The sequence below is a fragment of the Nocardiopsis sp. TSRI0078 genome, from assembly GCF_001905145.1.
GTDB lineage: Bacteria > Actinomycetota > Actinomycetes > Streptosporangiales > Streptosporangiaceae > Nocardiopsis.
In genome coordinates this window covers 1-55,888 of record NZ_LWLB01000008.1, presented here as the reverse complement: position 1 = coordinate 55,888, position 55,888 = coordinate 1, and the positions used below count along the sequence as shown (strand labels likewise).

Sequence of the window (55,888 nt, the reverse complement as noted above, 5' to 3'; positions counted from 1 at the left end):
GCCATCCGTCTCGGCGATCCGGAGGACCGGACCATCTTCGTCGACACCCTCGATCGCCAGCCTGCGAGCGAGGTGACGAAAGGCCGACAACCAGGCGGGACCGAAGCCCTCTTCTGGGACCGCCGGAGCCCAGCACCGCTGCACCCCCGACCGCGACCGGTCCGCCGACCCACCAGACCACGATCGCACGCGGCATAACTCCTTCCCCGTGCGAAACTCCCGCACCGTTCGCACCATGCCGTCCGGTCGCTTGTGCTAGTTTCCGTCCATGCAATCGAAAAACAGGCCGGTCGGTCAGAAACGAGCGTCCTTCATCGAGGAGGCTCGCCGCACACAGATCATCGAGAGCGCCATCGAGACCTTCTCGGAGCTGGGATACGCCAACACCTCGCTGGCACGCGTCGCCGAGCGTGCCGGCATCAGCAAGAGCGTGATCTCGTACCACTTCGCCGGCAAGACCGAGCTGATGGAGCAGATCGTCGAGCAGGTCTACCTCGACATCGCTCAGTTCGTCCTGCCACGGACCGAGAAGGAGACCACGGCGACCGGCGCGCTGCGAGCGAACATCCTCTCGGTCGCCGAGTACATGCGGGACCACCGCGCCCAACTGCTCGCTCTCGGGGAGATCTTCAACAACCTCCGCACCCCCGAGGGCGAGCGGCGCTACGGCGTCGCCTTCAGCGAACAGGTCTACGAAGGGCGGGAGGCGATATTCCGCCGCGGCCAGCAGACCGGCGAGTTCCGCGAGTTCGACCCCCGCGTCATGAGCGTCACCGTGCAGTCCGCGATCGACGGCATGTTCGGCTACTGGGTGACCTACCCGGAGCACGACCTGGAAGCGCACGCCGACGAACTGGCCGACCTGTTCGAGCACGCCACCCGTACCGAACGCCCTGATGAGAAGGCGGACCGATGACCCAGCCCACCGACCGGCCGACCGCGTCGCCCACCACCCGTCCGCGGCTCCTCTACGTCGACAACCTGCGTACCGCCCTGACAGTGCTCGTGGTGCTCCACCACGCCGCCATCACCTACAGCAGCATCCCGCGCTGGTACTACGTGGAGACGGGGACCGACCCTTCTGGAGTGCTCCTGGACGTCCTGCTCTTACTCAACCAGACGTTCTTCATGGGCGCCTTCTTCCTCATCTCGGGGCTCTTCGTTCCCGGCTCCCATGACCGCAAGGGAACCAGGCGCTTCCTCGGGGAACGGCTACTGCGCCTGGGAGTCCCGCTGTTGGTCTGGCTGCTGCTGCTCCGCCCCCTGGTGACCGTTGGCGCCTACACCGCGGCGAGGGACGTCGCCGCCCAGCAGGGGGCAGAGCTGCCTTACTGGCAGTACTACCTGCACTCGTTCACCCCGGGGCCGATGTGGTTCGTCGAAGTACTGCTCGTGTTCAGCGCGCTCTACGTTCTCTGGCGACACCTGGCCGGCAAGGAGCGGCGCGTGTCCGGGGCGGCCCCGGTCACGGGCCGGGCGCCCGGCGCCGTCGCGATCGTCGGGTTCACCATCGGGCTGGCCCTCGTCACCTATCTGTGGCGCATCGTGATACCGATGGGCGTCCCTCTTCCGGTTCTGGGCCTGCCCACGCCCGCCTACCTGCCGCAGTACGCGGCGCTGTTCGCCGTCGGGCTGACCGCGGCCCGGCGCGGCTGGTTGGAGGGCCTCTCCAGGCCGACCGGCCGGATCGGGTTCGCCGCCGCGGCCGTCGCCGCGGTCGGGATCATCCTCCTCGCCATCGGCTCCTCCGGGGGAACGGCGTTCCTGGGCCACGGCACCTGGCAGTCCCTGGTGATGGCGGCCTTCGATTCGACGCTCGCCGTCGGCATCATCCTGGGTCTGCTGGTGCTGTTTCGGGAGCGCCTCGGTCACCAGGGACGCCGCCGCCGGTTCCTGTCGACGCACGCCTACACCGTCTACCTGGTCCATCCGGTCGTGCTGGTCGCGCTGGGCCACGCGCTCAGCGGCGTGCAGGCCCCCGCCGTGGCGAAGTTCGCACTCCTGGCCGTCCTCGCGGTACCGCTCTGCTGGGCGATGGCGTTCGCGGTGCGCGCCCTTCCGGGCGCCCGGAAGGTGCTCTAGCCGCCAATGGGGCCAGACCGATGTCGGCGAACAACAGGGCTTCCCTGCAGCGGAGCGGCACCACTTCCTCGCTCAGATGAGGCAGCAGGTCCGCTGTCACCTATGGCTCGGCCAGCCCCGACTCACCGTCAGGAACCGATGTGCGTCCAGCTCCGGGCACCTGCTTCGACCAGTAGCCCCGCACGAGTGACGGGAGGCGCTCCCGGCACACACCAGCGCTTTCATCGCTCCCGGAACGGAACAGAGTGGTAGTGGGGCGCGGGTTTGGCGGTGCCGATCCATTCGGCGTTCTCACGCATTCCGGACTGCTGAAAAACACGTTTGCGGAAGACTCCCACAGTTGTGCCCCTGGTCAGGTCCTTTGTCTGAGTTGATCGTGCACGGGGGTATGGTGTGCACCTTTCCTGATGGTGAACATCCACCGAACTTCGATACCTCGTCAATGTTCAACCATTGAATGGAATTGACCAATGTGTTTATCTTCCGACAGGTCCAAAAGCGTGGAGGCGGACACGACGCCTCCCGGGTGTTGCCGTCACTGGTGCGTCCCCAGGAGACGTGGCGGCAGGCCCGCCACGCGGGACGCACGGACCGGTGGAGGAAACATGAAGATCATCAAGGGCTTGTCGGTCGCCGGAGCCGCCGGGGCTCTCGTTCTGTCCGGGTTCTTCGGCGGAGGTGCCGCATTCGCCAGCGAGTCCTCTGGGGCAAGCGGTACGACCTCGGTGGAGGCGGCCGCGGTGGAGAGACGGTCCTTCTCCTGCGAGTGGGAGTCGGGAAACCTCAACTTCTCCTGGGACAACGGCGTCAGCAGCACCCGGATTTACTACAACAACCACTGCAGCGATGTGCGGTACGTCACCGTTCACGTTTACCAGGTCAACGGGGGAGAACGTACTGTCTGCTGGCGTGTGCCCACGGGGAAGGGCAGCAAGCTGTTCTCCAAGGGGGTGGGAGAATCCGTCCACACCATAACCAGGCACTGCTAGGTTCCCTGGCAATGCGGTGATCCGCCGGGCGTCCAGAAATCTTCCCCATCCGACTTCTTGCCGCCCACGGACACAAGCCCCGTTTCACACGGTGACTGGTGAAACGGGGCTCTTTCGTCTTTGCGGAATCCCGGGGTCCGACGCGATGAAGGGCCGCGCCGCGCGGCGTCGCCGACAAGGCTCTGCCAAAGGGGCACTCCTGTGCGCGGCCTTGGCGGCAGAAGTGGCCGTAGCCGCGCCGGCTCCTGCGGGCGCGGCTCTCCCCGGTCCCGGGGGAAGGGGGTGGGGAAGCCGGTGGGAGGGTGGTGGTCTTCACCGCCCCCCAGGACACGGGTGCGGGTCAAAGGCCGCTCCTCGCCGTGACCAGCCATCCGCGTGCGGGAATCCGGACGGCACCACCGCTCTCGCAGCCGCGGAGCGCGGCGGCGACCGCTCGCCGTGCCCGCTCGGCGGCGGACCGGTCCATGCCGTGTACGGCGTCGCGCAGCTGTCCGGCGAGGAGGAAGTCCGCGGCGTCGGCCGTGTCCGCGCCGAGGACGCTCAGGATCTCCGTGGGGTGGCGGTCGTCTCGACGAAACCGGCCTGGCCGAGCACCGTGCGGATGCGGTCGGGATCGGCGAGGTCGACTACTCCCGGTGTTGAGACGTCCGAGTCCGGTGCCGGCAGATACTCGGCCAACGCCGCGAAGACCGCCTCCACCTCCTCACTCGGGTCCCGGTGGCAGACGAAGGCGAGCCGGCCTCCGGGGCGGAGGGCGCGGCCGATGTTGGCGAACGCGGCGACGGAGTCGGCGAAGAACATCACCCCGGCCCGGCTGATGGCCGCGTCGAAACCACCGGAGGGAAAGGGATGGACCTGGGCGTCGCCCAGCTCGAACTCCGCGTTGCCGACGCTCTCGGCGGCCGCGGTATGACGCGCGCGTCCGAGCATCGGCTCGAAGAGGTCGATGCCCACGGCACGCCCGCGGTACGCCCGCCGGGCGGCCGACCGGGTCGTCTGGCCGGTGCCGCAGCCGATGTCGAGCACATGGTGGGTGCCGGCGATCTCGGCGGCGTCGAGGAGGGGCCGGTGAAGCCGGCGGCCATGGTGTCGTACCGCTGGTGGTGCTCGGCCCAGTGGCGGCCGTCCGTACCGTTCCAGATCCGGTGCTGTTCGTGGTTGACGATCTGCTGCATTCGGGCGCTCCCCTGCTTTCGTGTCGGTGTGTGGCAACGCTGCCACGGCGGTCTGCCGTACGACTGTCACACCACTGCCACGGCGGTGACCGGATGACTCCCGGCCGCATCCGGACACCGGGCAGGCGGACGCTACCCGTCCGAGGCGGCGGTGGCGACCGGCTGCCTGAGGACGGTGCGCAGCTTCTCCGGCGCGGTCCTGCGGAAGTCGCTGAGGTAGATCTCGTGGTGCTTGCCGACCATGCGCAGGCCGTTGTCCGGGATGAACCCGTGGTGCATCCGCGTGAGCACGTCCGCCTCGCCGTCGAACGACCCGACGTGCAGCGTCTGCACGCAACGGCCCTCGGACAGCGTCTCCAGGCGGACCTCGTCCAGGCGCGCGGGCCTGTTCCTCGCCGCGGCCCGCTCGACGGCGGTGGCGAACATGTCCTGGTCGATCCAGTCCGGGACCATGATCATCAGTGTCCAGGCCCACCGCGACTTGTCGCGCGCCGCCGTGAAGGCGTCCATGTCCTCGGCCCACCACAGGCCCTCCAGGGGCATGACGACGTAGTCGCGCCCGAGGTCCCGCTTGCTGGCGAACTTCAACTTGTAGGCCACCGGGTAGAGCGCTTCGGCCGCCGCGGCGAAGGCCGGCGAGGTGTTCGGGTCCCCGTGGCCGTCGATCATGAGGTACCGCAGGTCCGGCACCCCCACGATCCGGAACCGGTCCCGTCTCGCCTGGTAGGAGTCGAGGGTCTTCTTGAAGTCAGTCTTGTTCGTCATCGGGCACCCGGACTCGGACGGCGAGCCACGACCTTTCCGCCTCCAGGAGGCTCAGCGAGTACGAGAACACCTCACGCGCCGCCGGCGCGAGGGGGGACTGCGCCTGCTCGGCCTCCCGGACCGCGGTGATGCGCTCCTCCAGCTGGGCCAGCCTGGCGCGTAGCGCCCCGGCGTACTCCCGCTCGGAGAGCAGCGGCAGCTGGGCGAGGCCCGCCAGCAGCGGGTGCGGTACCGGTCGTGGTTCCCGGATGAGGGCGAGCGCGCCGCGTTCGGCGGCCTGTCCTCCTGCGCGGGTGGCGTGGAACACGCGGCGGGACTTCGCCGTGGCGGGGGCCTCCGGGAGGTGGACCAGGCCCCGCTCCTCCAACTTGGTGAGCAGGTAGTAGACCGAGGAGAACCCGATGTCCGTCCACTGGCGGACGCCGCGCTGCTCGATGACCTGTTCCAGGTCGTAGCCGTGCCGGGGGCGTTCGACGATCAGATCCAGAACGGTCAGTTCGGCGGGTGTCAGTTCCACGGGTCTATTCTGGTACTGGAATAGGGAGAAGCCGCTCTCGGGCAGCCGGCGTTCCACTCGCGGGACACGCGGAGGCAGGGCGGCCCGCCGGCCTTTGGTCGACTCGCCGGCGCGTCCCCGGACGACGCGTTCCGCCGACACGGCCGAGTGTCCGACCCGGTCCCTAGGCTCGGGCCATGACGATTCAGCGAATGGACCACGTCGGCGTCGTCGTCGACGATCTTGAGGCGGCTACCGCGTTCTTCACCGAACTCGGTATGGAGTTGGAGGGCGAGGCACCGGCCGAGGGACGGTGGGTGGACCGTGTCGTCGGGCTGGACGGCGTCCGGGTCGATATCGCGATGATGCGGACCCCGGACGGCCACGGCCGGATCGAGCTGACGAAGTTCCACACGCCGGCGGTGATCGCCGGAGAGCCGGAGAACGCACCGGCGAACACGCTGGGCCTGCGCCGCATCATGTTCGCCGTCGAGGACGTGGAGGACGTCCTCGCCCGCCTGCGCACCCACGGCGCCGAACTCGTCGGCGAGGTGGCGCAGTACGAGGACAGCTACCGGCTCTGCTATGTCCGCGGCCCCGAGGGCATCATCGTCGCCCTGGCCGAGCAGCTCGGCTGAAGTCCGCCGAGGGCCCTCGGCCCGAAGGACCAGCCGGGCACGGCGACAGTGGTTCCGAGGCGGGTGGCGGACCCGCCACGGAACACCTCGCGCTCCCGAGGCGGGTCCGGCCCCTGGCGGGCCCGGACGGGGGAGTCCCCGTCACGGCCCGGTCGCCGTGAACCCGCCGCCCTGAGGACGCGCCCCGTCGCAGGAACAGGAGCCGACACCGCCCGGAGCGCCGTCCCGTGCCCCCACCGCGGTCTGCGCGCCGTCGAGGACGCGCGGCCCGGGCGAGGCCTGCGCCGCCTGCTTCCGTTGCGCGGGCCGCCACGGCTGTGGAGGGCACCGCGTACCGAAGAGCCGCGCGTCAACCGTCCTCGTCGTCAGGGGTGGCTCCCGCACGGCTTCTGAACAGCGGAGCCCGAGCTCCCCGTCCCGAATCCCGGCGGGGAGGCCGGGCGTGCGGCCGATTCGAAATGCCTCCAAGAGGTCTTCGAAAATTTTCGACCCTATTCTTCGCAGCCAACCCGTGATGGAGTGCTCCCTTGACGGGGCGCTTCCGCGCAACTTAGCGTCGTTCTTCTCGAAAGGCCCCGTTATTTTCCGATAACTTTCGATTCCCCCCACGAAAGAACAAGCCAGCCATGACAAGCATGTCCCGGGCACGCGTGATCAGCGCTGCCTCCCTGGCCCTGACCCTGCTCCTGACCACAGCCTGCGGAACGGACGAACCCGACGGCGGGAACGACGTCATCCAGGTGTGGGCCCTGGAGGACGGTGCGGTGAACGCCGTCCTGGAGCGGAGTATCGAGTCCCACAACGCCTCCGGCGCGATCCCCGCCGAACTCCTCACCTACGTCAACGACTCCTACAAGGAGACGCTCCAGGTCGCGCTCGGCTCGCCCAGCGGCCCCGACGTGTTCTTCAACTGGGGCGGCGGCAACCTGGCGGAGTACGCGCGGGAGGGGCGGGCCCTCAACCTGACCGAGGCCCTGGAGGCCCGCCCGGAGTTTCGCGACGCCTTCCTGCCCAGCGTGCTCGACGTCGCCAGGGTCGACGAGTCCTATTACGGGGTCCCGATGCTCGGTGTCCAACCCGTCGTTCTCTACTACAACAGGGCCGTCTTCGACGAGGCGGGCGTCGAGCCGCCCCGCACCTACGGCGAGCTGCTGGAGGCGGTCGACACCTTCAAGGCGCGGGGCGTCACGCCCATCACCCTGCCCGGCGCCCAGGGATGGACCCAGCTGATGTGGCTGGCCTATCTGGCTGAGCGGCTGGGAGGGCCCGAGACGTTCCAGGCCGTCATCGACGGCGAGGAGGGCGCCTGGCGGGACCCGGCGATGATCCGGGCCATGCAGATGTGTCAGGAGCTGGTCGGACGCGGCGCCTTCGGCACCGACTTCGCCTCCCTCGACTACGACAACGGCAGCGCCTCGGCCATGCTCGCGGCCGGGGAGTCCGCCATGTTCCTCATGGGCAGCTGGGACATCTCGCGGCACAAGAACAGCAACCCCGGGTTCCTGGAGAAGGGCGATCTCGGATACACCGCCTTTCCCGTCGTGGAGGGCGGTGAGGGAGAGCCCGGCGCGGTCGTCGGCAACCCCAGCAACTACTTCTCCGTGAACGCCAACAGCCCCCACCCCGACGAGGCGATCGACTTCATCGTGGAGACCGTCGCCTCCGACGAGTACGTGGACGGGCTCATCGAGGCCGGACAGGTGCCCGCGGTCCGGGGCATCGAGGACCGGCTCCGCGCGAGCGAGCACGCCGAGTTCGCCACCTTCACCCACGATCTGGTCTCCGAGGCGCCGAGCTTCACCCAGTCGTGGGACCAGGCCATGTCCTCCGCCACAGCGCAGGCCCTGCTGACCAACCTCCAGCTGCTCTTTCTCGGCGACATCGCCCCCGAGGAGTTCGCCCAGGACATGGAGAGCTTCCTGTGACCGCTTCCGCCGGGCCGGGGCGCTGCGGGAGGAACCCGGACCGGCCCCCGGGGCGGGGCCTGCCCTCGGAGCCCGATGGTCGTCGCAGCACCCGGCCCGCGGGGATGCCCATGGGCGCCGGGGCCCGCGGGGCCCGCACACCGCGGGGCCGCAGGAGGGGTCCGCTCCGGACCACGGGTCCCCTCCACGCGTCCCGGCGCCGCCTCGGGCTCAGGTCCCGGGGAAGGCGTGCTCTCCCCGCGGAGTGAACACCACCTCACGGGCCCGCCGAGGGGTGACCACCCCGTGGAGGGCGGGGTCGGTGAGCAGCGCCACCGGGGCGATCCGGTGGGGTGAGACCGGATACCACTCGGTCAGGGCCTTCTCGACCACGTCCCAGGCGTCGTCGGCGGCACCGCGGGAGGCCAGCGCGCGTGCCGTGTCCAGGGCGCGTTCGAAGGCGGGCGGCTCCGGCATCCGGTGCTCGGCGAGCCAGGCCTCCCGCTCCCGGTCGGTCGACGGCAGGCCGAGACCGGGCATGGCCTCGTCCAGGACGCGCACCGCGTGAGCCGCGCGGCCGGGTGTGTCCAGGCCGGCGCTGTGCAGGAAGAGCGCGACCGCCTCGGTGGCGATCTGTTCGGTGCCGATCTCGGCCACCACGTGGGGGCGGTGCATCAGGCCGCGCAGCTTGTGGTGGGTCCCGCGGACGTCGAGGAAGGCCGAGAGCACCACCTTCAGGTAGGCGGCGGCACCGGAACCCTTCTCCTCGGCCCGCCGGAAGGCGTCCAGGGCTTCGTCCACCCGGCCGCTCAGCGCCGCCCGGCGCCCCTGGTCCAGGAGCTCCTCGGCTCCCTCCGGACGCACCGGGCGGCCCTCCGACCTGCTCAGTTCCTCGAACGAGGCGCGTTCGGCGGCGACCAGGTCGGCGAAGGAGCGGTGGCGTTCGCCCAGCCCCGGATACCAGCTCGCCCACACGTAGGCGGCCCACTCGCCGTCGGGGGAGACCTCGCCCGCGTCCAGCAGCCAGTACTGGGCGTCGCCCTCGTCCGAGACCAGCAGCACCGGTCCGACCAGCTCCTCGCGCTCCAGAAGGGCCTCGTGCGGCACGTGCCCGCCTTGAAGATCGCCCAGCCAGCCGACGGAGGCGGTGGTACGCAGGCTGTACATGAACGCGCCCATGGTGCTCCAGCCGTCGGACGCGGCGAGGAAGGAGCGGTAGCCGGGCGGCAGCCGTGTGCCCAGCCGGTCCTCCAGGGCCGTGATCTGTTCCTCGGTGGCGCCGTCGTAGCCCAGCCAGGAGGCGGAGCGCTGTTCCTCGGTGGTGGTGGAGAGTTCGTCGTCGTCCAGGACGCGGAGCATGTCGGCGCTGTACCCGGCCAGGTAGGACCGCCAGCCCTCGACGGTGCACGGGGCGTCGGCCACCAGGTCGACGGCGGTCCCCGCGTACGGCGTCGGAGCCGCCCCAGCCGTGTAGCGGTGTCCCGAGAAGGCCTCGTAGGTGCGGGTGCGGTCTGCGGAGAAGAACCGCACCCGGCTGAGCTGGGTCTGGGAACTGCCGCAGTTGCGGGTGAACTCCAGTCGCAGGTACCGGTAGGGCGCGTTGGCCGCGGCGCCGGTCACGTGGAAGTCGCGGGAGAGGTGCCGCCCGGGGAAGAACTCGTCGGAGCGGGTGTCGAGCGTGACCCACGTCCGCCCGTCGGCCGATCCCTTGAGCTCCCAGTCGCGGGGGTCGCGGTCGGAGAAGTCGTTGGCGGAGGCCAGGACGTAGTGCCGGATGCGGACGGGCTCGGCCATGGTGAACTCCACCCGGTCGGCGGAGCGCCAGGACAGCCACTTGGTGGACGCGTCGTCGAGCAGGTTGACGGCGACCTCGTCCGCCGCCGTGTGCTCGCTGCCCGCCTTCACCTCGCTCACCAGGCCGGTGACCTCGCCCGCGTCCCGGGTGTGGTCCGGGTCGACCGTGCGAAGGAGGACCACGCCGCCGCCACCCTCCCGGTCGGCCCAGTCGGCCCGAGCGACCGGTGCGCCGCCGTCCTCGATGAGCAGCCGCAGGTCCTCCTGCGGGCCCTGCCCGCCCCGTACCCTGAACCGGTGGCCGGGGCGGTCGGACAGCCGCTCCGCCAGGCGGCCGCGCCACACGTGGGACGTGCCGTCCGGTGTGGTGCGCACGCCGGTGAAGGTGGTCATGGCGGGATCGAACCCGACCACCGACTCGGTACCGTCGAGGTCCCGCCAGCCGAGCTGGGCGAGGGGTACGGCCCCGCCCGGCTCGAACCCGACGACCAGGCGGTGGTCCGGCTTCCATTCCCCCGACTCCGCTCCGGCCCGCTGCCGTTCGGTGAGGAAGACGAGAGCGGACGCGTGCTCTTCCATGGGGGCTCCAACCTGTGAGGGGGCGGCGGGGCCGGACGCGGGGGAGTCGGCACCTCTGGATCCGCGCAGAGACTACGCGGGCGGTCCGACACTCGGCGCTTGCCGAGAGCACGGCGCTCCGCGGTCCCGTCCGCCTCGGGGGAGGCCCCGGCCCGGCACACGCCGGAGCCTTCGCGGGCCGGCTTCGGCGTCACCTCGGCCGGGCTTGGCGCGGCCCCGCCCCTCACAGCCCCGTCCCTCGCCGGGCCGGGCCCCGTGCCCGGCCTACTGCGGAGCCAGTGGGCTGGCGAGGAGCAGTCCGGCTCCCGTGGCCGTGCCCGCGCCGACACCGTTCAGGCACAGTTCCTGGAGTGCCTCGCTGTCCTGCACCACGGCCTCCCCGGTGAAGTGGTACCGGGCGGGCCTGCCGCCCAGGTGCTTCCACCTCACCGAGGTGATGCTCACCGCTCCCGCGAACTTGCCGTCCAACCAGGCCTCGAACTCCTCCTCCGGGAGAGGGACCCGCTTGCCGCGCGGGCGCGTCCCCTCCTCGGCGGACCCCGTCCCGCGCTGGCCGGTGGGCGCCGTGATGAGCTCCCAGCGGATGGTCTCGCCCTCGGCGTGCCGCGGCATCGGGTGGATCGCGGCGGAGGTCGCACCGGGGATCTTGCCCCAGGCGGGGGCGGTGTCGGAGCTGACCACCAGCGTGTTCGGCGAGGTGCGCGCCCACAGCACGCGGGCGTCGGACTCGGGGTCGGGATCGACCGCTCTGCGTACGGCCCGCCCCATGGCCGCCCACTGGTCCATGCCGGTGCTGCGCTTGGGGTCGAGGTTGACGCGGGCCAGGTACAAGGAGTTCCCCTCCGGGGCGTTCCCGCCTGAGCGGGGTCGGTGTTCGGTCACGGGCCGTCGAGGATCTCCTCCGCCCGGGGTGAAGTTCTCACTGTATGAGGCGCCGGCCCCTGGTCGGCCCGCCTCGGGCCGGTGCGCGTCCGCCCCCGCGGGCCTGTGCGCGGGGTGTGCGCCTCGGTGCGGAGGGGTCCGGTCACGGCCGCAGGCGACCGGGGGAGGGCCTTTCCACGGCCTCGTCTCATGAGCAGTCGAAACCGTATTTGATCGGGCGTTCCGGACACTTGCGACACTCGAAGACGTACACGCTGCCCGCGTCTCCGAGCGTCAGTCCCGCAGCGCCCTGGGCGCTGCCAGCGTCCTCGAAGCTGAAGGGGCCGTGGTGCTCGTCCACGCCCGCCCGCTCCTCCACAGGGAGCCAGCTTCTCCACGAACCCGGGTCGTACTCCCAGCTGGCGACGGTCAGCAGAGGATCCATCTCCGCCCCGCACCCGTCGCACACCATCCGCCAGGCATCCTGGACCCAGTCGGGATAGCCCCCCACCTTGATTCCCGGGGCCTCCGACAGGTGCTCCTCGTAACTCCACCCGGTCTGCTCCTCCATCCGCGCCGCACGGTCCCACAGGGCGGTGTGCAGATCGCGCCCCATGTTCCTCCACCCCGGATACTCCGTCACCGGTTCCGGATGGACCACGCACGGCACCGGGACCGTGCCTTCGGGAGGGTCGTCAAGAACCGGGTACCGGTCGAGGACGTCACGGATCTCGTCTGAGCCGCGCCAGAGCACACGGGGGCGCGGGCCGAAGGACGGCTCGTGGTCGTAGGGGCACCACAGCACCTGGAGAAGATCCGTCCCCTCGGGAAAGGGGACGTCCGGTGCGTCGCGGCGGAACAGCTGGACGATCGGCACCAGCGGTGCCGCGCCTTCCGGAGGTGCATCCTCCAGCGAGGCGCCGTGTTCTTCGGCGCAGGTGGGCCAGGATTCCCCGGCCGGCCACAGGAGAGGCCCGCCCACCGAGCTCTGCCCGCGGCCCGGGTCACCCGGCCTGGGGTGCAGCCGTAGCGCCTGTCGTCGCCGACCACGCAGCTCGGGCAGGAACTCCTCCACCTCTACCGGACGGGGAGGCGTGTGGCGGGTCATGGGGCCCTTCTCGATCGGACGGGATTCCGACGGAGCGTACCGCGCCGAGCCGACACCCGGTGGCGCCCGCCTCGGACGGACACGGGATGATCGCACGGTCGCACAGGTGAAAGGAGTCCCCTGACATGCCCGGACGCTTCCTCCACGTGGGACCGGTGATCATCGACGTCGTGATGGCGGTCGACGCCCTTCCCCGGGCCGGCGAGGGGGTGTTCGCCTCCTCCGCGCACACCCTGGCCGGAGGCGGTTTCAATGTCATCGCCGCCGCTGCGCGCGCGGGCATGGAGGTGGTCTACGCGGGAGCGCACGGGAGCGGGCCGCACGGAGACCTGGCCCGTGCGGCGCTGCGCTCGGAGGGGGTGCCGGTGGCGCACGCCCCCGACCCCGACGCGGACACCGGCTTCTGCGTGGCCCTGGTCGACGGCGACGCCGAACGGACCTTCGTCACCCGCCTGGGCGCCGAGATGGACCTGTCCCTGGACGAACTGCGCACTCTTCGGCCCGGACCGGGGGACTTCGTCTACACCGTGGGCTACTCCCTGCTCCCCGGACCGCGCGCCGATGACCTCCTCGCCTGGATCGGTGAACTCCCGGAGGGGACGCGTCTGGTCCTGGACCCCGCGCCGGTCGTGGGAGACCTGCCCGCGCAGGTCCTGGACCGGGTCCTGGCCCGTGTGGACCTGCTCAGTCTCAGCGCCGGTGAGGCCGCGACCATGACCGGGCGCGCCGACCCCGAGGGGGCCGCCCCGCTCCTCGTCCACCGGATCCGCCCCGGTGGTGTGGTGGTCGTGCGCGACTCCGCGAACGGCTGCGTGGTGGCCGAGCCCGGGGGCGTACCCCAGCGGGTCCCCGGTTTCCCCGTACGCGCCGTGGACACCAACGGAGCGGGCGACGCGCACGTGGGCGTGTTCACCGCCGCCGTGGCCGACGGTCTGGCCCCGCTGGAGGCCGCCCGCCGGGCCAACGCGGCCTGCGCCCTGGCCGTCACCCGCCGGGGCCCGGCCACCTGTCCCACCGCGGAGGAGACGGACGCCCTCCTGGAGGAGTACGGGGGCGGCACGGCCGGACCCTGACGCCTCCCGGCGCGGAAGGGCGGCTCTCGCGTTCCGTGAGCGGCCCCAGGAGGGCGGACGGACCCGCCCCGCCCCGCCGGATGCGCGTACGCGGGCACTCTCGCGCACCGGCCTTCGCCCGTTGTATGCTCGCCGGGACCGCCCGGCAGGCGCACGGAAAGGCACCCGCGACGATCGAGGTCCTGGCTCTCAGCGCTCTGGCCCCATCTTTCTGGAGCCGTTACACCTGGCGGAGCCTGCCCGCGAACCCGCCCTCCAGTTCGGTCCCGCAACGCTCCTCCAGTTCCTCCTGGCCATCGCCGCGGGCCTGTTCACCTGCAAGGTCGCCGCGGGAACCGCTGATCTCCTCGTGCGGGTCCTGAGCCACAAGGCCTCGCGACGATGGCCGGGGCTGAGCCCGGGAAAGCCTCCCCGCGGTCCGGCGCGAACCGCGCGGCCCGCTCCGGGACCGGTGGTCGGCCGAAACGAGGTTCACGGCGACGGGTGGGGCACCATCGTCCAGGCCGGGTACATAGACCGGCTCCACATCCATCCCCCGCGGGCCAGCGGCGGCGAGGCACCGCGCAGCAGCGAGGACCGCTGAGCGGCCGGGCACCGACCACGCACGAGAGCGCCCCGCGGGCGTGGTGGGAGACGGCCACGGCGCGCACCACGGCCTCCCCGTCGTTCCCGGTAGGGCACGAAGAGGTCATCGGAGACCGGAGGGGGCCTGCCGCCGGGAAAGGGCCAGTCTGCGTCCCTCGCGATCGATCCCGATGGCGACCACCGTGACCTCGTCGCCGACCCGGACGGCGTCCTCCGGGGCTTCCACGGGCGTTTCGGTGAGCTCCCGCAGACGGACCAGTCCCTCGATCCCGTCGGCGACCTGAACGAAGGCGCCGAACGGGACCAGCTTGGTGACGTGCCCGTGCAGCACCTGGCCCTCGACCACTCCGTCGGCGAACGCCTGGAAGGGATCGGCCTGTGTCGCCCGCAACGACAGCCTGGCCTCTCCGTTCGATGTGTCGAAGCGGAGGAACTCGCACAGGACACGCTGACCGACATGCACGACGTCCGAAGCCGCGTCGAAGCGTCGCCAGGACAGTTCGGGGAACACGATGAACCCGACGCCGGGGAAGACGGGATGGTCGGGGCCGTCGTCCAGCGCCACGAACACGCCGAACTCCTCGGTCGACGCGATCGTGCCGGAAAGGGTCTCACCGAGGTGGAGCCGTTGCAGGGACCCCCAGGGCTCCGGGTTCTCGGTGGCGGCCATCGACAGCCGTACCCGGCCCTCGCCCAGATCGACGGCGACCACCTCAGCCGTGATCCTCCGGCCGACCTCCACGGCCGCGGCGGGAAACCGGCGCCAGGACAGGTCCAACGGTCCGACCACGCCCAGCGGGCGTCCGGCGAACCCGTCCAGGGCCACCCTCATCCCGTGAGAGCGGGTCACCTCCGTTACGGTCCCGCTACGGAGGTCACCGACGTGGACCGTCGCCAGAAACGTCCGGGCGGCCTGATCATCCGACGCTTCGTCCATGGCCGTCCAGCCTCTCACGAGAAGCTCCGCGTCGACCTGGTGGTGTGTCCGCGCCCCGGTTCCAAGAGGCGTCCACCGGCACCGCGACCCGACCGCGGACCTCCTCCACATCCGGGAGCAGCCGACGCCGCTTCGGCGCGGCCTGCCTGGGCCGATGGTCGACCGTGAACGCTTGCTGCAGAGTCCCTCGTCATTCAGGCGACCCCTGCCCCGGTCCCCCTCCCCGGCCGAAGAACCGGCGACAAGACGAGGACCGATGAACAGTACCCCCGCCGAGAGGACCGGGCGCCCCAGGACGGTGGAGGCGGCCTTCTGCTCCTGCTCGCACTGATCGCCGCCGACCTGGCGCTGTGGGTGCTGGACGTGCTCCTCATCGCCCCCACGGGGCTGGACAGCATGCGCGCGGCCGCGGGCGATGGGGGAGGGCTGCGCCAGGCCGCCGTGTCCGGCGCCTTCACGCTGCTGATCGCGGCAATGGGCGTGCTCCTCGCCGTCCTGGTACGCCAGGGCCGTGCCTGGGCGCGCCTCCTGCTCGCCGCCGTCGGCGCCCTTCTCACGCTCCTGGGCCTGGCCACCGTCAACATGGACGGCGCCGCGTGGACGACTCCTGAGGGGGCGTTGTCGGTCCACGGCCTCCTCGCCGATGCCGTCCCGGCCCTGGCGGGGGCGGCCTCCCCCGTGCTCCTGTTCCTGCCCGCGTCCAACGCCTACTTCTCGCGGAGGGCGTGAGCCGGCCCCTTCCCGCGCCCCGCCACGCACCAGAGCACCTGTCGTGCCCGCCGAGGACGTCACCGTCCACCTTGGCCGGAGTGCGGCCCCGACACGGTGGAGTCGGGCGGATCGCTATCGGATTAGGGCCAGTGGTCAATATGGGCCGGATACCTACAAGAATTCCGGAGCGGCTGCTGAGTCTGGCCCCTTCCGTCATTCCAGCCACAGGTGCCCCAACTGAAACGCGGACGAGTTTTCGGGCGGTTCTTCGGGGCAAGGACAGGCGGACAGGAGGTACCCCCCCATGGAGACCGGAACCCTTACCGTCGCCCTGGTCGCCTTGGCGGTGGTCGCCCTCGCCGGAGGAACCGCGATCGCCGCGCGTTCCCTTCTCCTGCCGGCCCTGCGCACCACCCGGCTCAGGAAACACTTCGGTACCGAATACGACCACGCCGTGCGGGACCACGGCGACACGTCGGCCGCCGAGCGCGACCTGTCCGCCCGGCTCCGCCGCCGCCAGGACGTCGAACTGCGCGAACTCACCCCCCAGGAGCGCGAGGCGCACGCCGAGGCCTGGGACGAGGTCCAGCAGGTCTTCGTGGACGATCCCGCCCGCGCCGTTCGGGACGCCCGCGCCCTGGTGGGCACGGTCATGGCGGACCTGGGCTACCCCGACCCCCCGCCCGACGAGGGCTTCGAGCGGCGGCTCAGGGACCTGTCGGCGGACCATCCCGCCGCGGTCGCCGGCGTGCGCCGCGCGCAGGGGACCGAAGAGCCCGCCGAGCCGGAACGGTCGCGTACCGAGCACCTGCGCGGGGTGCTGGTGGCCCACCGCGGGCTGGTGGAGGCCCTGCTGGGCGAACCGCGGTCCGCGGCGAGGCGGCGGGAGAAGGAACCGGAGGGAGAACGGTGAGCGACGACATTACCGGGCCCGGGGGAGCGGGGCCGCGCAGAGTCCGGTGGACCCTGCGCGCGCACGACCGGCGCACTCCGCGGGCACGGAGCGCCGGTGCTCCGTCCCCGCGACAACCGTTCGGAGACCACGGGCACGGACGAGGGAACGAGGAGGCGGAGATGACCGAACGCACGGCGGGGCCCGGCCGCAGGACGGCGCCGGAGCGGTCCGGAACCGAGGCGGCCGAGGCGGCCGAGACGACCAAGGGGGCCGAGGCGGCCAAGGGGGCCGAGGCGGCCGAGGCCGGAACGGACACCGGCGCCGGCGGAGGAAGGGCCCCGGCGAAGAAGGCCGGGCCCAGGCGGGCGCCCAGGCAGCGGGCCACCGCGGACCGCTCGGGACGGCCGTGGCTGCCCCGGCCGCGCGGGATGGACCTGGACAGGGTGCGCCAGCACTGGAACAGGACACAGGGCGCGTTCGTCGACGACCCCCAGGACTCCGTCCGCGAGGCGGACGCGCTGGCGGCGGAGGTCGCCGACGCCGTGGTCTCCGCGATCGAGGAGCGCCGCTCCGCGCTCCGCGCCGCCTGGAACGACGGCGAGGGCACCGACACCGAATCGCTCCGGCTCACCCTGCGCGACTACCGCTCCTTCGTCAAGGGCCTGATCGGCGACACCACCTGAGCGGGACCGCCCGGGGCCGCGGGTACACGGCGCCCCGGGCACCCCGCCCCTCGAGCGCACCGGCCGCGACCGGGGGCGCGCACTCCCCGGCATGGCCCAGCACACCGCCTCCCGGGACATGGAAACGGGCGCAGCGGGCATCAACGTGACCAGGTGTTCGCGCGTACCGATTTCCCGATGAGCGGAAGGGGGTCGCCATGGGCGACAGCGTCGCGCACAAACTCATCGCCTCCCACCTGGTCTCCGGCGAGATGACACCCGGGGTCGAGGTCGGGATCAGGGTCGACCAGACCCTCACCCAGGACGCCACCGGAACCCTGGTCATGCAGGAACTGGAGGCACTCGGCCTGGACCGGGCACGCACCGAGGTCAGCGTCCAGTACGTGGACCACAACCTCCTGCAGGCCGACGAGAAGAACGCCGACGACCACGTCTTCCTCGAGTCGGCGTGCCGCCGCTTCGGCATCTGGTACTCCAAACCCGGCAACGGGGTCTCCCATCCCACGCACATGCAGCGCTTCGGGATACCGGGAAAGACGATGGTGGGCTCGGACTCCCACACCTGCGCGGCCGGATCACTGGGGATGCTCGCGATCGGGGTCGGCGGGTTCGAGGCCGCCACGGCCATCGCCGGCCGGCCGCTCTACGTCCGCATGCCCGAGATCTGGGGCGTGCGGCTGACCGGGGAGCTCCCGCCGTGGACCTCCGCCAAGGACGTCATCCTGGAGATGCTGCGCCGCCACGGGGTCAAGGGCGGGGTGAACCGCATCATCGAGTACCACGGTCCCGGCCTGGACTCCCTCGGCGCGATGGACCGGCACGTCATCGCGAACATGGGCGCGGAGCTGGGCGCCACCACCACGGTGTTCCCCTCCGACGGCGCCGTCCGGGAGTTCCTGCGCAAGGAGGGGCGCGAGGAGGACTTCACCGAACTGCTCCCCGACCGGGACGCGCACTACGACGTGACCGATGAGATCGACCTGTCGGAGATCGAGCCGCTGATCGCCAGGCCCTCCTCTCCCGGCAACGTCGTCCCGGTGCGCGAGGTCGCCGGGACCGGCGTCGGACAGGTCGTCATCGGCTCGTCGGCCAACCCGGGGCTGCGCGACTTCGCCGTGGCCGCCGCCATGGTGCGCGGGCGCCAGGTCGACTCCTCGGTGAGCCTCGACGTGAACCCGTCCTCGCGCCAGATCCTCACCGACCTCACCCGTATGGGCGCGGTCACCGACCTCATCACGGCGGGAGCCCGTATCCACCAGTCCGGGTGCCTGGGCTGCATCGGCATGGGGCAGGCGCCCGCCTCCGGGCAGAACTCCCTGCGCACCTTTCCCCGGAACTTCCCGGGGCGCTCGGGGACGGACGAGGACGCGGTGTGGCTGTGCTCGCCGGAGACCGCGGCGGCCTCCGCGCTCACCGGGACCATCACCGACCCCCGCGACCTGGCGGAGGAACTCGACCTGCCGGTCCCGGACCTGCGCCTGCCCGACCGGCACAGCGTCAACACCCGCATGCTCGCCCCGCCGCCCGAACCGGAGGAGGAGCGCGCCGAGCTGGTGAAGGGCCCCAACATCTCGTCCCTGCCGGACTTCCCGCCGCTGCCGGACCGGATCAGCGCTCCCGTCCTGCTGAAGGTCGGCGACGACGTCTCCACCGACGAGATCTCGCCCGCGGGGGCGGCGGCGCTTCCCTACCGGTCCAACGTGCCCAAGCTCGCCGACTTCACCTTCACGCGCATCGACCGGGACTATCCGCGGCGCGCCCTGGAGACCGCCGACGACACCGGCCACCTCATCGTCGGCGGGGAGAACTACGGGCAGGGCTCCTCACGCGAGCACGCCGCCATCACCCCCCGGTACCTGGGCCTGCGCGCGGTGGTGGCCAAGTCCTTCGCGCGCATCCACTGGCAGAACCTGGCCAATTTCGGCGTCCTAGCCCTGGTGTTCACCGACCCCGGCGACCACGACCGGATCGACGCCGGGGACGTGCTGGTGATGGAGGACCTCTCCACCACCCTGCGCGGATCGCGGGAGCTGACCCTGCACAACGAGACCAAGGGGGAGGACTACCGGCTGCGGCACGACCTCTCCGAACGCCAGGTCGAGGCCGTCCTGGCGGGCGGGCAGATCCCGCTGCTGGCCCGGGAGCTGTGAGGAGCCGGGAGCCGTGATGGCCCGCGCGCCCCTCCCGGGCGCCGGGCCCGCCGGTGCGGCGGTCCCGGCGGACCCTACCGGGTCCTTCCGGGGTGTTCGGTGAAGAAGGCGTCGATGCGCCGCCAGGCGTCCTCGCCGGCCTCGGGGACCGGGCCGGAACCCGTGGCGCGCAACAGGACCCGCAGGGGCCGGGGGCCGTCGGGCGCCACATGCCGTCCTCGCCGTACGGGTCGGGCACGACGGTGAGGTGGCCCGTGCGGGCGAGCCGGTCGGCGTGGCGGCGCATCTCCACGTCCGGCCAAGGCCTCGCGGATGGCCGACGCACCGGGCCGGGGGCCCGCCTCCGGGGGAGGCCGGCGGTACGGAACCGAGGGCGATCTGGCGGACCACCTGGAATAACGGGTCGTGCCCGCTCGTTGCAGGCAGCACAGGCCAGTGCGGTCGTAAGTGTCCCCGGGCGCCACTCAGAGCCTTCGCGGAATACCGCGCCCACGGGCGGCAGGAGCCGCGTTGTGCGACCGCCGAGAGGTGACCGCCGCACCGGTCTGACATTCCCCGCGGCCCCGTCGAGCATCCGCTCGGCGGGGCCGTTTCGTGTCGCGGCCCCGGCTTCCCCCCCCAGCTGGCCCATGTGCGCCCCGACCCGTTCCGGCTCACCCGGGCGCGCTGACTCCTCCCCGGCCCTTTTCGGCCCGGAGGGGGATTGAGGCGGCCGCCACGTCGGGTATACGGCTGGTAGCCGTTCTCCGGCCGGAGGTGTGGATGGGTGTCGGACGTGTCCGCGGGTTCGTCATGGACCGGGTCGGTGACACCGCATGATCGTCATCGGACTGTCCTCGGGCACCTCGGCCGACGGGATCGACGTCGCCGCCGCACACATCGACCTGGACGGGACCCTGGTGCGCCTGACCCCGCTGGGTCACCGCACCACGCCCTACTCGGCGGACCTTCGGGAGGAGATCCGCGGCGCGCTCCCTCCGGCGCCGACGACGCTGGAGCACGTGTGCCGGATCGACACACGCGTCGGGCAGGAGTTCGCCGAGGCGGCACGGCGCGGGATCGACGAGTTCGCCGGGGGAGGGGCCGACCTGGTCGCCTCGCACGGCCAGACCCTGTTCCACTGGGTCGACGGCGCCACGGTGAACGGAACCCTCCAGCTCGGCCAGCCCGCGTGGATCGCCGAGGCCACCGGACTGCCCGTGGTGTCGGACCTGCGGACGGCCGACGTGGCCGCGGGCGGCCAGGGGGCGCCCCTGGCCGCCCTGCTGGACACCCTCCTGCTCGGCGGGCGCGCCGACCCGGTCGCCGCACTGAACCTCGGCGGCATCGCCAACGTCACGGTCGTGCGGGACGGGGCGCCGCCGGAGGCCTTCGACACCGGCCCCGCCAACGCCCTGCTCGACGCCGCGGCGCGCCGGGTGACCGGAGGCCGCGCGGATTTCGACGCGGACGGGGCGCTCGCCCGCTCCGGCCGCCCCGACCCCGTCCTGCTGGAGTACCTGCTCTCCGAGCCGTACTACCGCCTGCCCCCGCCCAAGACCACCGGGGTGGAGCTGTTCGGTCCCGGCTACCTCGACGAGGTGCTGAGGCGCACCGGCACACCGGAAGGCGGGGACCTGCTGGCCACCCTGGTGGAACTCACCGCCATCACCGTCGCGGAGGCGCTGCGCCCCCACGGTGTGGCCGAGGTGGTCGCCTCCGGAGGCGGCGTCCGGAACCCGGTCCTGACGGAGCGGCTCGCCGCCCGGCTCCACCCCGCGCGGCTCGGCCTATCCGACGACCTCGGACTGGACGGCGACGCGAAGGAGGCCTACCTGTTCGCGCTGGTCGGCTTCCTCACCTGGCACGGGCTCCCCGGGTCCGTGCCGGCCTGTACCGGTGCCCGCCGGGCGCCGGTGGCGGGACGCATCACCCCGGGCGCCGGCCCGCTCCGGCTCCCCGAACCGGCGGCCGCCGCCCCCCGGCGCCTGCGCGTCCAGGTGCGGGACCTGTGAACGGCCCGCACCCTCCCATCCCCCGCCCCCACTCCCGAAAGGCCCGCAGTGCAATCCATCGACCTCGTGGTCATCGTGGTGTACCTGCTGTGTTCGGCATGGCTCGGCCTGAGGCTGTCCGGCCGGCAGCGTGACACCAGGGACTACTTCATCGGCAACCGGCAGCTGCCCTGGTGGGCGGTGTGCCTCTCGGTGGTGGCCACCGAGACCAGCGCCCTGACCGTGATCAGCATCCCCGGGGTGGCCTACCTGGGCAACGTCACGTTCCTGCAGGTGGCGATCGGCTACCTGATCGGACGGGTGGTCGTCGCCTTCGTGCTGCTGCCCCGCTACTACCGGGGGGAGATGACCACGGCCTACTCCTACCTCGGCACGCGCTTCGGCCGCGGCATGCAGGGCACGGCCTCGGTCGCGTTCCTGTTCACCCGGCTGCTCGCCGACGGGGTGCGGCTGTTCGCGGCGGCCATCCCGATGAAGATCGTGCTGGACTCCTACGGGCTGGAGCTGTCCTACTTCGCGATCATCGCGCTGCTCGGGGCCGTCACGGTCCTCTACACCCTCATCGGCGGGATCAGGGCCGTGGTCTGGGTCGACGTGCTGCAGATGGGGCTGTACGTGGTCGGGGGCGCCGCCGCCCTGGTCGTCATCGTGAACAGCCTCGACGTGAACTTCCTCGCGGTCGCGGCCGACGCGGGCAAGACGCAGTTCCTCGACCTCACGTCGAACCCGGTCTCGGCGCCGTACGCGACGGTCACCGCGGTGCTGGGCGGCGCCCTGCTGTCCACCGCCTCCCACGGCGCCGACCAGATCATCGTGCAGCGGCTGCTGGGCTGCCGCAGCCTGCGCGACGCCCAGAAGGCGGTGATCGGCAGTGCCGTCGTGGTGTTCTGCCAGTTCGCCCTGTTCCTCACGGTGGGCCTCGCCCTGTACTCCTACTTCGAGGGCGCCTCGGTCGACCGGCTCGGGCTCGCCAACTCCGACGAGCTCTTCCCGACCTTCATCGTCGAGGGGCTGCCCGTCGGCCTGTCCGGCCTGCTGCTCGCCGGGATCATGGCCTCGGCGATGAGCACCCTGTCCTCGTCGCTGTCGGCGCTGTCGTCCTCGACCATGGCGGACCTGTACGAGCGGTTCTCCCACCGGACGCTCACCGGTTCCCAGGGGCTGCGGCTCGGCCGGCTGTTCACCCTCGGCTGGGGGCTGGTGTTCGTCGGTGCGGCGGCGATGTTCACCGGTACCGACAACCCCGTCGTCGAACTGGGCCTGTCCGTGGCGAGTCTGACCTACGGCGGCCTGCTCGGCGCGTTCTTCCTGGGACTGTGGGTCCGCAGGGCGCGCCAGACCGACGCCATGATCGCCTTCGGTGTCGCCGTGGTGACCATGGCCTGGCTGTTCCTCTTCGAGCCGGAGCTCGTCGGGTTCACCTGGTACACGGCCATCGGCACGTCCATCGTGCTCGTACTGGGCTACCTGCTCTCGCTCCGGCACCGCGACGAGGCGCCGGGGGCCCGGCCGGGCGACGTGCCCGCTCCGGCCGCGGGGGAGGAGCGGCCCTGATCCGGGGCGCCGACCGCCCCGGGGGGGCGGGCGCCCGCCCCCCCGGCGGCCCGGCCCCCGCTCCTGCCCACCGTGTCCCTTGGCGGGCCCCGCGCCGCGGTGTGGAACCCCTCCGGCGCGCGGGCGCGCTACGGTTGCGCAACCGGTGGTCGTCGACGGACGGCGGCCCCGACGTCGGACGGACTTGAGGAGAAGGGGTGCCGCGATGCCCGGGGGGCAGCACATGCAGATCGGTGAGGTCGCCGAACGGACCGGCCTGTCCCTGCGCACGATCCGCTACTACGGGGAGGTCGGCCTGGTCGAACCCTCGGCGCGCTCCCGTGGCGGTTTCCGGCTCTACACCGAGACGGACGTGGAACGCCTGAACCTCATCAAGCGGATGAAGCCGCTGGAGTTCAGCCTGGAGGAGACCCGCGAGCTGCTGGAGACCATCGACCGGCTGAACGCGGAGGAGACCGGCCGGGAGGAGCGGGAGGACCTGACCGAGAGGCTCGACGCCTTCGAGGCGGCCATCGTCGCCCGCTGCCAGACCCTGCGCACACAGTTGGCGATGGCCGAGGAGTTCGCCGAGAGGCTGCGCGAGCAGCGGTCCAGGAACAACGCCGCCACCTGAGGGCGTTCCCCGTGGTGGTGGTCGAGGCCGTGCGGAGTCCTTGCCGGGCCGAAGGTCCGGGAACGCCCCGCCTGGTGAAGCGCCCTGCCTGGTAACAGGTGTGAACGTCCCGGGATGCCGCCCAGAAAATCACTTTGGGTTATCAGGGCGGAAAAGCGCCCGTCATGTGGATCCTCGGGGTTCAGCAGCAAAAACCGGTGATGGTCCTCTCCTGTGACAGTTGTCTCAGGCACTCTGCGTGACTCGAACCCTCACGTAACAGTAAGGTTGGGGCCAGGTCGATTCCCCGCGATGGTCGTGGAATCACCGCCCTCTTCCCGGCCTGTCCCACGGACACGGTCGGGTCCGCGGCGACGGAGCCGCGTCCGGGGCACCACGGGTGCCACACCGGATCCCAGGCGCCTGAGCGCATCCGACCCCCCAGGTCCGGGGCGCGCTCGCCCGCGCCGTCGTCGAACACCTGACCCGAACACGCGGTCCTCGCTGTGGGCTGCCCGAAACCTGATGGGTTCCATGAATCTGCCTGTGAAGACCCCCCGGTTCCTGAGGTCCAGGATCCCCGGAGCCGCCCAGCTGCGCGCCGACGTGCTGGCCGGACTGGTCGTGGCCCTGGCCCTGATCCCCGAGGCCATCGCCTTCTCCCTCATCGCCGGGGTCGACCCCCGGGTGGGGCTGTACGCCTCCTTCGTCATGGCCGTCTCGATCGCCTTCCTGGGCGGGCGGCCGGCGATGATCTCCGCGGCCACCGGCGCGATGGCGCTGGTCGTGGCGCCGCTGTCGATCGAGTACGGCGTGGACTACCTCATCGCCGCCACGATCCTGGCCGGGCTCTTCCAGGTGGTCCTGGGCCTGGCCGGGGTGGCCAAGCTGATGCGGTTCGTGCCGCCCAGCGTGATGACCGGGTTCATCAACGCCCTGGCCATCCTCATCTTCCTGGCCCAGCTGCCCCACCTGGCGGACGTGGGCGTGCCGATCTACGTCATGGTCGCCGTCGGACTGGCCATCATCTTCGGCCTGCCCCGGCTGACCAAGGCGGTCCCCGCGCCGCTGGTGGCCATCGTCGTGCTCACCGTCGCCGCGCTGTCCCTGGGCATCCCGGCGCAGACGGTCGGGGACATGGGAGAGCTGCCCGACACCGTGCCCGTCCCGCTGATCCCGAACGTCCCGTTCACCCTGGACACGCTGACCCTCATCGCCCCCTACGCGCTGACGCTGTCGCTGGTGGGGCTGATGGAGTCGCTGATGACCGCCAAGGTCGTCGACGACCAGACCGAGACCACCTCCAACCACGCCCGCGAGGCGCGCGGCCAGGGCATCGCCAACGTGCTGGTCGGGTTCTTCGGCGGCATGGCCTCGTGCGCGATGATCGGCCAGACCATGATCAACGTCAAGTCCGGGGCCCGCACCCGCGTCTCGACGTTCCTCGCGGGCCTGTTCCTGCTCATCCTGTGCGTGGGCCTGGGCGACATCGTGGGCATGATCCCGATCGCCGCCCTGGTCGCGGTGATGTTCTTCGTGGCGATCGTGACCTTCGACTGGCACAGCATCGCCCCCTCCACCGTCAGGCGCATGCCCTGGACCGAGACCCTGGTCATGGTCGTGACCGTGGCCGTGGTCGTGGCCACCCACAACCTGGCCCTGGGCGTGATCGTCGGCGTGATCGTGTCGATGATCTCCTTCGCCCGCCGGGCCGCCATGCAGGCCGACGTCACCAGCGTGCTCGACCCCGAGGGCGGCACCCGGGTGTACTCGGTCAACGGCGAGGTGTTCTTCGCCTCCACGGGTGAGCTGGTCAACCGGTTCGACTACACCGAGCAGGGCCTGAGCAAGGTCGTGGTGGACATGTCCAACGCGCACGTGTGGGACTCCTCGGCCGTGGCCGCGCTGGACCAGGTCACCGAGCACTTCCGCCGCCATGGTGTGGAGGTGCAGATCACCGGCCTCAACGAGCCCAGCGCACACCTGCACAAGGAACTGTCCGGAACCCTCAGCGGCGGTCACTGACCCCGCGGCGCCCGCGACGGTGAGAGGGCGGCCCGCCGGAACTCCGGTGGGCCGCCCGCCTGCGTTCCGCGGCCGTCCGCGGCCCCGTCCGGGAGCCGGAGGGGACGCCCCGGACACGGGGAGTCACGGACGCCCCTTCCCGACGCTAGGGTGGTCGGGGGCCTCAGGGTCCCGGACGACGTGTACGGCCATGGTCAGCGCGTCCTGAGCGAACCGACCAGGGAGTACGAATGGGCCTTCATTTCCAGGAGCTGGGCTGGCGGGCGACGCCCATGGGCGAACTCAGCCTGCGCCGCCGCCACGACCCCCTCTTCCGCAAGGAGGTCTACGAGATCAAGCTCGACGACGACTTCCTCATGTCGAGCCTGTTCACCGCGGCCGAGGTCGAGCTGGCCCGGCTGGCCCTGGCCGAGCTCACCGGAACGGACCTGCGGGTGGCCGTGGGCGGCCTGGGACTGGGCTACACGGCGCAGGCGGTGCTGGAGAACCCCGGTGTGGGCTCCCTGGTCGTGGTGGAGGCGATGGCCGAGGTCATCGACTGGCACCGGGAGAAGCTGATCCCCGCGGGCGCGGAACTGGTGGCCGACCCCCGCTGCAGCCTCGTGCACGGGGACTTCTTCGCCACGGTCGGCGCCGGTTCGGGACCCGCCCCGCGGCTGGGAGCGGACCGGTTCCACGCCGTGGCCGTCGACATCGACCACTCGCCGCGCCACCTGCTCCACCCCTCCCACGCGGGCCTCTACACGCGTGAGGGGCTGCGGCGCCTCGCGCGGACCCTTCTCCTGCCCGGCGGTGTCTTCGCCCTGTGGTCCAACGACGCGCCGGACGAGGAGTTCACCGCCCTGCTCGGGGAGGTGTTCGAGAGCGCGCGGGCCGAGGTCGTGAGCTTTCCCAACCCCCTGCAGGAGGACGACGCGTCCAACACCGTCTACGTCGCGGTGTCTCCGCGCCCCTGACCTCGGGAAGCCCCTCGACCCGGTCACCCGGCGTGGAGCCAGGCCGCGGGGGCGCGGTCACCGCCCGCGCCGCAGCAGCTCCGGCAGACCGGCCAGGGACGCGAGCTCCGCGTCGGCGCGCTGCCCGGGCGGGAGGGGCCTGCCGGCGCGGTCGAGGTAGACCGTTCTCATCCCCGCCCGGCCTGCGGCGGTGACGTCCTCCTCGGGGTGGTCCCCGATGTGGAGGACGGACGCGGCCGGCAGGGCCAGCAGCCGGGCCGTGTGGGCGTAGATGCGGGGATCGGGTTTGAAGAATCCGCATTCGGCCGCGACCACGCGGTGGGCGAGGTAGCCGCCGATGCCCAGCCGTCCCGGATCGCTGTTGCCGTTGGTCACCAGGACGCACGGATAGCCGCGGTGCAGTTCCTCCAGCACGTGCGCCGTCTCGGCGTAGAGCCTCATCGCGCCGAACCGCGTGCGCATGTACCTGTCGTGGACCTCCGCGACGAGTCCCCGGTCGCCGCCACAGCGCCGTACCGCGCGCACGAAGGATTCGAGGCGGATCCGCTCCATGCTCTCCCGCGCGAATCCGGGTTCGCCGGCGACCTCGTCACGCACCTGCGCCAGCCAGTCCGCCGACACCGCGCCCGTCTCATGGGCCAGGCCCTCGCCGGCGAGGAAGGCGGCGGCCTCGGCGAGGGCCCGTCGCATCGCGGCGCGAAAGTCCCACAGCGTCTGGTCTCCGTCGAAGGAGAGCGCACGGATCGAGGATGCGTCGAATGCCACGCCGTCCGGCTCCCTTTCCCGTTCGCTGCCCGCGGTGTGGGCGGGGCTCCTCCGAGAGCGTACCGGGACGGGAGCGTGTCCGCGTGGACGGCCCCCGTCACCGGGTGTGGGCGACGGTGACAGGGCAGGGGGAGCGGTGCAGCATGCTGTGCGCCGTGGATCCGAGGGCGAAGCGCGGCAGCCCGTGCCGGCCGCTCGCCCCCACCACGACCAGGCGCGCCTCCTTCGCGGCCTCCACCAGTGCGGGAACGGGACGCCCCTCGACCACCTCGGTGTGAACGTCCACCGCGGGATACCTGGTGCGCCACGGACCGAGCGCCCGCTCCAGGGACTCCTCCTCGGCCGCGCGGACCGCGCCGGGGTCCGAGAACAGGGGGAGCGCCATCGCCACGGGGGAAGCGGCGGACTCCACGCCCGTACGGCGCGCACACGCCCCGTGCCGGCGGCCGCGCTCGCGAAGGCCTCGGCGAGGGCGCTCTCGCCGTGCGCCGATCCGTCCTCTCCCACGATGACGTCCGTGTGGCCGTCGGGCACCGGTTCGGGCCCCACCACGGTGACCGGTGCCGGGGAGTGCGCGGCCACGCGGTAGGCCACCGATCCCACCTTCAGCCCCCGAAATCCCCCTCGTCCCCGTAGGCCGACCACGACCATGGCCGCCTCCTCGGCCCGGTGGAGCAGGGCGAACGTCGGACTCTCCATGACCACCTCCCTGTCCACGCCCAGGGAGGGGGCGACGGCGGCCGCCCGCTCCTCCGCCCCGTCGAGGACCGCACGGGCGTGCTTCCTGATCTCCTCCTCGGGCCAGACGAAGACCGCCTCGGGCGAGGGATAGGCCGTCAGTACGGAGAGGCCCCAGCCCCGCCGGTCGGCCTCCGCCGCGGCCCAGTCCACCGCCCTCAGGCCCGTCTCGGAACCGTCCACACCCACGAGGACCGACTGAGTCATGAGCACCTCCGGAAGGCCTTCCCTGTCGTACCCAGCACCGTCGTCGACGTATGCGGTACCGTCGCCGTCCGGAGGTCCCCGGTGCGTCGTCCTCGGCCTCGCGCTCGGCCCCGGCCGCCTCACCGCGGTCGGCCGGCGGGCACCGCGCCGCGCCCCGGAGGTGTTCGAGCACGTGGGTAGGACCGACCGGTCAGCGGCCGGCCGTCGCGACGAGGCGCCGCAGCGAGGCTTGGTCGGGTGGACCCCAGGTGGGCTTGTCGCCGGGACGGCCGTGGACGCCGGCGTCCGCGATGAGGAGGCAGGCGAGGGCTTTCAGCACCGCCCAGCCGCGGGCACGGCGCATGGCCGCTGCGTCCGGGCCGGCTCGTACGCGGCGAAGAAGCGTCCGGCGGCGCCGTCCGGCAGCAGGAGCCATGCGGCGGCGAGGTCGTAGGCGGGATCGCCTGCGAAGAGGTCACCGAAGTCGATCACACCGCAGAAGGTGCCGCCCGCGGTGAGAACGTTGGCCGGGGCAACCGGACGGCGAGGTCGTCACCGAGCCGCCACAGCTGGTTGTCCCAACCACGCGCGCCAACCTCCAAGGGGCGGTCGGCCAGGTCGGGGTGCTGGTCGCGCAGCAGGTCCCGGACGAGCTCCGCTGTGCTCTCGGTCTCGGTGTGGGCCATGCGGAGCAAGCGTAACCGGGCAGCGGCCCGCCCGTACCTCCTCTCCCCGCCCTCGCCGCCATGCCTCGTCGGCGCCGGCCGTCGCTGTGTTCGCCGCGCTCAGCATGAGGCCCCTTGGATGCCCGCTGTTCGCGGGCACGGGGGTTCTCCGTCTCCGGCGTCGAGAACGGGGAAGCGGGGGCGGGCTCCTCATGGGACCCGCCCCCGCGTCGTCGTTTCCGCGCTCCCGTGTCCAGCGGCCCGTCGGCTGTGAGCCGGGCTCCGTACCCGGACCACGGGGAACCCTCAGGGCCTGGCCAGGGAGCTGAGCCACCGCATGGGCCCCTTGCGGGGCCGGGTGTGCCGCTTGCCGGACGAGAGGCTCCGTGTCACACGGTTCAGCGTGCTTCGCCCCTTCGGCGAGTTCGCCTTCCTGGCCAGCTTCTTCGCGCGCGTCAGGGGGTCTCGCGCCCCGGGGCGCCCGCCCGCCGGCTTCGTCCGGGCCAGGGGATCGCGCACCCCCGGGCGCCTCGTCGGCAGGCTCCCGCCGGTTGCCAGGCGCTTCTTCGCCATCCTCATGATCCTCATCGCAGGTCTCCTCTCTCCCATCGCGGCCGTTCCGCCGGATGCGGCGTGGTCCTCGCGACATAGGCCAAGCATTACGAACAGAGAACTTTTTCGCTCCTATCTGGTGCACTACCCCAAAGTGTGGTAATAATGCGTCTCCACTTTCCTTGACCCTGCGGTCCTGCTTCCCGGGCCTGCTTCCCGGGCCGTCGCCGGACGTGTCCTCGGAGAGGGCCGTCGTGGGACACCGCAGGTCAGGGCACCCTTCCGATGGGGATGCACCGTGCCTTCGCTCCCGGGCCGAAACGGGGTGACCCTGGTTACCCTCTCGTGCGCAGGAGCGCCGGAACCGGTCCGGCGCCGCGGTCGCTCACGCGCGGGGCTCGTCCCGGGGAAGGGCGAGGGCCAGTCCCGCCACGGCGAGCTGGACGGCCGCGAGCAGGAGGAAGACCAGACCGTACGGGCCCGTCCGCCATGCGGAGGCGTACACGGAGGCGGCCGCGGTGGTCAGCAGCGCCAGGCCCAGGGCGCCGCCCGCCTGTTTGGCCGCGTTCATCAGGCCGGACGCGGATCCGGCGTCCGCCGCGGTGGCCCCGGAGGTCACCACGCTGGTCAGCGGGGTGGTGAACAGCCCCGCGCCGACGGAGACGACGACCGCGGGCCCCAGGACCGCCGTGGCGTAGGTGTGCGCCGACACCGCGAACGCCTTGAACGCATCCACCCGCGGCCCCGGGGCCGAACACGAGCAGCGCCGCCGACAGATCGCCGACGCCGTCCTGGCCGTCACGGCCGAGCGCGGACTGGCGGCCGTGACGCAGTCCAACGTGGCGGCGCGCGCCGGGGTCTCCGCCGGCCGCGTCCAGCACTACTTCCCCACGAAGCGGGAGATGATCGAGGCCGCCTTCGACCGCGGCAACGCCCTCAGCGCCGCGCGTATAGCCGCCAGGGTCGGTCGGGCCGGCGCCCCGAGGCAGGTGCTCACGACCGTGCTCACCGAACTCATCCCCCACGACGCCGTGACGCGCACCCATCTTCGCGTCCGGCAGGCCTTCACCGCACTGGCGCTGTCCGACGAGGACATCGCCGAGCGGATGCGCCGGGACTACGAGCGCTTCCACGGCCAGGTCACGGACCTCTTGGCCCGCGGACAGGACGCGGGCGAGGTGCCGCGGGAGCTCGACTGCCGGGAGAGGGCGGTCTCGCTCGTGGCGCTGGCCGAGGGGTTGGCCTACTACGTGCTCGTGGGCATCCACTCCGCCTCCGAGGCCAGGGAGCGGGTGCTCACCGAGATCGCCGGTACCTACGCTCCGGTCCGGGGCCAGGCCATGCCGCCGTTGGCGTAGGGGATCTGGCCGTTGACCCGTCGGCCGGGGGCCGTGAGGAAGGAGACGGCCCCGGTGGTGTCCTCGGGGACCACGTTCGCCACATGGGCGATCACCGCGGGGCCGCGGTCCGGACCCGAACCCTCCATCCGGGTGACCACCGTCTCCCCTGGGGGTGGTCGAGAGCGAGCCCGCCGGGCACATCACCGACCCCGTCGCGAGGGAGGCCATGCGTGCCCACCGGAGGAACGCGCTGCCCGCCCACGCCGTCGCGGGGGCGGTCTCCTTCGCCCTGGGGCAGCCCTCGGACGTCGACGCGAACGACTCCGCCACCCGGCCCGCCGCCCAGCGCCGAACGGCTGCCGGGCGCCCGGCACGGTGTTCTCACCGAACTCTCACCCGAACCCGTGACCGACCGCTCACCAGGGGTTCGGCCCCCGTCCTCTCAGGAACCTCTCAGGAAGTTCTCCGGCTCCTCCCACACTCGTCGGATGTTGTTCCCCCTGTCATCACCACCGGATGAGAGGAGGCAGCGTGGCACTCGCATCCACCACCGCCAGAACCGGCCGAAGCGCCGCGGAGAGCGCAACGGGGGACACCGCGGCCGGGGACCGGCTGAGGGCACCGAGCAGACTGCACGCCTTCAACCGCTACGAGCTCAAGTACCTGGTCCCCGTGTCGCAGGTCGCGGACGTGCGCGCCGAACTCACCGCGCGCATGCGCACCGACCACAACGCCGGAGCCGACGGCTACGGCGTGTGGAGCCTGTACTACGACACCCAGCGGCTGCGCTTCTACCACGAGAAGATCGAGGGGCTCAGGTTCCGCCGCAAGCTGCGCGTCCGCCGCTACGGCGAGACCGGCCCGGCCGACGAGGACACGCCCGTGTCCGTCGAGATCAAGCAGCGCGTCAACCGCGTCACCCAGAAACGGCGCGTCATGCTGCCGTACCGCCTGGCCCGGGACCTGTGCGACCGGCGCGTGCGCGTGGAGCACCCCGGAGCCGACCAGGCCTTCGTCGACGAGGTCCTCGACCTCATCCACCGCCTGGACCTGCGCCCGACCGCCATGACCGGGTACCGGCGCGAACCCTACGTCGGCGTCGACTCCGACCTGGGACTGCGCGTGACCCTGGACCACCGGGTCCGCGGACGCGACCGCGACTTCGACCTGCGCGCGGAGGCGGAGAACCGCCACATCATCAGCCCCGGCCTGGCCGTCATGGAGGTCAAGGCCAACGAGCGCGCGCCCTACTGGGTCACCGACATGGCCGCCCGGTTCGGCCTCCAGGTCCAGCGCGTCTCCAAGTACTGCCAGAGCGTGGAGGCCCATGGCCTGGCACCGCGCTCGGTCTTCCACGTGCCCGAGGAGGACGTGGCGGTGTAGGACCCGGCCCGTCCCGCACGCCTCGGAAGGACGTGCCCGGGGCCGCGCACCGCTGATCCTCCCCTTCCCTAACCTCCGGTCCTCCCGACCGACCTCACCGATTCCACCGAGTACCGAAGGCACCAACCGCACCATGAACCTTGATTTCGGCATCACCGACCTGTCCGGCACGTTCAGCGTCATGGACGTGGTCCTGTCCCTGGTGTTGGCCCTCGTCACCAGCCTGGCGGTGGCCTGGACCTACCGCGCCACCCACCGCAACATCTCCTACAGCCAGAGCTACGTCCACACGCTGATCATCCTGGGCATGCTCATCGCCCTGATCATGCTGGTGGTGGGCTCCAACATCGCCCGGGCCTTCGCCCTGGTCGGCGCGCTGTCGGTGGTGCGCTTCCGCAACGCCATCAAGGAGACCCGCGACGTCGGGTTCATCTTCCTGGTCATGGCCGTGGGCATGGCCTGCGGAACGCGCTTCTACACCCTGGCGGTCATCGCCACCCTCGTCATCTGCGCGGTCATCCTGCTCATGCACCGCTTCAACTGGTTCGCGCTCAACGTGCAGCGCCAGGTGGTCAAGGTCCAGGTACCCGCCGACGGCAGTGACCACGGCCCCGCGATCGACGACGTGCTCATCCGCTCCACCGACGAGTACGAGCTGATCAGCACCGAGACCGTGCGCGGTGGGTCCCTGCTGGAGATGGCCTACACGGCACGTCTGAAGAGGGGCGTCAAGCCGGGGGATCTGATCGAGCGCCTGCGCGGCATCAACTCCGGCCAGAAGGCGACCGTCCTGACCGGATACGACCAGACGGACATGTGATCACGATGAAGGACGAAGGATCCGGAACGCGCCTGAGGAGGTCGGCGCGCCTGCGGCACCGCGTCCCCGTCCGCCTCCGCCAGCACTGGAGGACCGCGGCGGTCGTGTGCGCGGCCCTGCTGGCCCTGGTGCTGGTCTTCGGCGAGGCGAGGGTGCGGCCCTACATCACCTCCGAACTGGTCTCACAGGACGCCGTCACCGAGAACATCGAGGGCGAGGGGGACCTGTTCGACGGCGGTGAGCACACCATCGAGGTCGCCTTCAACGACGCCGAGTACGCCGACATGATGGCGACCTTCCGGGAGGAGGGCGAGAAGGAGTTCATCAGCGCGGACGTCGTCATCGACGGCACGACCGTCAACGACGTCGGGCTCCGCCTCAAGGGAAACTCCACCCTGATGAGCCTGCGCGGCGACGGAACGGGCGCCGGAGGGCCGGGGATGCCGGAAGGACGCGCCCCGGTCGGCGGAACGGCCCAGCAGCAGGGCGAGACGGCCCAGGCCCAGCAGCAGGCACAACAGGACACCGCGCCGGAGGGGGGAACCATCGGGGGCGACGCCGCCGGCGGGGGCTTCGGTCCGGGGTCGGTCACCCTGTCCGAGGACGAGCCCGAGCAGCTTCCCTGGCTGATCAGCTTCGAGGAGTTCGTCTCCGGCCGCGCCTACCAGGGACACACCGAGATCGCCCTGCGCCCGGCGACGTCCACGTCCGACACCGCCCTCAACGAGGCCCTGGCCCTGGACCTGACGGCGGCGGACGGACAGACCACGCAGGACTACGCGTTCACCTCCTTCGCGGTCAACGACGGTGAGGCGGTCCCGCGCCTGCTCCTGGACCACCCCGACGCCTCGTGGGCCTCCCAGTACGGGAACGGGATCCTCTACAAGGGACGCGCCGATGGCTCCTTCGACTACCTGGGCGGGGACCCCACCGACTACGGGCAGAGCTTCAACCAGATCAACGGTGAGGGAACCCACGACCTGCAACCGGTCATGGACCTGCTGCGGTTCGTCGAGGAGTCCGACGACGAGGAGTTCGCGCGCGAACTGGACGAGCATCTGGACGTGGAGTCCTTCGCCCGCTACCTCGCGCTCCAGACCCTGGTGTCCAACAGCGACGGTATGGACGGCCCGGGCAACAACTACTACCTGTGGTACGACATCGATCAGGAGCGGTTCACCGTCCTGTCGTGGGACCTGAACCTGTCCTTCGGCGGCATGGGCGGTATGGGCGGAGGTGGCGGTGCGCCCGAGGGGGCACAGGCGCTCGAAGGCGGCGCGGCCCCCGAGAGCGGGCAACCGCCCGAGGGCATGGAGATCCCCGAGGGGACGCAGCCTCCCGAGGGGATGCCGATGCCCGGTCAGGGTGAGGCGGGGGAGGCCCCCGAAGGCGGAGGCGGGATGTCCATGGGCGGCAGTGGGGCGCTCAAGGACCGCTTCCTCGCCAACGAGGACTTCCAGCGGCTCTACGAGCAGGCCTACGCCGACCTCCACACCGAACTGGTGGAGAGCGGCACCGCCGCCGAACTCCTGGAGTCGGCCGTGTCCCGCGCCGAGGCGGCCGGGGACGAGGGCGCCACCGCCGCGGGTGAGCAGCTGGCCGAACGGATCGCCGCCGTCTCGGAGACCCCGCAGGAGGAGACCGGGACGCCGGGCCGGGCCGAGGACACCGGAGGCACATCGGAGTCCTGACGTCCGTCCGGTGCGGACGGATCCCGTGTCCCCCGCCCGTGCCGGACCCCGAACGCCGCCCATGGCCCATATGGCCGTGGGCGGCGTTCCCCGTGTACGGTCGTCCGGCCCCCTTCCGACGGTTGGAGGCACACCCGCCCGGTGCGAACGGATCCCCTGTCCCTCCTCCCGCGCCGGACCCGCGGCGGTGACCGGTACGCGAGGCCTCGCGTACCGCCGCCCCCACCGGGGCCGCAGGCACGTGGGCGGGAAGGTGGTCAGGGGCGTGGACCCGCTGGTCAGCCCAGAGGGAGGACCACGGTGAAGACGCTGCCCCCTCCCGGAGGCGACTCGACCGTGACGTAACCGTCGTGGGCGGCGACGAAGGCCGCGCTGATCGCCAGGCCCAGCCCCGCACCGGCCTGCTTCCGGGGGCCGTCCGCCCGGTAGAAGCGGTCGAACACGTGGGGAAGCTCCTCGCGCGAGAGCCCCTGGCCCTCGTCGCGTACCGTGATGACGGCGACCTCCGAGACCCCCGGGGGAAGTGCGCCCACGTGGGCCGGCCCGGGAGCCGGCGGGTCCTGGGTCCGGGTCACCGACACGTGCACCGGTGTCCCCTCCGGAGTGTGGGTGAGGGCGTTGTCCACCAGGTTCTCCAGCACCTGGCGGATCCGGTCGGCGTCCCCCACAGCGCGCACTGGCCCGTCGGCCTCCAGCGCCACCGGCGTGTGCGGAGCCCGGGCCCGGGCCGCCGCCACCACCCGCTCGGCGATCGACGCCAGCTCCATGTCGGAGCGCTCCAGCGGCGGGGCCTCGTCGAAGCGGGACAGCACCAGCAGGTCGTCCACCATGCTCCCCATCCGCTCGGCCTCGTCCTCGATCCGCGACATCCACCGGTCCGTGCGGGTGTCCTCGGCGACCAGACCCCGGCCCCGGCCCTGGCGGTACAGTTCGGCGAACCCCCGGATGGAGGACAGCGGGGTACGCAGCTCATGGGAGGCGTCCGCCACGAAGCGCCGCGTCGTCTCGACGGCGCGGTCCCTCTCGCGCAGGGCCCGGGACAGCTCGCCCAGCATGGTGTTCAGGGAGCGGCCCAGCCGCCCCGTCTCGGTGGCGGGGTCCTGGCACGGGATCCGCCGGTCCAGGTCGCCCGCGGCGATGGCCTGTGCCGTGGACTCGATCTCGCGCAGGGGCCGCAGCTGGAAGCGCACGATCGCCGCCGCCCCGAACCCCACGGCCGACAGCACCACCAGCCCCGCCACGGCCTCGATGAGCACGAGCCGGTCGAGAGTGTCCTCGATCCCGGCCAGTGACTGGGCGGCGACGAGGACGGTGCCGTCCTCGCGGGCGGTGGTCAGGACCCGCCAACTGTCCTCTCCCGAGGTCCCGGGCAGGGTGAGGGGCTCGCCGGCCCGCTCGCGCAGTTCACCCACCGGGACCGCCGAGACGTCCGGGAGGCCCTCGTCGGAGTCGGTCTGCCCCACGCTCTCCAGCACACCGCCATCGGCACCGACGACCAGTGTGCGCAGTTCGGTGGGCAGCGGCGGGGGCTGCGCTTCGTCCAGGGGCGGCGACCCCCCGCCCGCCTGCCCGGGGACCGGGAGGGCGCGGAGCCGGTGGTCGGCCTCCTCGGTCAGCGAACGCTGGAGCAGGAGCGTCCCGGCCGTACCGAAGGCGACCAGGCACACGGTGGTCAGGCACAGCACCACCAGGGTGAGCCTGCCTCCCAGGCTCCTGGGCCACAGGCGCGGTCGACGGCCGCTCAACGGTTCTCCCCGGAGGCCAGGCGCAGGATGTACCCGATGCCGCGCACCGTGTGGATGAGTGCGGGCCGACCCGCGTCCACCTTGCGCCGCAGGTAGCTGACGTAGGTCTCCACCACCCGGATGTCGTCGCTCTCCCCGCCCCAGACGCGGTCCAGGATCTGGGGCTTGCTGACGACCCTGCCCGCGTTGAGCATCAGGTAGCGCAGGAGCGCGAACTCGGTCGGGGAGAGCCGGACGGGCGTTCCCGAGCGGCGGACCTCGTGCCCCTCCTCGTCCAGTTCCAGGTCGGCGTAGCGCAGGGGCTCGGCGCCGCCGGACTCCGGTCCGCCCGACCTTCGCAGGATCGCGCTCAGCCGCAGGACGACCTCCTCCAGGCTGAAGGGCTTGGTGACGTAGTCGTCGGCCCCGGCACGGAGGCCGGCCACGCGATCCTGGACCGTGTCGCGGGCGGTGAGGAAGAGCACCGGAAGCCCAGGCACGACCCCGCGCAGGTCGCCGGCCAGGTCCAGGCCGCTGCGGCCGGGCAGGGTCACGTCCAGGACGGCGATGTCGGGGGTGAAGCCGTCCAGCGCCGCCAGGGCGGCCCCGGCGTCGGACGCGCCGCGCGTGGTGAAACCGCTCAGCTCCAGGGAGGCGGTGAGCAGTTCGAGGATGTTGGGCTCGTCCTCCACGATGAGGACGTGGGCCGCCGGGGAGGCGGTACCGGAGGTTTCTTCGGGCACGCTGGATTCCTGGCCTCGTGTGGTCGTCGGACAGGAGAGGTTACGCGGCGCGGGCAAGAATCCGGTGAGAACCCGCCAGGGGGGAGGAGACCGGTCCGCCCGGGAGCCGCGGACACGGGTCGGCGCCGTACCCCGGTGGGGCACGGCGCCGCGGCAGGCCCTATGCCGTTACTCGGAGGGCTCGGGAAGGGGCGGACACTCGATGGTCGGGTTCACGCCCACGTAGTTCAGCGGCCCGACGAAGATGGTTCCGACGGTGTGGCCCAGGGTCGAGCACGAGGCCTCGTCACTGGTGAACAGACCGCGCTGGAACGCGGCGATCAACCCGACGAGCAGCCACAGGACGACAAGGGTCGAAAGAACGATCCGTACGCGCACTCTCTGCCTCCAGGGGGTCGGTGTGAGGAGGTGGCGTTGTTCTCGTCGAAGACCTACCCGCGAGGCGAAGCGTTGCACCCGGGGCGGTACCCGGTGTCCGGACCCGCTTGTCCGTCCGGAACCGGGTACCCGCCCGCTCTCGTGCTCTCCTGCACGTCCCGCGGCCTCGGGTCGACCGTGTGTCCCGCAGCGCCCCGTGTGCCCTCACCGCCCGTGGAGCCGGACCCCGGGTCAGGGCCACACGTCGAACCGCCACCTGGTGGGGCCGTGCGGCAGTTCGGAGACGGGGAACGCGTACACCGTCGACGGGGAGACCGTGAACACCCGGTAGGGCGGGGGACCGGCGGTCGGCGCGCCCTCGGGGCCGGTCAGCTCACCGTCTCCGGGGACCGGGGCCCACCCGTGGCGCTCGGCGTAGGCGGCGGCGACCCGCTCCAGCAGGCCGGGGGCCACCGCCCGCTCGACCACGCCCTCCACCACCACGTCCATCCGCCCGGTGGTGAACGCCAGGCTCACCTCGGGGGAGGCGGCCAGCAGCCGCGACTTGGCGGTGCCCCCGCCCGAAGCGAAGCACGGTCGGCCGTCCACCCACACCGCCAGCAGCGGCCGGGTGTGCGGGCGGCCGTCCGCACGTGCCACGGTCAGCCAGCACGTTCCGGTGGACTCCTCCAGGTGGGGGAGCACCTCCTTCCACGCGCCGGGCGCCTCATTCGTCAGGGAACGGGCCTGGGGATCGGGGAACACGGTGAACTCCTCGGACTCGCCGACGTGGACGGACCATGCTAGTGGTTCGCACCGGCACTCAGGCGGCGACCAGCGGGGTGCGCCGGACGCGGAAGGCGAACGCGGCGAACACCACCGCCGCGCCGATGGCCGTGGCGAGCATGACCGTGGTCATGCTGGCCATGGTGACCGAACCGGTCATGCCGGGGGTCGAGGCCAGGCCGGAACCGATGCCGAACTGGAGCGTGCCCAGCAGGGCCGAACCGCTTCCGGCGATCTTCGGCGGCTGCCCGTCCAGGGCCAGGGCGGTCGCGTTCGGCGACACCAGGCCGGTGAACACCATCATCACGAACAGTGCCGCGGTCACCGTCATCAGGCTCGCGTTGCCCGAGGCGTCCAGCGCCACGAGCGAGGCCACGGACAGGATCGATCCGGCCAGGCCCAGGAACAGGCGGCGGTAGATCTCGACGTGGCGGATCAGGAGCACGTTGACCTGGTTGCCGAGGATCATCCCGAGCGTGGTCACCGCGAACACCAGGCTGAACTCCTGGGCGCTGGCCTCGAAGCGGGAGTGGGACACGAACGAGAAGGTCGAGATGTAGGTGAAGCTCATCGCGAAGCTCAGCGCGAGCGTGATCGTCGGGCCGATGAAGCGGACGTCGCGCAGCAGGCGGCCGAAGACCTGCATCTGCGCCCGCGGGCTGACCCGCTCGCGCTGCTCGGCCGGCAGGCTCTCGGGCAGGCCGAACAGCACCAGGGCGAAGGTCGCCAGCCCGGTCGCGCCGAGCACGGCGAAGAGCAGCTGCCAGGGGCCCAGGACGAGCAGCTGGCCGCCCAGGATCGGGCCGAGCATGGGAGCCAGTCCGGAGAGCAGGACCAGGCGGGAGAAGAAGGTGGCGGCGGCGTCGCCGTCGAACACGTCCCGCACGACCGCGCGGGAGATGACCAGTCCGGCCGCGGCCGACAGCCCCTGCAGGAAGCGCAGCAGGCTGAACACCTCCACGCTGCTCACCATCGCGATGGCGAAGGTGGTGGCGGTGAACATCCCGATCCCCACCAGCAGCGGCATGCGGCGTCCCCACCGGTCGCTGAGCGGGCCGATGACGAGCTGGCCCAGGGACAGCCCGGCCATCACCGAGGTCAGGGTGAGCTTGACTCTGGCCTCGCTGGTGCCCAGGTCCGAGGAGATCTGCGGCAGCGCGGGCAGGTACAGGTCGGTGGCGAGCGGGCCGATCGCGGACAGCACGCCGAGGACGAACACGAGCAGCAGCGTGCGGCGGCGCGTCTGGGACGCCTTCCGGTCACGAGCTACCTCGTCGCGCCCGGGCGCACCGGCCTGCGGCGGCACGTCGCCGATCAGGGGGTTCTGGGAAGTAGGGAGGTTCCGGGTGTCCGGGACGGTCTGGGCACGGCGCTCAGGGCGTGCGGAAGCAAGGGTCACCAAGGGCTCCAACGCAGGGAGAAGTACAGACAAGCGGTGCGCGGGGGCGCCGTGAACCGCCTTCGGGCGGGGCGCCGGCAGAAGTCCCGTGAGGGAATCTCTTTCGCCAACACGAGGCTAGGAGCATGCCATCCCGGCTTTACCCAACGAGCCGCGTGATCCGAATTACGGTGCTGGAAGCCCGTGCTGACGGAGGGTTTCGCGCCTTTGTGACGACGCCCATGCGCACGGGGCCGCCGTCCGCCCTCCGGGTGCTGCTAGGGCGTGTTCGGCGGACGCACGCCCTGCCGCGCTGCCCGCCCGTCGCCCTCCACCATCCCCGACGGAAGCGCTGTGCGCGCGGCACCCTCCCAGCGGCGGCATCCACCGGACACGCCCTTGTGCCGTGGCAGGCGGTATCCGGCGCGACCGCCACGCCTACGTCAGGTCGTCGCCCGGGCGAACACGGCTTGACCAGCGCTTGCCCGAACGGCCGGTCCTCAGCTCGCGGATCCGGCTTTGATGAGCGGGGTGTCCCGCGTGCACTCGCTGAACCCGACGCTGTAGTAGAGACCGCGCGCCTCGGGATGCCCCGGCGCACCCAGGCAGGCGACCGTCATGTGAGTGGCCCCGGCCGCCCGCGCCAGACGCATCCCGTGCAGGAGCATCGCCCTTCCCAGCCCCAGGCGCCGGTAGTCCGGATGCGTCCCGACCGGCTCGAACTCAGCGGTCCTGTTCGCTTCGTCGAGCCACATGATCGTCGAGGAGGCCATCGTTCCGTCCGGCGCCTCCACCAGGACGTGCAGGTCGCCGCGGTACGCGGCCGTCCGCCGGACGCCCTGGTAGCTCTCGGCCGTGTACGCCGAGGGAGCCCAGGCGTCCACATGGGCCTGGACCGCGGCCTTCGGCCCGGCCTCGTCGGCGGTGCGGAACCGGAACCCGTCCGGCAGTTCCGGCCGCTCCACGTCGGTGAGGTCCCGCTCGTTGAGCTGGGTCCAGGACCCGGTGTCACCGAGCGAGGCCGGGTCGGTCCCATAGCCGTGCGCCGCCCACCGCTTCAGGGCGAATCCGTCGGCGGCACTCGGCATCACCGTACGCTCGAGGCCCGCCGCCGTATCGTCGTACCAGTCGATCACCTCGTCGACCAGCCCGGCGTGGTCGGGGTGGACCTGATACGCCAGGTAGGCGCCGGTGACGTCCTTCACCGACCCGTCGCTCAGCCTCACCCGGCGCGGAAGACGGGCCCAACCCCATGCCACCGGTTCCCCGCCGGAGAACCACAGCCGACGCGACCAGCCTGCTCCGTCGCGGGCGTGTCCTCTGCCCCAGTTCCAGGCCAGCTCGCCGAACGTCGCGTCGCTGTTCAGCAGGTCCGGGCGGGTGGCGGTGACACGCTGCGCCAGCCCCTGCATCAGCTGCACGTCCGCGGCGGTCACAGTCTCGGAGATCGTCATGGTGCATCACCGTGCCAGGACACCGCTGAGCCGTCGAGCCGTTTTCCGGGGCCGCCGGTCGCGGTGGCCGACGCACGCGGCGCGCGAAGCGCACCGCCGTGGCGGCGGGGCCGGAGGAGGCCGGGCGCGTCCCGGCGCCCGGCCCAAAGGGACGAACCTGCGCGGCCCCTGCCCGCGGGCCCCGGTCAGGTACCGACGTAGGCCGCGAGGTGCTCGCCGGTGAGGGTGGAGCGGTCGGCGACGAGGTCGGCGGGTGTGCCCTCGAAGACGATCCGGCCGCCGTCGTGGCCGGCGCCGGGGCCGAGGTCGATGATCCAGTCGGCGTGCGCCATGACCGCCTGGTGGTGCTCGATGACGATGACCGACTTGCCGGAGTCGACGAGCCGGTCGAGCAGACCGAGCAGCTGCTCGACGTCGGCGAGGTGGAGGCCGGTGGTCGGCTCGTCGAGGACGTAGACGCCGCCCTTCCCGGCCATGTGCGTGGCCAGCTTGAGCCTTTGCCTCTCGCCGCCGGACAGGGTGGTCAGCGGCTGGCCGATCTTGAGGTAGCCGAGCCCGACGTCCTCCAGCCGCTGCAGGATCCTGGCGGCCGCGGGCACCTTCGCCCCGTCGCCGCCGAAGAACGCGTGCGCCTCGGTGACGGACATCGCGAGAACCTCGCTGATGTCCCTGCCGTCGCCTGGACCGCCGAGGCGGTACTCCAGCACCTCGGCCTGGAACCTCTTGCCGTCGCACTCCTCGCACGGCAGGGCCACACCGGCCATCATCGCCAGGTCGGTGTAGGTCACCCCGGCGCCGTTGCAGGCCGGGCAGGCGCCCTCGGAGTTGGCGCTGAACAGCGCCGGCTTCACGCCGTTGGCCTTCGCGAACGCCTTGCGGACCGGGTCGAGCAGCCCGGTGTAGGTCGCCGGGTTGCTCCGTCGCGAGCCGCGGATCGCGCCCTGGTCGACCGACACCACGCCCGCGTCGGAGGGGATCGATCCGTGGATCAGCGAACTCTTGCCGGAGCCCGCCACGCCGGTGACCACGCAGAGCACCCCGAGCGGGACGTCGACGTCGACGTCGCGCAGGTTGTGGGACGCGGCGCCGCGGATCTCCAGCTTTCCGGCGGGGGTGCGCACCCCCGGCTTGAGCCTTGCCCGGTCGTCGAGGTGGCGCCCGGTGAGGGTGCCGCTGGTCCGCAGTCCCTCGACGGTGCCCTCGTAACAGACGGTGCCGCCCGCCGTGCCCGCTCCCGGGCCGAGGTCGACGACGTGGTCGGCGATCGCGATCGTCTCCGGCTTGTGCTCGACGACGAGCACCGTGTTCCCCTTGTTCCGCAGCCGCAGCAGCAGGTTGTTCATCCGCTGGATGTCATGGGGGTGCAGGCCCGCGGTGGGCTCGTCGAAGACGTAGGTGACGTCGGTGAGCGAGGAGCCGAGGTGGCGGATCATCTTGACGCGCTGCGCCTCGCCGCCCGACAGCGTGCCCGACGGGCGGTCGAGCGAGAGGTAGCCCAGGCCGATCTCCACGAACGAGTCGAGGGTCTCTCCCAGCGTCGTGAGCAGCGGCGCCACTGCCTCCCGCGCGTGGCCGACGCCACCGTGCGCGCGGGGGGTACCCCCCGGCTCATTGAGGCCGCGGACCCACTCGGCCAGATCGCTGATCTGCATGGCGCAGGCGTCGGCGATGTTGACGCCGTCGATCCTCGACGACCGGGCCGCCTCGTTGAGCCGGGCGCCGTCGCACTCGGGGCAGGTGGTGAAGGTGACCGCCCGGTCCACGAAAGCCCGGATGTGCGGCTGCATCGCGTCGGGGTCCTTGGAGAGGAACGACTTCCGCACCTTGGGGATCAGCCCCTCGTAGGTGAGGTTGACGCCCTCGACCTTCACCTTGACCGGCTCCTTGTGGAGGAAGTCGTGGAGCTCCTTCTCGGTGTACTCGCGGATCGGCTTGTTCGGATCGACGAAACCCGACTCGGCGTAGACCCGCACCGTCCAGAAGCTGTCCGACTTCCAGCCGGGGATGGTGAACGCGCCCTCGGCGATCGACTTGGTGTCGTCGTAGAGCTGGGTGAGGTCGATGTCGGAGACCGTGCCCCGGCCCTCGCAGCGCGTGCACATGCCGCCGGTGCGGGTGAAGGTCTGCTTCACGGCCTTGGTCCTGCCCGCGCCGCGTTCGACCGTGATCGCGCCGCTCGCCCGCACCGAGGCGACGTTGAACGAGAACGCCTGGGGGGAGCCGATGTGCGGCTGTCCGAGCCGGCTGAAGAGGATGCGCAGCATCGCGTTGGCGTCGGTGGCGGTGCCGACCGTGGAGCGGGGGTCACCGCCCATCCGCTCCTGGTCGACGATGATCGCGGTCGTCAGCCCCGAGAGGACGTCGACGTCGGGACGCGCCAGGTTCGGCATGAAGCCCTGGACGAAGGCGCTGTAGGTCTCGTTGATCATCCGCTGCGACTCCGCGGCGATCGTGCTGAACACCAGCGAGCTCTTGCCCGAACCGGAGACGCCGGTGAACACCGTCAGCCGGCGTTTGGGGATCTCGATGCTGACGTCGTCGAGGTTGTTCACACGCGCGCCCTGCACGCGGATCAGGTCGTGGCTGTCGGCGACGTGCGTCGCGGGCGACCGCGTGTCCGTCCTCGTGGCCATGCTCATCGTGTCTCCATCTGTTACGCGGGGCCGCCTTCGCGGTCTCCCTCGGCGTCGCCCGGCCCGGTCCGACGGGCGCCGGACGGGGCGTCCGTCGCCCGTCCACCCCGCACCGTGTCCGGGTACGGTGCGGGGGACGCGGAACCAGCGGTGCCGCGCGGGAGCGGGGCGGCGCCCATCGGTCGTGAGGTGTCTCGGGGTGTTGCCACCGGTGTCGTGCGCGGCCGCCTCCACGGGTGTGGCCCGGGCGGGTCGCGGCGCGGTCACCGGACGGATCAGCGCAGTTCCTGGATGCGGATCAGGTTGCCCGCGGGGTCGCGGAAGGCGCAGTCGCGGACGCCGTACGGCTGCTCGGTCGGCTCCTGGACGACCTCGGCGTCGCCGGCCTGCACCTTCTCGAAGGTGCCGTCGAGGTCGGTGGTGGCCAGGTTGACGCCGGAGTAGGTGCCCTTGGCCATCATCTCGGTGATGGTGCGGTGCTCGTCCTCGGTGATGCCGCAGCCGGGCGGGGCCGGAGGCTCCAGGACGATGGACGTGCCGGGCTGGCCGACGGGGCCGACCGTGATCCAGCGCATCCCGTCGTAGCCGACGTCGCCGCGGACCTCGAAACCGAGGGTGTCGCGGTAGAAGGCCAGGGAGGCGTCCGGGTCGTTGTGCGGAAGGAAGCTCTGGTGAATGGTGATGTCCATGGCGATCACGCTAGTCACGGCCCGGTGATCGGCGCTTCTCGATTCCTGACCGGTCTGGTCACCTGCTTGGCCACGCACGAGGGCATCCCCGCCGTCGAGCGCTCCGCCCGGCGCCGGTAGACGCTGGGCGGCACGCCGACCAGTTCGGCGAAACGGGTGCTGAAGGTGCCCAGCGACGAGCAGCCGACCGTGAAGCAGACCTCGGTCACGCTCAGGTCGCCCCGGCGCAGCAGCGCCATCGCGCGCTCGATGCGCCGCGTCATCAGGTAGGAGTACGGCGACTCCCCGTAGGCCTGCCGGAACCGGCGGCTGAGGTGCCCGGCCGACATGTTCACACCGCGGGCGAGCGCCTCCACGTCCAGCGGCCGCGCGTACTCCCGGTCGATCCGGTCGCGGACACGGCGCAGCAGCGCGAGGTCGCGCGGATGCGGCGCTGTGGCGGGTCTGTCGGTCACCTGACAATCGTGCCACGCCGCGCCGGAGTCGCCCAGCGCCCCGGGAGCCCTGGCCCGCTCCGTATCCGCCCGCCCCGTCCCGTTCCGCGTTCGGGCCGCCCTTTTCGAATATGGGTTTTCCGTGGAGTTTTACGTTCCCGGTGATGCCCTTCGGAGGTTGTTTGCCGGAATGTGCCCTCCCGGTGTTGTCGCGTGCGTGATCCTGGAGGCAAGGGAGGAGTTCCGTGTTCCTTTCCGGAGCCTCCGTTGGGGGAGTGGTGCGCCATGTACGGACAACCGCCGAACGGTCCGCGGTATCCGCAGCAGCCCCCCTACGGGCGGCAGCCGCCGCGGAGCCGCAACTCCTGGCCCTGGATCCTGCTCGGTTGCGGTGTCGCCGCGCTGCTGTTCCTCGTCCTCGCCGTCGCCTGTGCGGTGGTGGTCCTCTCCGGCGACCCTGACGGGACCGCGCCCGAGGGACAGCCCGGTGGCGGGGCGGAGGAGGGCGGTGACGCCTCGGCGGAGTCCGTGGGCATCGGAGAGCCCGGCACGGTCGGACAGTGGCAGGTCACGGTCAACGGAATCGAGACGGCCGACGTCTACGGCGACGACTTCGTCCGGGAGCGGGCCCAGGGCGAGTTCACGATCGTGAGTATGACGGTGAAGAACACCGGAAACGAGGCCACCTCCTTCGACGGCTCCGCGGTCAGCCTGGTCGACGCGGACGGGAACACCTATTCGTCCAGCACGATGCTGTTCCAGGAGGAGTCCCTGCTGCATGAGCAGGTCAACCCGGGCAACCAGGTGTCGGGTACGGCCGTGTTCGACGCCCCTGAGGGCACCGAGATCACCGAGATCCACGTGGAGGACGTGTGGTCCTTCGAGGAACCGCTCGTGATCCGTGCCGAGTGAGACCGGGGGTTCTCCGGACGTCTCAGGAGGGGAAGCGCCGGGGGCGGGCGGTCGGCCCCTCCTGTCCACCTCGTCACTTCCCCGAGCTGTTGAGCGCAGCAGAAATGGGTTCTGGCACTGATCTTGTGGTGCGGTGACAGTCCGTCACTCAGATGGAGCAGAGGACTCGGATGCGTAGAGGTCGGCCTCCCCGGTGACCGGAGTGGCTGCTAGCGTCCGACCGTGTGAACGACGGTGTGTACGTAGGTAATGCAGGCAAGGACGCGGTGCTGGACCGAGGATGGCTTCTCGGACACTTCAAAGACGCCGACGATCCTCGCTACAGCGAGGCCGTGGAGATCAAGTGGGGCGTCCATCCGCGTGGAGACACCAGGGCGCAGTGGGTCAGGGGTGAACAGCGGACGGCTCTCCTGGTACTCATCAGCGGTCGCTTCCGCGTTGAACTCCCCGACCGCGACATCGTCCTGGAACAGCAGGGCGACTACATCGTGTGGGGACGCGGAACCGACCACTCCTGGGCCGCGGAAGAAGAGTCGGTGGTGCTGACGGTCCGGTGGCCCTCCGTGCCCGGATACGCGGTGACCGCGGTAGAGCAGTGAAGCACGTGCTGAAGACGCGCCTGCAGGAAAGCGATGCGGGGTCCGAGTCCCGATCTTGTCGTTTTCTCATGAAGAGTCACGGAAGTCTGTGATCCTGAGCCGCGTGTGAACTTCAGGGGATCAAGGAACTACTCCCGCATTTGGCCGGTCTTGTGGTGGAGGATGTAGAGCACGCGTCAGCGACGCTCCGGATCACCGCTCGGGCGCGCGCCACTGTCGGGGTCTGCCCAAGGTGTGGCACGGGGTCCGCTCGCGTGCACGGCCGCTACGAACGCACGGTCCGCGACACTGCGGTCGGTGGAGCCGAGGTCGTCATCCGGCTGCGTATCCGCCGATTCCTCTGCCCCGAATTCGCTTGTCCGGCGATGACGTTTGCGGAGCAGGTACCGGGCCTGACCTGTCCGCATGGCCGTTTCAGCCTGCCGCGCAAGGAAGCCATGACCGCGATTGCACGAGCGCTCGCCGGGCGCGCGGGCGCACGGCTGGCGCGGCTGCTGGGGATGCCGGTCAACCGGATGACGCTGCTGCGTTCGCTGCGGGCACTACCCGGCTCTGAGCTGGCCGCAGCACCCTCGGTCCTCGGCGTGGACGACTTCGCCCTCAAACGCGGGAATGTCTACGGGACGGTCCTTGTGGACATGAACACCCATCGGCCCGTCGACCTGCTGCCAGGGCGGACCTCTGCGACGTTCGCGGCGTGGCTGGAGGACCATCCCGGGACGCAGGTGATTTGCCGGGACCGTTCCGGGTCCTATGCCGATGGGGCCCGCATCGGAGCCCCCGACGCCCTCCAGGTCGCTGATCGCTTCCACTTGTGGCACAACCTCACCGAGGTGGTCGACAAGACGGTCCGCGCCCACCGGGCCTGCTTGGACGAAGCTCCGCTGCCCTCCGCTGAGACCGAGGCTGCAGAGCCGCCGGATACCCCGCGCCCAGAGGCACGTGACGCGAACGGCCGTGAACGACGTCTGGTCACCAGAACCATCGAGCGCCACGCGGCCGTACACGCCCTCCTGGCCGAGGGCGCCTCTCTCAACGCCATCTCCCGCCAACTCGGGCTGGTCTTCCGCACCGTGCGCCGGTTCGCCCACGCCGCGACCCCCGATGAACTGCTGATCGGGGCCCTCCACCGCCCCACCAAGCTGGACGACTACAAGCCCTACCTGGCTCGCCGATGGAACGAAGGCTGCCACAACGCCGCCCAGCTCCATGAGGAGATCAAGGCGCAAGGCTGGACCGGATGTGTGAGAAGTGTTCAGCGCTACATGGAAGCCTTTCGCGGCCAGGAGACAGTCACTCCTGCCCCTGCTCCGCCGCCGAAGCCGCGCCATGTCACCGGATGGATCATGTCCCATCCGCAGGGCCTGGATCCCGATGACGCAGTGCGGCTCAAGGCAGTCCTCGACCAGTGCCCCGAACTCGATGCTCTGGCCAGGCACGTCCGCAATTTCGCGCAGATGATGGTTCACCGCGAAGGGCACCGGCTGGATGGGTGGATCACCGCCGCGTCCACGGAACGCCTTCCCGCGCTGGGTTCCTTCGCTCGCAGTCTCAGCCACGACCACGCGGCGGTCCGCGCGGGCCTGAGCCTGCCCCACAGTTCCGGAGCAGTGGAGGGCACCGTGAACAAGATCAAGATGCTCAAGAGGCAGATGTTCGGCCGCGCGAACTTCGACCTCCTGCGCATCCGAGTCCTCTACCCCATCTGAGTGACGGACTGTCACCGCACCACAAGATCAGTGCCAGAACCAGTCGGCTGCGTTTCCACTGGCATCCCCGCTGTGCTCAATACGAGCGGGCCCGCCCGCACCCGACAGCGCCTCGGCAGCCTCCTGACAGGACGGTGCGGCACCGTCCGTGGCGGAGGTGTTTTCCGATGATGTTCATCGAGTTGTTCGTCCCCAGGTGCACCCTCGACCCGGAGCGGCTCCGCCGCCTGGCCGAGCGCCTGGGGACCGTGGCCGAGCTGACCGAGGGCGAGGAGATCTACGAGGGCTGGGAGCAGGTCCTGGGCTCCCTGTTCCAGGTGGTGGTGCACGAGCCGCGGGTGTGGGTGGTCGACCAGCACGCCCTCGGCGCCGACGCCGCGCCCCGGTGCATGGTGCGCTTCCACGTACCGGGCCCGTGGCGCAAGGCCATGAGCGAGGCCCTGGTCACCTACGCCACCAGGGTCGTCGCCGACGTCGAGTCCGACTCCGAGCGGCCCTACCGGGAACCGGTGGTCCAGGTGCAGGTCATGGGGGTCACCGAGGGCAGCATGGGCGTGTTCGGCGGGGCGGTCGACTCCGCAGCGATCGTGGAGCTGATGAGCGACCCCTACCGGGAGGACCTCGCCGAGGGCCGCGCCGTACGGGACCCGCTGTGCGGGGTGATCTCTCCGCTGGAGGACGGCACCGTCACCCTGGAGCGGGAGGGGACGCTGCACGCGTTCTGCTGCGCCGACTGCCGCGACGAGTTCCTGAGGAAGGAGGGGAGGAGGGAGGAGAGGGCCCCGGCGTAGGGAGCCCGACGGAAAGCGCTAGCGGGCGGTCAGGTCGTCGTGCTCCGCGCGGATCGTGGCCAGGGCCTCCTCCGCTGCCAGGCGGCTGGCGCGGTCGTAGGCGGCGCGGTGGGCGCGCAGGTCGCGGAGCAGCCGGTCGACGTCCGGATGGCGCGGGTTGGGGCCGCCGCGCAGTGCGTGCGCGGTTCCCAGGACCCGCGCCGCCCGCTCCGGTTCTTCCCTGCGGAGCAGCAGGTCCGCCGTGCCCACGGCCACCTGGGCGATCATCGGCATGTCCGGCATGGCGTCGGCCAGGGCGCGGTGGCCGACCCGGTGCCCCGCCTCCAGCGCGAGCCGGGCCAGCAGGGCGCGCAGACGGGCCCCGCCGACGTCCGCGGCCCGGCCGTCGGCGACCACTCGCAGGGGGCCCAGGATCGCGACACGCATACCGGCATTCTCCCCGGGACCCGACCCGGATCCACCCCGGACAGGCCCCGCCGGGGCATCCCCCAGGAAACCGCCCCTCCGGGGCACGGACCGGGGCCGCCTCCCCTCCCCGGAAAAGGAAATTGAATTGCCGAACACCCGCGTGTTATCCTGGCGGGGTAGGGGATTTCGGGGGATAAATATTCTTCTCCGGTCGGCTTGTTTCCGGGGTTTTCTCGGTTATTCTGTGGATATGCCGAAACCCCTTTCCTCCGCCGTGCTGTCCGCCTCGGTCATGACCCATCCCCGCAGGAGCCGCCACGCACGCCGGGTCCTGGACTCCCTGGGGATCGCGGACGCCGCCCTGGCCCCGGATCCCGAGCCCGAGGGGCCTCCCAGCTCCCTGCGAGCCTCCCAGGCCGCCTTCTCCGACGCGGCCCGTTTCGACTCCACCCACCACCTGGTCCTCCAGGACGACGTGCGCGTGTGCGCGGACTTTCCCGAATCCGTGCGCGGAATCGTGGAAAGGCACCCCGGAGCCGCGGTCTCCCTTTTCGTGGAATGGGGTTCTCGCACCGCCTACCTGGCGCGGTGGGCGGTTCTCGCCGGATCCGGCGCGGTCCCCGTCATCAACCCCTACATGCCCACGCCCGCCCTGCTCCTGCCGAGGGACCTGGCGGTCGACATGGGGCGTTTCATGAAGGACGCGGGAGGCCGCTCCGACGACCGCGCCGCCCTGCGGTTCCTGCGGGAACGCGGGGTCCCCGCCCTGACCGCGGTGCCCAACCTGGTCGAGCACGAGGACCTGCCCAGCCTCAAGGGCAACGACGGCCACGGGATCCGGCGCTCGGTCTGCTTCGCCGCGGAGGGCGCCCGCTTCGACGGGACGGTCCTGGACGTCCCCCCGCTGCTGCCGTTCCTGCGCTGGAACACCTGCGAGGCCGTGGTCATCGACACCGCCCACGACGTGCCCGGGGCCCACCGGCCCACCCTGGAGGTGCTGGGGGAATGGGGCGCGGGGCCGGGGGAGCTGCGCCGGGCGTGCGCCGACCGCCTGGGCACCGGATCCGGTCCGCTGTTCGCGCTCTGGCTCACCGCCGTGGCCCTGGGCGCCGTCCAGGAGCGGCACTGGCCGGGTACCGTGGCCCGACTGCGCGAACGCTCGGACCAGCCCCTGGTCCGGCGCGCGCTGGCCAGCCTCGCGCCGGGGGCGCTGCGCGTCTTCCTCGACCCCGACCGGCTCGCGGAGCGCTCCGCACACCTGGTTCCCGCGCTGATCACCGCCATGGAGCACGGCAGCGGCCTCACCGCGTCCCGGCCCGCCTGAGCGGGCGAAAAGCCGTGGCCCTCGACGGAGCCCGAACGTAGGGTGCCCCCATGGAACCCTCCTCCCTCCGCCTGGCGGAGATCACCCCCGACAACGTCGTCACCGCCTGCGAGGTGAAGGTCCGCGAGGACCAGAACCGGTTCGTCGCCCCGGTGGAGCGCTCCCTGGCCGAGGCCTACGCCGCCCGTGAGACCGCGTGGCCCCGGCTGGTCATGGACGGCGACGAGGCCGTCGGATTCGTCATGGCCAACTTCCAGCCCGACGAGCGGGAGCCGGACTTCCGGTGCGGTATCTGGAGGCTCAACATCGCCGAGGGAAGGCAGGGCCGCGGCTACGGCCGGTTCGCCGTCCAGGCCGTGTGCGAGGAGGCCCGGCGCCGGGGCAACGACCGCGTCACCGTGATGTGGGTGCCGGGCGAGGGCGGTCCGGAGGACTTCTACCTCAAGCTCGGTTTCCGTTCCACCGGACGGGTGCTGGAGGGCGAGGCGGTCGGCGAGCTGCTCCTGCGCTGACGCGCCCCGGACGGCGCGGCCGCCGGGACACGTGGTGCGCCTCGGCGGCCGTGCCGTCCGGACCGGTCAGGGGAGCAGGCCTCAGTGACCCCGGTCGATCCACTCCTGCAGGTGGGGGGCCTCGGCACCGATCGTGGTGGACGGGCCGTGACCGGTGTTGACCACCGTCTCCTCCGGCAGGCTGAGCAGCCGGTCGCGGATGGACTCCACGATCGTCGGGAAGTCCGAGTAGGACCGCCCCGTCGCACCGGGGCCGCCCTGGAACAGGGTGTCCCCGCTGAACAGCACGCCCAGTTCGGGGCCGTACAGGCACACCGCGCCCGGGGCGTGCCCCGGGGTGTGCAGTACGGTCAGCTCGGTCCCGGCGATCTTGATGGTCTGCCCCTGGGACAGCTCGGCGTCGGGCGCCCTGTCGGGGTGGGTCATGTCCCACAGCACCCGGTCGGCCGGGTGCAGCAGGACGGGCGCGCCGGTGGCGTCGGCGAGCGCCGGGGCGGCGTTGACGTGGTCGCTGTGCCCGTGCGTGCACACCACCGCCACCAGTTCGCGGTCGCCCACCACGCCGAGGATCGCGTTCGCGTCGTGCGCCGCGTCGATCACCAGGGCCTGGTCGCGGTCGCCCACGACCCAGACGTTGTTGTCGACCTCCCACTCGCCGCCGTCCAGGGCGAAGGTTCCCGAGGTGGTCAGGTGCTCCACTCGTTCGAGGCTCACAACATCACCACCGATCGCAGGACGTCGCCGCGCTCCATGCGGGCGAACGCCTCCTCGACGTCGTTCAATCCGATCTCCTCCGTGACGAAGCCGTCCAGGTCCAGACGGCCCTGCAGGTACAGGTCGACGAGCATGGGGAAGTCGCGCGAGGGCAGGCAGTCGCCGTACCAGGAGGACTTCAGCGCGCCGCCGCGTCCGAAGACGTCCAGCAGCGGCAGCTCCAGGCGCATCTGCGGAGTGGGCACGCCGACCAGGACGACCGTGCCCGCCAGGTCGCGGGCGTAGAAGGCCTGCTCGTAGGTCTTGGGCGTGCCCACGGCGTCGATGACCACGTCGGCGCCGAAACCGCCGGTCAGGTCGCGGATGGTCTCGACCGGGTCGGTGTAGGAGGCGTTGACGGTGTGGGTGGCGCCGAAGCCGCTCGCCCATGCGAGCTTGCGGTCCTCCAGGTCCACGGCGATGATCCGGCCGGCCCCGGCCAGGCGCGCGCCGGCGACCGCGGCGCTGCCCACGCCGCCGCAGCCGATGACGGCGACCGAGTCGCCGAGCCCCACGCCCCCGGTGTTGATGGCGGCGCCGATACCGGCCATGACCCCGCAGCCGAGCAGGCCGGCCGCGGCGGGGGAGGCCTGCGGGTCGACCTTCGTGCACTGCCCGGCGGCGACGAGGGTCTTCTCGGCGAACGCGCCGATGCCCAGGGCGGGGGAGAGCTCGGTGCCGTCCTCCAGCGTCATCCTCTGCTCGGCGTTGTGCGTGTCGAAGCAGTACTGGTGCCGTCCCCGGCGGCAGGCGCGGCAGTCCCCGCACACCGCGCGCCAGTTGAGGACCACGTGGTCACCGGGCTTGACGGTGCTCACGCCCTCGCCCACGGAGTCCACCACACCGGCGGCCTCGTGCCCGAGCAGGAACGGGAACTCGTCGTTGATGCCGCCCTCGCGGTAGTGCAGGTCGGTGTGGCACACCCCGCACGCCTGGATCCTGACCACGGCCTCGCCCGGCCCCGGGTCGGGGATCACGATCGTGGTCAGTTCGACGGGCGCTCCCTTGGCACGGGAGATCACCCCTTGTACCCGCTCGGACATCCTTGCTCCCCACATGTGGCTGGAGGCGGCGCCGGTGCGCGCCGCTTCCGTCACCATGCCCCGCAGGGCTCGCACATGTCCAACAGGTGATGCCTGTGGGATTCATGAGTCGGAGTCATCAATCGGGTGCTCCCCGCGCAGCAGGTCGAGGAAGGCCCGGGTGGCGGTGGAGGGCTTCGCGCCCTTGGGCGTGGCCAGGCCGACCCTCCACCGTGTGCCGCTCGGCAGCGGCACGCTCCACAGCCCCGCCGCCTGCGGCTTGTCCACGACCGGGCGCGGTACCACCGCCACCCCCATCCGGCGATGCACCAGGTCCAGCAGGGTGTAGACGTCGTTGACCTGCAGCGCCACACGGCGGGTGATGCCGAACTCGCCGAACGCCCTGTCCGCGCAGTCGCGCGCGCCCCACCCCGGGTGCAGGTCCACGTAGTCCTCCCGGGCCAGCAGGGGCAGCAGGTCCTCGCCGTCGAGCGCGTGGTCGGGGGCGGCCAGCAGCATCAGCGGCTCCTCGGTGATGTGCCGCAGGTCCACCCCCTCCTCCGCGAGCAGCGTCCCCGCCACCAGGGCGGCGTCCAGGCGCCCGGCCCGCAGCTGGTCCAACAGCTGTCCGGTGCCCGCCTGCTGGAGATTGACGGCCACCTCGGGGTGCCGGGAGCGGTAGCCGTGCAGCAGCGGGGCCGCCTCCACCACCCCCATGCACTGCTCGGTGCCCAGGGAGAGGGTGCCGCGCACCCCGTGGTGGTCGGCGACCATCTCCCTGAGCCCGTCGGCGGCGGCGAGGATGCGCTGGGCCTCGGTGAGCAGCAGCCGCCCGGTCGGGGTGGGGATCACCCGCCGGGTGGTGCGCAGCAGCAGCTGCGTGCCCAGGTCCCTCTCCAGCGCGCGGACCGACGCCGACAGGCCCGACTGCGTGATGCCGAGGAGTTCGGCGGCCCGGGTGAAGTGCTGTTCCTCGCACACGGCGGCGAAGTGTCTCAGTTGTCGAAGCTCCACCGAGTCAGACTAGCCACCCGGCCCGGACACGGTTCTCAGAGGCCGGGTCCGAGCCCCGCGCCCAGGCCGCCGTCCACGGGGAGCTCCGCGCCCGAGGTGAAGGTGGCCTCGAATCCGAGGAAGAGCACGGCGCGGGCGACCTCGGCGACGGTGCCGTGACGGCCCATCGGCGTGGCCTCGTCCCCCACCCGCATGAACTCCGCGCGATCGGCGTCGGTCAGGTCGCGGACCCCCATCGTGGGGGTGTCGGTGAAGCCCGGTGCGACCGTGTTCACCCGGATGCCGCGGGGCAGCAGCTCCGAGGCGAGCACCCGGCTGAAGCCGAGTACCGCCGCCTTCGCGCCCGTGTACACGACCATCCCCGGCGAACTGGTCACGTTGGTGACCGACGTGGTGAACACGACCGCCCCTCCGTCGGCCACCAGCGGCGCCAGCCGCTGCACCGTGAAGAAGGCCCCCTTGGTGTTGACCGCGAACATCCGGTCATAGGCCTCCTCCGTGACCTGGTCGAACGGAGCGAACTCGGCGGTGCCCACGTTGACGTGCAGCAGGTCGATCCCGCCCAGTACGGAGCGCACCTCCCCGGCCAGCGCGTCGGTGGCGGCCGGGTCGGCCACGTCGGCGCGCACCACGTGCGCCCTCGGCCCCAACCGGCCGCGCGCCTCCTCCAGGCCCTTCTCCCCACGTCCGGTCAGCAGTACCTCGGCCCCTCCGGCGAGCAGCGCCTCGACCACGCCCATGCCCATGCCGTACGTGCCGCCGATCACCACGGCCCGCTTACCGCTGTAGTCGCCCATCGTGTCCACCTCGTCGTTCGGAGGGCGGCCCTGCGCCGCCCCGCTGGGACCACGGTGGCTCCCGCCGCCACGGGTGTCCCACGGGATCGCTACGGTTGCCGCATGCGTTTCGGGGTGCTGGGTCCGCTGACGGTGCGGACCGACGAGGGCGAGTCCGTTCGGGTCCGCGACACCAAGGTGCGCGCCCTGCTGGTCTCCCTGCTGCTGGCCGGAGGACGGCTGGTACCCGCCGACCGCCTCGTGGGCGACCTGTGGGGCGACCACCCGCCCGCGCGTCCCGCCGCCGTCCTGCAGGCCCGGGTCTCCCAGCTGCGCGCGGACCTGGACCGCGCCGAACCCGGGGCCCGCTCCCTGGTACGCCACCGTGCCCCCGGCTACCTGCTGGCGGCCGACGACGTCGACGCGGTGCGGTTCGAGGACCTCCTGCGCCGGGCCGCGCGGGCCACGGACCCACGCGAACGCGCCGACCTGCTCACCCGTGCCCTGGACCTGTGGCGCGGCCCCGTGCTGGCCGAGTTCGCCGACACCGAACCGGCCCTGTCCGCCGCGGCACGCTGGGAGGAGCTGCGGGTGACCGCCCTGGAGGACCTGGCCGAGGCACGCCTGGAGCTGGGCGAGCACGCCGCACTGGCCGCGGAGTTGGCCGACGCGGCGGCCCGCCACCCCTATCGCGAACGCCTGCACGCCGCCCGCGTCCTGGCCCTCTACGGCGCCGGCCGCCAGCAGGAGGCCCTGGCCGCCTACGAACGGGTGCGCCTCCGCCTGGCCGACGAGATGGGCATCGACCCGGGGCCCGCTCTGGCGGCCGCGCACCGTGCGGTCCTGGCCCAGGACCCGGCCCTGGGCCCCCTGCCGCCCTCCGTGCCCCCGGCCGGCACCACGGCCGCCGGGGACCCGGGCCCGGTACCGGACGCGGCCGCCCAAGGGGACACCGGCGCTCAGGGCGGGCTCCCGCCCCTGCCCTCACCGGGCGGGGAGCTGCTCGGCCGGGACGAACACCTCCACGCGCTGCGCTCCCTGGTGGGCGTGCGGCGGCTGGTCACCCTCACCGGCCCCGGCGGGGTCGGCAAGACCCGCCTGGCCCTGGCGGCGGCCCGCGCCCTGGCCCCCGACAGGGCCCTGCTCGTGGAACTGGCCGCGCTCGCCCCCGGCGGCGACCCCGT

At 71.7% G+C, this 55,888-nt stretch carries 57 protein-coding genes and 1 pseudogene (1 of these 58 cut by a window edge); 28 read left to right on the top strand and 30 right to left on the bottom strand.

The window, feature by feature from the left end; translation table 11 throughout:
* From A6A08_RS28175 to A6A08_RS08750, 4 genes are all read left to right on the top strand, one after another.
* On the top strand, positions 1-76 hold the 3' end of the coding sequence (locus tag A6A08_RS28175) for a hypothetical protein (protein ID WP_206780071.1). 296 nt of this gene lie to the left of the window's left edge; only the last 76 of its 372 coding nucleotides appear in the window; its start codon lies beyond the left edge, outside the window; it ends in the stop codon at positions 74-76.
* A 192-nt stretch (positions 77-268) separates the two neighbouring features.
* Complete coding sequence (locus tag A6A08_RS08760; RefSeq protein WP_073702044.1) at positions 269-916, top strand: TetR/AcrR family transcriptional regulator; 648 nt, start codon at positions 269-271, stop codon at positions 914-916.
* Complete coding sequence (locus A6A08_RS08755; RefSeq protein ID WP_073702043.1) at positions 913-2,082, top strand: acyltransferase; 1,170 nt, start codon at positions 913-915, stop codon at positions 2,080-2,082. Before A6A08_RS08760 ends, A6A08_RS08755 begins: the two co-directional genes overlap by 4 nt.
* A gap of 605 nt (positions 2,083-2,687) precedes the next feature.
* Positions 2,688-3,071 carry a hypothetical protein gene (locus A6A08_RS08750; protein WP_073702042.1) on the top strand — a complete coding sequence of 128 codons (384 nt, stop codon included), beginning with the start codon at positions 2,688-2,690 and terminating at the stop codon, positions 3,069-3,071.
* A 540-nt stretch (positions 3,072-3,611) separates the two neighbouring features.
* Here A6A08_RS08750 and A6A08_RS08745 read toward each other — a convergent pair.
* From A6A08_RS08745 to A6A08_RS08735, 3 genes are all read right to left on the bottom strand, one after another.
* Positions 3,612-4,097: a class I SAM-dependent methyltransferase gene (locus A6A08_RS08745; protein WP_242422195.1), complete on the bottom strand. Its 486-nt coding sequence runs from the start codon at positions 4,095-4,097 to the stop codon at positions 3,612-3,614.
* 281 nt (positions 4,098-4,378) lie between these two features.
* The gene (locus tag A6A08_RS08740) at positions 4,379-5,011 is read right to left on the bottom strand and encodes a GyrI-like domain-containing protein (protein WP_073702041.1); all 633 of its coding nucleotides are present in this window, start codon (positions 5,009-5,011) and stop codon (positions 4,379-4,381) included.
* Positions 4,995-5,528, bottom strand: coding sequence for a PadR family transcriptional regulator (locus A6A08_RS08735; protein ID WP_073702040.1), 534 nt, complete (start codon positions 5,526-5,528; stop codon positions 4,995-4,997). Before A6A08_RS08735 ends, A6A08_RS08740 begins: the two co-directional genes overlap by 17 nt.
* Before the next feature lie 191 nt (positions 5,529-5,719).
* Here A6A08_RS08735 and A6A08_RS08730 point away from each other — a divergent pair, with 191 nt between their 5' ends.
* Positions 5,720-6,145 carry a VOC family protein gene (locus A6A08_RS08730; protein ID WP_073702039.1) on the top strand — a complete coding sequence of 142 codons (426 nt, stop codon included), beginning with the start codon at positions 5,720-5,722 and terminating at the stop codon, positions 6,143-6,145.
* A 626-nt stretch (positions 6,146-6,771) separates the two neighbouring features.
* Positions 6,772-8,070 (top strand): ABC transporter substrate-binding protein, encoded by a 1,299-nt coding sequence (locus A6A08_RS08725; RefSeq protein WP_083609002.1) that lies wholly within the window; start codon positions 6,772-6,774, stop codon positions 8,068-8,070.
* Positions 8,071-8,280: 210 nt separating this feature from the next.
* On the opposite strand, the gene A6A08_RS08720 is transcribed toward A6A08_RS08725, so the two are convergent.
* The 3 genes from A6A08_RS08720 to A6A08_RS08710 all read right to left on the bottom strand — a co-directional run bounded on the left by A6A08_RS08720 (position 8,281) and on the right by A6A08_RS08710 (position 12,160).
* Positions 8,281-10,422: a discoidin domain-containing protein gene (locus A6A08_RS08720; protein ID WP_073702037.1), complete on the bottom strand. Its 2,142-nt coding sequence runs from the start codon at positions 10,420-10,422 to the stop codon at positions 8,281-8,283.
* 264 nt (positions 10,423-10,686) lie between these two features.
* Positions 10,687-11,253, bottom strand: a complete 567-nt coding sequence (locus A6A08_RS08715) for a type I-E CRISPR-associated protein Cas6/Cse3/CasE (RefSeq protein ID WP_073702036.1) — start codon at positions 11,251-11,253, stop codon at positions 10,687-10,689.
* 238 nt (positions 11,254-11,491) lie between these two features.
* Complete coding sequence (locus A6A08_RS08710; RefSeq protein WP_242422194.1) at positions 11,492-12,160, bottom strand: DUF1963 domain-containing protein; 669 nt, start codon at positions 12,158-12,160, stop codon at positions 11,492-11,494.
* A gap of 356 nt (positions 12,161-12,516) precedes the next feature.
* On the opposite strand from A6A08_RS08710, the gene A6A08_RS08705 reads away from it, so the two are divergent.
* On the top strand, positions 12,517-13,464 hold the full coding sequence (locus A6A08_RS08705; RefSeq protein WP_073702034.1) for a PfkB family carbohydrate kinase: 948 nt from the start codon (positions 12,517-12,519) through the stop codon (positions 13,462-13,464).
* A 220-nt stretch (positions 13,465-13,684) separates the two neighbouring features.
* Here A6A08_RS08705 and A6A08_RS27935 read toward each other — a convergent pair whose 3' ends face one another.
* A complete protein-coding gene (locus A6A08_RS27935) occupies positions 13,685-13,831 on the bottom strand; it encodes a hypothetical protein (RefSeq protein ID WP_158069270.1) in 147 nt (48 codons plus the stop codon).
* A 321-nt stretch (positions 13,832-14,152) separates the two neighbouring features.
* A complete protein-coding gene (locus A6A08_RS08695) occupies positions 14,153-14,899 on the bottom strand; it encodes a S1 RNA-binding domain-containing protein (RefSeq protein ID WP_242422193.1) in 747 nt (248 codons plus the stop codon).
* A 441-nt stretch (positions 14,900-15,340) separates the two neighbouring features.
* On the opposite strand from A6A08_RS08695, the gene A6A08_RS08690 reads away from it, so the two are divergent.
* The 4 genes from A6A08_RS08690 to A6A08_RS08675 all read left to right on the top strand — a co-directional run bounded on the left by A6A08_RS08690 (position 15,341) and on the right by A6A08_RS08675 (position 19,425).
* A complete protein-coding gene (locus A6A08_RS08690; protein ID WP_242422192.1) occupies positions 15,341-15,715 on the top strand; it encodes a hypothetical protein in 375 nt (124 codons plus the stop codon).
* Between the two features lie 286 nt (positions 15,716-16,001).
* A complete protein-coding gene (locus A6A08_RS08685) occupies positions 16,002-16,610 on the top strand; it encodes a hypothetical protein (RefSeq protein WP_073702032.1) in 609 nt (202 codons plus the stop codon).
* A 161-nt stretch (positions 16,611-16,771) separates the two neighbouring features.
* Entirely contained in the window at positions 16,772-17,275 is a 504-nt protein-coding gene (locus A6A08_RS28680) for a hypothetical protein (RefSeq protein ID WP_073702031.1), read from the top strand.
* Positions 17,276-17,472: 197 nt separating this feature from the next.
* Positions 17,473-19,425, top strand: a complete 1,953-nt coding sequence (locus A6A08_RS08675; RefSeq protein ID WP_073702030.1) for an aconitate hydratase — start codon at positions 17,473-17,475, stop codon at positions 19,423-19,425.
* Positions 19,426-19,499: 74 nt separating this feature from the next.
* Here A6A08_RS08675 and A6A08_RS29100 read toward each other — a convergent pair whose 3' ends face one another.
* On the bottom strand, positions 19,500-19,634 hold the full coding sequence (locus A6A08_RS29100) for a hypothetical protein (RefSeq protein WP_274534018.1): 135 nt from the start codon (positions 19,632-19,634) through the stop codon (positions 19,500-19,502).
* Positions 19,635-20,240: 606 nt separating this feature from the next.
* Here A6A08_RS29100 and A6A08_RS08670 point away from each other — a divergent pair.
* From A6A08_RS08670 to A6A08_RS08650, 5 genes are all read left to right on the top strand, one after another.
* On the top strand, positions 20,241-21,419 hold the full coding sequence (locus A6A08_RS08670; protein WP_073702029.1) for an anhydro-N-acetylmuramic acid kinase: 1,179 nt from the start codon (positions 20,241-20,243) through the stop codon (positions 21,417-21,419).
* A 48-nt stretch (positions 21,420-21,467) separates the two neighbouring features.
* Positions 21,468-22,973: a sodium:solute symporter gene (locus tag A6A08_RS08665; protein ID WP_073702028.1), complete on the top strand. Its 1,506-nt coding sequence runs from the start codon at positions 21,468-21,470 to the stop codon at positions 22,971-22,973.
* Positions 22,974-23,178: 205 nt separating this feature from the next.
* Entirely contained in the window at positions 23,179-23,586 is a 408-nt protein-coding gene (locus A6A08_RS08660) for a MerR family transcriptional regulator (protein WP_073702027.1), read from the top strand.
* A 504-nt stretch (positions 23,587-24,090) separates the two neighbouring features.
* On the top strand, positions 24,091-25,590 hold the full coding sequence (locus A6A08_RS08655; RefSeq protein ID WP_073702026.1) for a SulP family inorganic anion transporter: 1,500 nt from the start codon (positions 24,091-24,093) through the stop codon (positions 25,588-25,590).
* A gap of 230 nt (positions 25,591-25,820) precedes the next feature.
* Positions 25,821-26,546, top strand: a complete 726-nt coding sequence (locus A6A08_RS08650) for a spermidine synthase (RefSeq protein ID WP_073702025.1) — start codon at positions 25,821-25,823, stop codon at positions 26,544-26,546.
* Between the two features lie 57 nt (positions 26,547-26,603).
* Here A6A08_RS08650 and A6A08_RS08645 read toward each other — a convergent pair whose 3' ends face one another.
* Together A6A08_RS08645 and A6A08_RS28675 are read right to left on the bottom strand one after the other, a co-directional pair.
* On the bottom strand, positions 26,604-27,311 hold the full coding sequence (locus A6A08_RS08645) for an HAD family hydrolase (protein WP_073702024.1): 708 nt from the start codon (positions 27,309-27,311) through the stop codon (positions 26,604-26,606).
* A gap of 97 nt (positions 27,312-27,408) precedes the next feature.
* Positions 27,409-27,723, bottom strand: a complete 315-nt coding sequence (locus tag A6A08_RS28675) for a universal stress protein (protein WP_242422226.1) — start codon at positions 27,721-27,723, stop codon at positions 27,409-27,411.
* 285 nt (positions 27,724-28,008) lie between these two features.
* Between A6A08_RS28675 and A6A08_RS29095 the strand changes: the two genes are divergently transcribed.
* Positions 28,009-28,143, top strand: coding sequence for a hypothetical protein (locus A6A08_RS29095; protein WP_274534021.1), 135 nt, complete (start codon positions 28,009-28,011; stop codon positions 28,141-28,143).
* A 35-nt stretch (positions 28,144-28,178) separates the two neighbouring features.
* Here A6A08_RS29095 and A6A08_RS28670 read toward each other — a convergent pair.
* The 4 genes and pseudogenes from A6A08_RS28670 to A6A08_RS08620 all read right to left on the bottom strand — a co-directional run.
* Positions 28,179-28,256 (bottom strand): annotated as a pseudogene (locus A6A08_RS28670) (universal stress protein); the annotation flags it as partial.
* A gap of 312 nt (positions 28,257-28,568) precedes the next feature.
* The gene (locus A6A08_RS29325) at positions 28,569-28,727 is read right to left on the bottom strand and encodes a phosphotransferase (RefSeq protein WP_378699644.1); all 159 of its coding nucleotides are present in this window, start codon (positions 28,725-28,727) and stop codon (positions 28,569-28,571) included.
* The gene (locus A6A08_RS29320) at positions 28,724-28,921 is read right to left on the bottom strand and encodes a hypothetical protein (protein ID WP_378699641.1); all 198 of its coding nucleotides are present in this window, start codon (positions 28,919-28,921) and stop codon (positions 28,724-28,726) included. The genes A6A08_RS29325 and A6A08_RS29320 overlap by 4 nt, the downstream gene beginning before the upstream one ends.
* 916 nt (positions 28,922-29,837) lie before the next feature.
* Positions 29,838-30,164 (bottom strand): hypothetical protein, encoded by a 327-nt coding sequence (locus tag A6A08_RS08620; protein ID WP_206780070.1) that lies wholly within the window; start codon positions 30,162-30,164, stop codon positions 29,838-29,840.
* A 10-nt stretch (positions 30,165-30,174) separates the two neighbouring features.
* On the opposite strand from A6A08_RS08620, the gene A6A08_RS08615 reads away from it, so the two are divergent.
* Positions 30,175-30,810, top strand: coding sequence for a TetR/AcrR family transcriptional regulator (locus tag A6A08_RS08615; RefSeq protein WP_073702021.1), 636 nt, complete (start codon positions 30,175-30,177; stop codon positions 30,808-30,810).
* Here A6A08_RS08615 and A6A08_RS27930 read toward each other — a convergent pair.
* Complete coding sequence (locus tag A6A08_RS27930; RefSeq protein ID WP_073702020.1) at positions 30,768-30,950, bottom strand: hypothetical protein; 183 nt, start codon at positions 30,948-30,950, stop codon at positions 30,768-30,770. The genes A6A08_RS08615 and A6A08_RS27930 overlap by 43 nt on opposite strands.
* A 373-nt stretch (positions 30,951-31,323) precedes the next feature.
* Here A6A08_RS27930 and A6A08_RS08605 point away from each other — a divergent pair, with 373 nt between their 5' ends.
* From A6A08_RS08605 to A6A08_RS08595, 3 genes are all read left to right on the top strand, one after another.
* Entirely contained in the window at positions 31,324-32,175 is an 852-nt protein-coding gene (locus tag A6A08_RS08605) for a polyphosphate polymerase domain-containing protein (protein ID WP_143181719.1), read from the top strand.
* 133 nt (positions 32,176-32,308) lie between these two features.
* Positions 32,309-32,995: a DUF4956 domain-containing protein gene (locus A6A08_RS08600; protein WP_073702018.1), complete on the top strand. Its 687-nt coding sequence runs from the start codon at positions 32,309-32,311 to the stop codon at positions 32,993-32,995.
* Between the two features lie 5 nt (positions 32,996-33,000).
* A complete protein-coding gene (locus A6A08_RS08595) occupies positions 33,001-34,686 on the top strand; it encodes a CotH kinase family protein (RefSeq protein WP_073702133.1) in 1,686 nt (561 codons plus the stop codon).
* A gap of 278 nt (positions 34,687-34,964) precedes the next feature.
* Here the strand turns inward: A6A08_RS08595 and A6A08_RS29090 are convergent, their stop codons facing one another.
* The 9 genes from A6A08_RS29090 to A6A08_RS08550 form a co-directional block, all read right to left on the bottom strand.
* Positions 34,965-36,431 (bottom strand): cell wall metabolism sensor histidine kinase WalK, encoded by a 1,467-nt coding sequence (locus A6A08_RS29090; RefSeq protein WP_073702017.1) that lies wholly within the window; start codon positions 36,429-36,431, stop codon positions 34,965-34,967.
* Positions 36,428-37,153, bottom strand: coding sequence for a response regulator transcription factor (locus tag A6A08_RS08585; protein WP_073702016.1), 726 nt, complete (start codon positions 37,151-37,153; stop codon positions 36,428-36,430). The genes A6A08_RS29090 and A6A08_RS08585 overlap by 4 nt, the downstream gene beginning before the upstream one ends.
* Positions 37,154-37,321: 168 nt before the next feature.
* Complete coding sequence (locus A6A08_RS08580) at positions 37,322-37,531, bottom strand: hypothetical protein (protein ID WP_073702015.1); 210 nt, start codon at positions 37,529-37,531, stop codon at positions 37,322-37,324.
* A gap of 231 nt (positions 37,532-37,762) precedes the next feature.
* Complete coding sequence (locus tag A6A08_RS08575; protein WP_073702014.1) at positions 37,763-38,275, bottom strand: pyridoxamine 5'-phosphate oxidase family protein; 513 nt, start codon at positions 38,273-38,275, stop codon at positions 37,763-37,765.
* Positions 38,276-38,333: 58 nt separating this feature from the next.
* Entirely contained in the window at positions 38,334-39,695 is a 1,362-nt protein-coding gene (locus tag A6A08_RS08570; RefSeq protein WP_073702013.1) for a multidrug effflux MFS transporter, read from the bottom strand.
* A gap of 479 nt (positions 39,696-40,174) precedes the next feature.
* Positions 40,175-41,128: a GNAT family N-acetyltransferase gene (locus A6A08_RS08565; RefSeq protein ID WP_073702012.1), complete on the bottom strand. Its 954-nt coding sequence runs from the start codon at positions 41,126-41,128 to the stop codon at positions 40,175-40,177.
* Positions 41,129-41,313: 185 nt separating this feature from the next.
* Positions 41,314-43,767 (bottom strand): excinuclease ABC subunit UvrA, encoded by a 2,454-nt coding sequence (locus A6A08_RS08560; RefSeq protein WP_073702011.1) that lies wholly within the window; start codon positions 43,765-43,767, stop codon positions 41,314-41,316.
* 269 nt (positions 43,768-44,036) lie between these two features.
* Positions 44,037-44,450, bottom strand: coding sequence for a VOC family protein (locus A6A08_RS08555; protein WP_073702132.1), 414 nt, complete (start codon positions 44,448-44,450; stop codon positions 44,037-44,039).
* 14 nt (positions 44,451-44,464) lie between these two features.
* A complete protein-coding gene (locus A6A08_RS08550; RefSeq protein ID WP_073702010.1) occupies positions 44,465-44,905 on the bottom strand; it encodes a helix-turn-helix transcriptional regulator in 441 nt (146 codons plus the stop codon).
* Between the two features lie 264 nt (positions 44,906-45,169).
* Between A6A08_RS08550 and A6A08_RS08545 the strand changes: the two genes are divergently transcribed.
* The 4 genes from A6A08_RS08545 to A6A08_RS08530 all read left to right on the top strand — a co-directional run bounded on the left by A6A08_RS08545 (position 45,170) and on the right by A6A08_RS08530 (position 48,895).
* On the top strand, positions 45,170-45,796 hold the full coding sequence (locus tag A6A08_RS08545; protein ID WP_083609000.1) for a DUF4352 domain-containing protein: 627 nt from the start codon (positions 45,170-45,172) through the stop codon (positions 45,794-45,796).
* A gap of 224 nt (positions 45,797-46,020) precedes the next feature.
* A complete protein-coding gene (locus tag A6A08_RS08540; RefSeq protein ID WP_073702009.1) occupies positions 46,021-46,395 on the top strand; it encodes a signal peptidase I in 375 nt (124 codons plus the stop codon).
* A 152-nt stretch (positions 46,396-46,547) separates the two neighbouring features.
* On the top strand, positions 46,548-48,104 hold the full coding sequence (locus A6A08_RS08535; RefSeq protein ID WP_338013121.1) for an ISL3 family transposase: 1,557 nt from the start codon (positions 46,548-46,550) through the stop codon (positions 48,102-48,104).
* Positions 48,105-48,271: 167 nt separating this feature from the next.
* Positions 48,272-48,895, top strand: coding sequence for a YHS domain protein (locus tag A6A08_RS08530; protein ID WP_073702007.1), 624 nt, complete (start codon positions 48,272-48,274; stop codon positions 48,893-48,895).
* A gap of 18 nt (positions 48,896-48,913) precedes the next feature.
* Here A6A08_RS08530 and A6A08_RS08525 read toward each other — a convergent pair whose 3' ends face one another.
* Complete coding sequence (locus A6A08_RS08525) at positions 48,914-49,321, bottom strand: hypothetical protein (RefSeq protein WP_073702006.1); 408 nt, start codon at positions 49,319-49,321, stop codon at positions 48,914-48,916.
* 232 nt (positions 49,322-49,553) lie between these two features.
* On the opposite strand from A6A08_RS08525, the gene A6A08_RS08520 reads away from it, so the two are divergent.
* Together A6A08_RS08520 and A6A08_RS08515 are read left to right on the top strand one after the other, a co-directional pair.
* On the top strand, positions 49,554-50,627 hold the full coding sequence (locus A6A08_RS08520; protein WP_073702005.1) for a hypothetical protein: 1,074 nt from the start codon (positions 49,554-49,556) through the stop codon (positions 50,625-50,627).
* Between the two features lie 50 nt (positions 50,628-50,677).
* Positions 50,678-51,139, top strand: coding sequence for a GNAT family N-acetyltransferase (locus tag A6A08_RS08515; RefSeq protein ID WP_073702004.1), 462 nt, complete (start codon positions 50,678-50,680; stop codon positions 51,137-51,139).
* An 81-nt stretch (positions 51,140-51,220) separates the two neighbouring features.
* On the opposite strand, the gene A6A08_RS08510 is transcribed toward A6A08_RS08515, so the two are convergent.
* From A6A08_RS08510 to A6A08_RS08495, 4 genes are all read right to left on the bottom strand, one after another.
* Positions 51,221-51,853 carry an MBL fold metallo-hydrolase gene (locus A6A08_RS08510; protein ID WP_073702003.1) on the bottom strand — a complete coding sequence of 211 codons (633 nt, stop codon included), beginning with the start codon at positions 51,851-51,853 and terminating at the stop codon, positions 51,221-51,223.
* Complete coding sequence (locus A6A08_RS08505; protein WP_073702130.1) at positions 51,850-52,935, bottom strand: S-(hydroxymethyl)mycothiol dehydrogenase; 1,086 nt, start codon at positions 52,933-52,935, stop codon at positions 51,850-51,852. Before A6A08_RS08505 ends, A6A08_RS08510 begins: the two co-directional genes overlap by 4 nt.
* A 102-nt stretch (positions 52,936-53,037) precedes the next feature.
* Entirely contained in the window at positions 53,038-53,928 is an 891-nt protein-coding gene (locus A6A08_RS08500; protein WP_073702002.1) for a LysR family transcriptional regulator, read from the bottom strand.
* A gap of 35 nt (positions 53,929-53,963) precedes the next feature.
* The gene (locus A6A08_RS08495; protein WP_073702001.1) at positions 53,964-54,725 is read right to left on the bottom strand and encodes an SDR family oxidoreductase; all 762 of its coding nucleotides are present in this window, start codon (positions 54,723-54,725) and stop codon (positions 53,964-53,966) included.
* A gap of 102 nt (positions 54,726-54,827) precedes the next feature.
* Between A6A08_RS08495 and A6A08_RS08490 the strand changes: the two genes are divergently transcribed.
* On the top strand, positions 54,828-55,888 hold a 1,061-nt coding region (locus tag A6A08_RS08490), incomplete at its 3' end, for a BTAD domain-containing putative transcriptional regulator (protein WP_143181718.1).

Excerpts from the sequence above, each read along its gene's own strand:
- A6A08_RS08760 (WP_073702044.1), top strand. The coding sequence starts at position 269 with ATGCAATCGAAAAACAGGCCGGTCGGTCAGAAACGAGCGTCCTTCATC.
- A6A08_RS08755 (WP_073702043.1), top strand. The coding sequence starts at position 913 with ATGACCCAGCCCACCGACCGGCCGACCGCGTCGCCCACCACCCGTCCG.
- A6A08_RS08750 (WP_073702042.1), top strand. The coding sequence starts at position 2,688 with ATGAAGATCATCAAGGGCTTGTCGGTCGCCGGAGCCGCCGGGGCTCTC.
- A6A08_RS08740 (WP_073702041.1), bottom strand. The coding sequence starts at position 5,011 with ATGACGAACAAGACTGACTTCAAGAAGACCCTCGACTCCTACCAGGCG.
- A6A08_RS08730 (WP_073702039.1), top strand. The coding sequence starts at position 5,720 with ATGGACCACGTCGGCGTCGTCGTCGACGATCTTGAGGCGGCTACCGCG.
- A6A08_RS08725 (WP_083609002.1), top strand. The coding sequence starts at position 6,772 with ATGACAAGCATGTCCCGGGCACGCGTGATCAGCGCTGCCTCCCTGGCC.
- A6A08_RS08720 (WP_073702037.1), bottom strand. The coding sequence starts at position 10,422 with ATGGAAGAGCACGCGTCCGCTCTCGTCTTCCTCACCGAACGGCAGCGG.
- A6A08_RS08705 (WP_073702034.1), top strand. The coding sequence starts at position 12,517 with ATGCCCGGACGCTTCCTCCACGTGGGACCGGTGATCATCGACGTCGTG.
- A6A08_RS08685 (WP_073702032.1), top strand. The coding sequence starts at position 16,002 with ATGGAGACCGGAACCCTTACCGTCGCCCTGGTCGCCTTGGCGGTGGTC.
- A6A08_RS28680 (WP_073702031.1), top strand. The coding sequence starts at position 16,772 with ATGACCGAACGCACGGCGGGGCCCGGCCGCAGGACGGCGCCGGAGCGG.
- A6A08_RS08675 (WP_073702030.1), top strand. The coding sequence starts at position 17,473 with ATGGGCGACAGCGTCGCGCACAAACTCATCGCCTCCCACCTGGTCTCC.
- A6A08_RS08670 (WP_073702029.1), top strand. The coding sequence starts at position 20,241 with ATGATCGTCATCGGACTGTCCTCGGGCACCTCGGCCGACGGGATCGAC.
- A6A08_RS08660 (WP_073702027.1), top strand. The coding sequence starts at position 23,179 with ATGCCCGGGGGGCAGCACATGCAGATCGGTGAGGTCGCCGAACGGACC.
- A6A08_RS08655 (WP_073702026.1), top strand. The coding sequence starts at position 24,091 with ATGGGTTCCATGAATCTGCCTGTGAAGACCCCCCGGTTCCTGAGGTCC.
- A6A08_RS08650 (WP_073702025.1), top strand. The coding sequence starts at position 25,821 with ATGGGCCTTCATTTCCAGGAGCTGGGCTGGCGGGCGACGCCCATGGGC.
- A6A08_RS29095 (WP_274534021.1), top strand. The coding sequence starts at position 28,009 with ATGACCACCTCCCTGTCCACGCCCAGGGAGGGGGCGACGGCGGCCGCC.
- A6A08_RS29320 (WP_378699641.1), bottom strand. The coding sequence starts at position 28,921 with ATGGCCCACACCGAGACCGAGAGCACAGCGGAGCTCGTCCGGGACCTG.
- A6A08_RS08600 (WP_073702018.1), top strand. The coding sequence starts at position 32,309 with ATGAACCTTGATTTCGGCATCACCGACCTGTCCGGCACGTTCAGCGTC.
- A6A08_RS08595 (WP_073702133.1), top strand. The coding sequence starts at position 33,001 with ATGAAGGACGAAGGATCCGGAACGCGCCTGAGGAGGTCGGCGCGCCTG.
- A6A08_RS08565 (WP_073702012.1), bottom strand. The coding sequence starts at position 41,128 with ATGACGATCTCCGAGACTGTGACCGCCGCGGACGTGCAGCTGATGCAG.
- A6A08_RS08560 (WP_073702011.1), bottom strand. The coding sequence starts at position 43,767 with ATGAGCATGGCCACGAGGACGGACACGCGGTCGCCCGCGACGCACGTC.
- A6A08_RS08555 (WP_073702132.1), bottom strand. The coding sequence starts at position 44,450 with ATGGACATCACCATTCACCAGAGCTTCCTTCCGCACAACGACCCGGAC.
- A6A08_RS08545 (WP_083609000.1), top strand. The coding sequence starts at position 45,170 with ATGTACGGACAACCGCCGAACGGTCCGCGGTATCCGCAGCAGCCCCCC.
- A6A08_RS08530 (WP_073702007.1), top strand. The coding sequence starts at position 48,272 with ATGATGTTCATCGAGTTGTTCGTCCCCAGGTGCACCCTCGACCCGGAG.
- A6A08_RS08525 (WP_073702006.1), bottom strand. The coding sequence starts at position 49,321 with ATGCGTGTCGCGATCCTGGGCCCCCTGCGAGTGGTCGCCGACGGCCGG.
- A6A08_RS08520 (WP_073702005.1), top strand. The coding sequence starts at position 49,554 with ATGCCGAAACCCCTTTCCTCCGCCGTGCTGTCCGCCTCGGTCATGACC.
- A6A08_RS08515 (WP_073702004.1), top strand. The coding sequence starts at position 50,678 with ATGGAACCCTCCTCCCTCCGCCTGGCGGAGATCACCCCCGACAACGTC.
- A6A08_RS08505 (WP_073702130.1), bottom strand. The coding sequence starts at position 52,935 with ATGTCCGAGCGGGTACAAGGGGTGATCTCCCGTGCCAAGGGAGCGCCC.
- A6A08_RS08495 (WP_073702001.1), bottom strand. The coding sequence starts at position 54,725 with ATGGGCGACTACAGCGGTAAGCGGGCCGTGGTGATCGGCGGCACGTAC.